Consider the following 57,243-nt stretch of genomic DNA (forward strand, 5'->3'; position numbering starts at 1 on the left):
CACCTATTGAGGTACCTGTAACAATATCGGGAGTAACACCCAGTTTTTCTAACTGTCTGATAATGCCAATGTGTGCCCAGCCACGCGCTGCCCCACTTCCTAATGCCAGGCCTACCTTTAATTTTTCGCTCAACTTAAAACCTATAGTTTGTTATATTTATCATATAGATAAAAAAGATTAATAAAGTAATGACTGAACAAAATACCTATTTATTTGTGTACGGCACATTGATGAAAGACACCAATCATTCAATGGCGCGGTTACTTACCAAATATAGCGAGTTTATTTGTCGTGCCTCAATGCAGGGCCAACTCTACCTTATTGACTACTATCCGGGAGCCATTCTCTCTGAGAGCAAAGACGACATCGTCTATGGCGAACTCTATAAACTATCCAATGCCAGTTGGGTGCTCAGTCAACTGGATGATTATGAAGAATGTTCCTCATCTTTCCCTGAACCACATGAATACCAACGTCAGTTAATCACTATCCAACCACACGCTGCCGATGTCAGTCTATCGCTTGCCTGGGCCTATCTTTATCAATATCCCTTAAGCAATAAGCCCCGTATTAAAAACGGCCAGTTCGAAGTGAGATATGCGGACACGAAATAATTTCTAAAGCTTATTAAAATCAATCCGATAGATAGTGTATATAAATTCTTCTTCTGCGAAAATGAACGAGATACCTAAGCTATATCACAATACGATGATAACTATCAGCCCGCCATCACAGGTTGAACCAGCTCGCCCTGCTGCTCAAGAAGCAAAACCATCCAACAATAGTGATCGTAGGCAACGCTATGATCGTAGAAAACGAAATCAAAGACCATTTATCGAACGTCGGGTTTCATCCGATCGCCGCTCACAACGCTTTGAAGCAAAAGCCTGACATGGTTTACTCGTTTAATCTCGGGAAGTCTGCCGCATATTTCTGAATCCATTCTAACGCCGCTTCATCACTGGTTAACTGACGCCCGGTGTTAGCACTAATACGTTTTCTGTAATCTTCTATATAACAAATCTGCTCAACCATTCTGAGTGCATAAGTCATAGCTTTACTCTGAAAGTTAACTCCTACCAGGTACTGATTTCCTTCAGGTTTACACCAACTGATAATACCTTTTGCCGTAAATCCCGGCTTACAGGCCAGTATATTGATCTCAACCAGCGTGCCGACAGCTATAGGCTCAGCTGAACAAAAACACAGGCCACCTTTACTCACATCCTTGAGCGAACGTTGTTGATGCTGCTCACCTAGCTTAACCTGGATAGGCACGCTACTTGGGTGGCGTATAAACCGTCTCAGTTCTTCTATCATTTTGTTAGCTTATCGCTATTTAATAACAATGTGATTAAAACAATTTTTTCAATTTATCCTGAACAAGACCCAATCGCCCTGTTTTTACTGCATCACGCCGGATGCCTTTTACAGGCGCTATGTAATATAAGTCACCATTTTTGCCTTCGAGTTGCTCAGGAACCCCGACTGATTTTGCCAGTCGGGCATTCGCTCTGAGATGTTGAAACTCACCGTGTACAGGAATAGCACAAGCTGGCTTAACCCAACGATACATGGCCTTCAGTTCTTCCATAGCCGGATGACCTGAAGCATGAATTTCAAGTCGACTGTTATCTACGGTAATCACGTCCACATTCATTGCCTTTAGCCGTTCAATTAATGCCTCAATCGGGAGTTCATTTCCAGGAATGACTTTAGAACTGAAAATAACGGTATCACCGGCTTCCAGCTCAATATCACGAAAACTGTTCTGGCTCAGCCGGTTCAGTGCTGTTCGTGGTTCGCCCTGGCTGCCTGTAGCGACTAATAAAACCGTATCTCGCGGCAGAAAACCTAAATGATGAGGATCAACAAAGGTATCAATGCCATTCCACAAACCGACTCGTTTTGCCGCCGCATGGGTATTTAATAACGAGCGTCCCAACAGACCTAAATGACGTCCTGTTTCTTTAGCAATATCCGCCACCGTTCGTAATCGGGCAATATTACTGCCAAAACAGGTTATAACAACCCGTCCTTTAGCCTGCTCTACATGGTGTTTTAAGCCTTTGTATAAAGACGCCTCAGAAGTTGACCAGCCAGGCACATTAGCATTGGTCGAATCACAAACCATCACATCAATCCCCAGTTCTCCCAACCGGGAATAATCTTCTTCCCTATACGCCTCACCGACCACAGGGCCTGAATCCAGCTTCCAGTCAGCGGTATGAAACACTTTGCCAACAGGGGTTGTAATCAATAAAGCAAAGGGATCGGGAATAGAGTGTGTCAGCTGAATCCACTGCACATTGAATACGCCTATTTGTCTTGAAGCATGCGCTTCAACAATATGGACTTTCACTTTTTTTATTAATCCGGCCTCAGCCAGTTTTCGGCGTAAAATTTCAGCCGTATAAGCCGTTGTGTAAATAGGACAACGGAATCGTTCCCATAAATACGGTACAGCCCCGATATGATCTTCGTGGGCATGGGTGATAATAAGGCCGTCTAATTGCTCTCGGCGATCCACAATAAATTGTGGATCAGCCATTTGTATTTCTGCTCGAGCCCCTTCTATCGGTTCACCATCAATATCGGCTTTGGCTTCGAAGGTCACCCCGCAATCAACCATCAGCCATCGACCATCATGGCCATACAGATTGAGATTCATCCCTATTTCTCCGGTTCCTCCCAAAGGTAAAAACCAGAAATCAGACTCATCAGGTGTCATAGATGTCCTTTGTTATTACTTGCTATCGTGACTATTAGTTTGGCAGGGTTTCAACAGATAGGAAAATATCATACGTACAATGAATAGATTAACGTCACTACAACAAAGTGATTTTTTCTCCATTATTCTTTTAAAATTAAGGAGTTTCGGCATAGTGATTCGTTCATAGGGCAACAATGGTATAATTGCCGGCTGCTTTTTTGTAAGTCATTGATTTAATGACCTAAGAAAACCAACGGAGAGAGATTATAATAATGACTAATTCGAACTTAATGACTGAAGGTCTGAACTTGATGCTTATCGGCATGGGGTTCGTATTTATATTTTTGACATTACTGGTGTTTGTCACATCCATCATGTCACGCATTATCACCAGCTACGAAAAAAATGTAGGTGTCTTACCTGAAGAAGGCATTTCTTCACCTACCGCTGTCATCAGCCCGGCCATGAATCAGTCTCAACATGCTAATGATGATAAAAACTTAATTACTGTGCTCTCTGCTGCAGTGCACAAATTTCGTTCCCGCCATAAATAAATCACCGCATTAAAGACTTTTTCAAATTAATCAATTAAGGCCATGAATATGACCGAAGTTAAAAAACCACTGGGCATCACGGATGTCGTTTTACGTGATGCTCATCAATCATTATTTGCCACCCGACTCAGATTAGATGACATGTTGCCCATCGCTGACAAGCTTGACCAAATTGGCTTTTGGTCTGTCGAAAGTTGGGGCGGCGCCACTTTTGATGCCTGTATTCGCTATCTGGGCGAAGATCCATGGCATCGTATTCGCTCACTCAAAGCCGCTATGCCGAATACCCGTCAGCAAATGCTGTTACGGGGTCAGAATCTATTAGGCTATCGCCACTATGCTGATGACGTGGTCAGAAAATTTGTTGAAAGAGCGGCGATCAATGGCGTTGATGTGTTCCGTGTATTTGATGCGATGAATGATCCACGTAATTTGGAAACCGCTATCATAGCGGTGCTGGAAAATGACCGTCACGCACAAGGCACCATCGCCTATACAATCAGCCCGGTTCATGATCTGAATTTGTGGTTAGACATGGCTAAACGTATTGAAGACATGGGTGCCCACTCTTTATGTATTAAAGATATGGCTGGTTTGCTTAAGCCTTATGTAGCTTATGAATTAGTTCAAAGCCTTAAGCAGACCATTGATATCCCGATTCACATGCAATCACACGCCACCACCGGTTTGTCGACAGCCACTATTATGAAATGCGTGGAAGCCGGTATTGATAATGTCGATTCAGCTATTTCATCAATGTCGATGACCTACGGTCACTCAGCAACAGAATCCGTTGTCTCTATCTTTGAAGATACGGATCGCGATACAGGTCTTAATATCGAACTCCTCGAAGAAGTAGCAGCCTACTTCCGCGAGGTGAGAAAAAAATATGCCCAGTTCGAAGGTTCCCTACGTGGTGTAGATTCACGTATTTTGGTTGCTCAGGTACCGGGCGGCATGTTGACCAATATGGAAAGTCAGCTGCGTGAACAAAATGCACTGGATAAGATGGATCAGGTATTAAAAGAGATTCCACGGGTTCGTGAAGACTTGGGCTTTATTCCTCTGGTCACTCCTACATCTCAAATTGTCGGCACCCAGGCCGTCATCAATGTTCTGACCGGTGAACGTTATAAAACCATCGCTGCGGAAACAGCAGGTATTCTCAAAGGAGAATACGGGGCAGCCCCGGCGCCTTATAACAAAGAGCTTCAGGACCGGGTACTTGAAGGTGCTGAACCCATCACTTGCCGCCCTGCTGACCTACTTGAAGCAGAAATGGAAAAGCTCACGACCGAACTTCTCGCTATCGCTGATGAGGAAAAAATTGTTCTGGCCGAGGGTGAACAACACGTTGATGATGTTTTAACCTACGCGCTATTCCCACAAATCGGGCTTAAATTCCTCAAAAACCGTCATAATCCAGACGCATTTGAACCTGTTCCTGTTATTGATAACACCCCATCATCCCCCTCTCGTCCTCAAAGCCAAGAACAAGAAACCTATACCATTAAAGTCAATGGTCAGAGCTATGTTGTTCAAGTGAATGAAGGTGGTGATATCAGCCATGTTGAATCCTCTTCAAGTTCAGCAACGGCCCCAATGGGTGAAGGGGATCCTGTTGAAGCCCCCTTATCCGGCAATATCTGGAAAGTCGAGGTCAGCGTCGGTCAGCAAGTCAATGAAGGTGACACTATTTTGATTCTGGAAGCCATGAAAATGGAAACACAAATCGTGGCTTCTAAATCAGGTACCGTGTCGTCCATTTCTGTTAAACAAGGTGATTCCGTCAAAGTCGGTGATCAGCTGGCAACTATCGCTTAATTGGGGGAATTCATGGATAAACTACTTCATCTCTGGCAAGTAACAGGCATAAACCAAATGACACCTGGCCAAGGTGTCATGATTCTGATTGGCATGTTATTGCTGTATCTGGCTATCAAGAAAAACTTCGAACCTTTACTGTTGGTGCCCATTGGTTTTGGTGGTGTATTGGCCAATATTCCCGGTGCTGGTCTCGCCGAAGGTAATGGTATCCTGCACATTTTCTATGCGGTCGGTATTGAAAGCGGCGCCTTTCCTCTCATCATCTTTATGGGGGTAGGCGCAATGACTGACTTTGGTCCTTTGTTAGCCAATCCTAAAACACTGTTTCTGGGGGCTGCTGCCCAGTTCGGTATCTTTGCTACCTTAATGGGTGCCGTTGTGTTAGCTCACTTTGGCATTTTTGACTTTAGTCTGGCTGATGCCGCCGCCATAGGCATTATCGGCGGTGCAGATGGACCAACATCTATTTATGTTGCCAGTAAACTTGCTCCGGATTTACTCGGCGCCATTGCGGTAGCCTCATACTCGTACATGGCTTTGGTGCCATTAATTCAGCCACCGATTATGCGTGCACTGACTACCGAATCAGAACGTAAAATCAAAATGGTGCAACAACGTCATGTCTCACAACGAGAAAAAATTGTCTTTCCGCTAGTGTTACTTATCCTTGTCGCGTTTTTATTGCCTGATGCAGCACCATTACTCGGTATGTTCTGTTTTGGTAATCTAATGAAAGAGTGTGCTGTGGTAGATCGTTTAAGCAACACCACTCAGAATTCGCTGATTAATACAGTAACCATCTTTTTAGGCTTAGCCGTAGGTTCAAAGCTGAGTGCAGATAAATTCCTTGATTTGCAGACGCTAGGTATCTTGGTACTAGGTATGGCGGCATTTGCTATCGGCACGGCATCGGGTGTCATCATGGCTAAAGTGCTGAACAAATTGATCAAGGAACCGATTAACCCACTGATTGGCTCTGCGGGCGTATCAGCTGTGCCTATGGCCGCACGCGTATCCAATAAGCTTGGCTTAGAATCTGATCCACATAACTTCCTGTTAATGCATGCGATGGGACCGAATGTTGCCGGTGTTATCGGCTCAGCTGTCGCCGCAGGTATTCTGATTAATTACGTCGGCGCATAACATGATTAATAGACACCCTATCGAACAGATAGGGTGTCTATTTTTCTTCCATTATGCTGGCATGAGCCACTTTATTCGCTATTCCACCAATCTCACAGCGATAATCTGAAAACGATGATTTCGCTTTAACTTGTGCCAGCCACTTACCTTTCTCGGCCTCGTTCTCATCAAGGCCAATTAAAGTGACATGATACTCTTTAACTAATTCAATCAGTTTCTTATCAGACATTCCTGGTGTAATTTCTCTGCAAAAATTATCAATATGCTGTGTTTCCCATACATAATAAATGGGATAAACGATGACGCCGATAATCAGAATTTGTATGAAATTAACCAGTAGTTTCATCTATAAACACTCCGTGTAATTAGCACAATATAAAAGAAGATAGATTAATAGTGCGCGACCTGATTCACACTCTTGAATAGTTTTGACATGTTTTATTAAGAAATCGTTATCACACTGTCACAGATAGGCTTTATCATGAGTCTTTTTTATGAGAGTTCATCATGTCTCAAACAATCGAAGTCGAACTCACCAGTACACCGGTTGAGCTATATAAAGTACTTAAATTCGAAGGTATCGCAGCCAGCGGTGCAGAAGCTAAACTCTTTATTGAGCAAGGTCTGGTTTCTGTAAATGGCGAACTGGAAACACGGAAGCGCAGAAAAATTGTCGGTGGAGATGAAATTGGCTTTGAAGATATTACCCTGATTATCTCTGAATAAACGCCAGAATGTTGATGGATTTCCAGTTTTCTTCACCAATTAGAATGAATGGAAACCCATCGTATCAACAGCAATCTAAACGCCATACTGATTAAGTAAAGAATGAAATTAGAGAAGGTCGTACCGTGGGGGCGTAATCTGCTGGAATATCAACGAATGTTTCTGCTCAGTGATGATGACTTTCAACAATCTATTTTAGGCTGTGGTGATGGACCGGCGAGTTTTAATGTCGAAGCCAGACAAAAAGGTGCAAATGTCACATCAGTAGACCCTATCTATCAATTCAATGCTGAACAGATCCGGCAGCGAATCGAACAGCTAGGGCCGGATGTGATCGCTCAGGTCCGTGAGCATCAACATCAGTTTATCTGGCAGGATTTCTCTGATGCTGATGACTTATATCAACAGCGCATGAGGGCAATGCAGTTATTTTTAGCAGATTATGCGTTGCCAACCAGCGCGTCGTTTTATATTAATGCGCAACTACCTCAACTGCCCTTTGAGGATAAGCAATTTGATTTAGCTTTATGCTCACACTTTTTGTTTTTGTACAGCGAGCATTATGACCTTGAGTTTCACCTGCATGCCATGCTTGAGTTGTGTCGAGTCGCCAGACAAGTCAGAGTGTATCCGTTGATTGGGTTGGACAATACCCCCTCTCCTCATCTAGGCTTGATAAGCAAAGCATTAACGCAAAGGGGTTATAATCTGCAGCAGCAGCCTGTTGATTATCAATTCCAGAAAGGTGCTAGCCATATGTTAGTGGTAGATACCCATTCATGCCCCATCAATACTGACAAAAAAAGGGAGAAACATGCGAATTTTAATGATTTTGACATCTCACGATAGTTTAGGAAATACAGGTAAAAAAACCGGCTTTTGGTTAGAAGAGTTTGCCTCGCCCTATTATGTATTCAAAGACGCTGGCGTTGATATCACTTTGGCTAGTCCTAAAGGTGGTCAACCGCCATTAGATCCAAAAAGTGACGATCCAGATTCACAGACAGAATCAACAAAACGCTTTAAACAAGACAAAGAAGCACAAGATGAACTGGCTAATACATTGGTTCTCGATACTGTCCGTGCTGATGATTATGATGCGGTGTTTTATCCCGGTGGTCATGGCCCATTGTGGGATCTCAGTGTGTCAGAGAAGTCGATTGAATTGATTCAACAATTTATCTTCCAGGATAAACCCGTGGCAGCAGTCTGCCATGCCCCAGCCGTATTACTCAATGTAAAAACACTCACCGACGAACCACTTGTTAAGAATCTGTCGGTAACCGGTTTCTCAAACTCAGAAGAAGACGCCGTAGGCCTTACCGATGTCGTCCCGTTTTTACTGGAAGACGAATTAAAAAATGCCGGTGGTTATTATCATAAAGCGGACGACTGGGCCCCATTCTGCTGTGAGGATGGTTTATTAATCACTGGACAAAACCCACAGTCCTCAGAAGTCACTGCTCAGGCCTTACTGAGTCGTCTGCGTAAGTTTGCCTGAAACTGATATACTGTCGCTTTTTATCAAAATAGAGAGTGAACATGGCTAAAGCAACAGCAAGACATATCCTGGTAGATAGTGAAGAAATCTGTTTAGAACTTAAACGTGAAATCGAACAAGGTGCCGATTTTGCTGACATTGCTAAAGAACACTCTTCATGCCCATCTGGCCGTTCAGGCGGTGATTTAGGCGAATTTGGCCCAGGTATGATGGTGCCTGAATTTGATAAAGTGGTTTTTTCTGCTCCCGTTAACACCGTTCAGGGACCAGTAAAAACACAGTTTGGTTATCACTTATTAGAAGTGACTAGCCGCACTGAATAAGACATAAAAAAACCCGGCTTTAGCCGGGTTTTTTATTTCAACCTATTAATAAGGCTTATGACTGACGAGCATGCGTCTGTAAATAAGCATCACTGATTGGATTAAACTGTTGCGTGCGCAGTAATGTTTTTTGGCTATCTAATTGCTCTTTAAAGCTTAAAGTAACCGGTTTTTTCATCGCTTGTACTTGCAGGTAGCGATCAGAAAAGAAGTTAAACGCATGTGGACGCAGTTGTGTTTTTTGTAACTGTAATTGCTCAGAAAACGTTCTGTTTTCAATATCAGCAAATGCAGGTGCAACAACAAGACTCAATGCAGTTAAAGCAGCAAATGTTGTTTTTTTCATGGTCAGATTCCTTCCTCAGGTTAAATTAAAAATCAGTAGCTCAGGGACTATTTAGCTTAGGAAATAGAATAGAGTAATGAAGACGGAATAGATGCAGCAGAACCTCCCAATCGCTGCTACATTAAATCCTTTTGATTAAGGAAGCGCTTCCTGCTGAACGAGGATGTTGTGACCTGTGGCGTTGCCGATTATGACTGCTCAAGCTGATAATCAGGTAAATGGGCAAGCAATTGTTTACCATAACCCTTTGTTAATAAACGTTTATCAAGAATAGTAATTCTTCCCGAGTCCGTTTCCTTTCTTAGCAACCTGCCACACGCTTGTATCAGTTTTACGCTAACCGCGGGCAAGGAAAGCGCAGTAAAAGGCTGGCCACCTTTACGAATAATCCACTCTTGTTTTGCCTGTTCAATCGGTCTGGTGAATACTGGAAAAGGTAATTTTGTAATCACCACATGGGTACATAAATGACCCGGCAGATCCACACCTTCAGCGAAGCGGTCCAAGCCGAAAATAATACTGCCTTTGCCTGACTCAATCTGTCGAATATGACGATGCACCATATTTTTAGGAGAGAGGTTGTCACCCTGCACCATCGTTATGGCCGTAATCGCGGCGGGACATTGTCGGTATACCGCTTCCATTACCAGCTTTGAGGTAAATAACACTAAAGTGGCTTCAGTGACGTCAATAATATCGATGAGTTTTTTAACAACTTCCTGCTGCCATTGCTGCTGTTGCTCATTGGGTAGGAAACGCATATCCGGAATATGTAGTGTGGCTTGCTTTTGATAGTTAAACGGTGAAGGCACGGCTAAAAAGTGCTGTTCATCAAAGCGATGTAAACCACAATCCAATCTGAAACGATGGAATAACCCCAAACCACGAAGTGTCGCTGAGGTGAGAACAACACCATAGGCTCTTGACCATAAACTGCGATCCAGGAAATACGCAGCCGTCATCGGACCGGCATGAACAACCAGTGTTTGCTGCTTTGCAAATGTTTCTACGGATATCCAACGTACATTAGGGGGTCGATCCTCCTGGTCAGGCTCTAGAAACAAAGCCATAAAGTCGATGAGGTAGCCAAAAATATTCTGAACCGTACCCACTTGCGGTAATAAGGCTTCCCCAACTTTATTCGGAAGCTGTGTTTTTTCCAGCCCTTCCTTAATCCATTTGGCCAGTACAGAATAATGTTTATAAATCGAATTAGCGCGCTGTAATAACCCCTGGCACGGGATTAATAGAGCATTGACTAACGGGCTATTCCAGAAAATACGTGGCTCACTGATATGCTTTTCCAATAAGTCCTGCACAACACCATCACTGTGCAAAATGGTTTCAATCTGTTGTAAATGACTCATTACCGCCGGTAAGTCACGTCTTAGTTCCGACAGCATATAGCCAAAATCATGTTGTCTGTATGCCAATGTGGACGGTATCTTTTTCAGTACACTGTCCGCTGTTTCTGTGGTTTGGTAAAGCTGAATAAAATTTAATGCTTTAGCCGCATGATCCAGCGCTTTTCGTGGCAGGTTATGCGCTTCATCAAACACAAAAAGAATTTCTTCCGGGTTCGGTAATACCAAACCACCACCTAAGTCTGCATCACTCAGTATCAGATCATGATTGGCGACCACCACCTGCGCCGCCGTCATTTCCCGCCGTAACTTATAGTATGGACAACGTAAGTAGAAGGAACAGCTTTTCCCGGCACAGCCTTCCGAATCGGTGGAAACCTGATGCCAGAGTTCAGCGTCTATTTTGTCACGGCGACTATCGCGATCACCATCCCAGCGTTCTTCGTCCCAGTCACTCAGTAACTGCTTAGCTTGCGCCGTATGCAGCACCTGTTGATACTTTTCATCCACATCAATATTGAGCGACTGCTGTTCCGGTGTGGTAGCTACCTGATTGAGCTTACTGGGGCAGACATAACGACGACGCCCTTTTACCTGAACAAAACGGATAGGTTCTTCGAGTGTCGCTGAAAACTGAGGTAAATCCTTTTGAATAAGCTGTTGTTGTAAGTTGACCGTGGCAGTACTGATCACCAGTGTTTTCTTTTGTAGCAGGGCTGTTTGAATAGTGCCGGTCAGATAAGCCAGCGTTTTACCCACCCCAGTCGGTGCTTCGACGACAGCCACCCGTTTTTGCGGTGGTTTTGACATGGCTTGAGCAATGAACTCACTCATTTGCACCTGTTGTGGGCGCGCCTTAAAATCAGGCATCGCCGCTTCGATGCGCTCAAATAATGTTGTTACTGCCGTCACATGCCCACTCTATTACTTAAACGTTCACCATTAAGATAAGCCAGCACATTACTTACTGTGGTTTCAGCAATATGTTGAACAGCTTCCTGGGTGAAATAGGCCTGATGCCCGGTCACTAATACATTTGGAAAGGTTAACAGACGTTGAAATAAATCATCCTGAATAATATCAAGTGAATGATCTTCAAAAAACAAACTGCCTTCCTGTTCATAGACATCAATGCCGAGATAGCCGATTTGTTTGGATTTCAGTCCGTCTAATAGCGCTCGGGTATCCATTAACGCACCGCGACTGGTGTTAATTAACATCACTCCCGGTTTCATGCTGGCAATGCTGTCATGATTAACCAGGTAACGCGTGTCACTATTTAACGGGCAATGCAGACTGATAATATCGGATTGTTGAATAAGCGTTGTTAAATCAATAGCTTGAAATCCTTGCTTTACGCAGTGTTGCGAGTTAACAGGCTCATAAACAAGCACCTCACACCCAAACGCCCGCATTCTTTCCGCCACTAATAAACCAATTTTCCCACCACCGACTATCCCTACGTTTTTTTGGTAGAAATCAAAGCCGAGTAAGCCATCCAGAGAGAAATTGCCATCACGGACACGATTATAGGCACGAGGAATTTTACGACTTAATGCCAGCATCAAAGCGATGGTGTGCTCAGCTACAGCATAAGGCGAATAGGCCGGAACGTTAACCACGCTGATGCCCAACTCATGCGCGGCAATCAGATCGACCTGATTATAACCCGCACAGCGTAAGGCAATCAGTCGTGTGCCACCTTCTGCTAGTGTGCCTAATGTTTCCCGACTCAAATCATCATTAACAAAGGCACTGACAATTTCAAAGCCCTCTGCCATCACCGCGGTGGATGGATTCAGTGTGACCTCATGACAAATGAATTCAATCGCTGGCACTGACGCTTGCAATAAAAAGCGTTCATCGTATGACTTAGCACTAAACACAGCAATTTGATGAGTGGGCATGACTTATCTACCTGATATAACTAATGATGGTCAGTTATGCGTATCTGTATTGGCTGGCATTAATTCATCTACCAGGAACTGTAAGGTTTTCTGACCGCGAAACTCATTTACAGATAATTTATAACGCACTAATACTAGACTGTTTTCATCTAACCAGCTCGGTTTATCCTGACCGAAAGCCATCGCATTCACCTGCCTGTTACCATTCATCTCAAGCTGTAAACGCAGGTGATTCTGTTCCTGTCCAACTAAACGAAAATGATTTACTTTAAACACCCCATGAAACCTGGGCTCCTCAAAACCCTGGCCCCAAGGCGCTGCCTCAGACAGTATTTCTGCAAATGACAACTGGCAATCGCTTGCTGCTAACTCACCATCTGAAGGTAGTTGTTGTAAGTAGGTTTCGGCTGACACCATCTCATTCAAGGCCGACTCAAATGCACGATTAAATTCGCTTAAATCGGCTTTTTTTATTGTTAAACCAGCCGCCATAGCATGACCACCAAAACGTTCTAACAATTTAGGATGTTTAGCTGCTACTCGGGCCAATACATCACGAATATGTATGCCTGGAATAGAACGCGCCGATCCTTTGACTTCATCGTCATTACCGGGAGCAAAAGCAATAACCGGACGGTATGTTTTCTCTTTAATACGTGAGGCCAACAGCCCAATCACACCCTGATGCCAATCTTCGTTAAATAAGCAATACCCGGTTCTTAAGGTATTGTCATCAATATCAATCTGTTCCAGCATCTTCAATGCATCCACTTGCATTGTTTGCTCTACCGCGCGTCGTTCCAAATTAATGCTATCCAGCTGTGTCGCTATACTAAGGGCCTGATCAGCATTATCTGTCAGCAGTAAGTTAATGCCGAGCCCCATATCTTCCATACGCCCAGCTGCATTCAATCTGGGGGCAATACTAAAGCCTAAGTCAGAAGAAACTAGTTTTTCTTTTTCTCTGCCCGCAATTCGAATCAGTGCTTGTATGCCGATACAGCCTTTACCGCGACGAATACGCTGCAATCCGTGATTGACCAATGTACGATTTAATTTATCCAGTGGCACCACATCCGCTACCGTCCCTAAAGCGACGAGATCGAGCCAATCCCCTACTTTCGGTTCAGGCAAAGAGCTGCTTTCAAACCAGCCGGTTGTTCTTAAATGCTGCCTTAAGCCTAATAACACATAGAAACAGACACCGACACCAGCCAGATTTTTATAGGGAAAGGGATCGTCGGCTTGATTGGGATTCACGATGGCATCCGCTTCCGGCAATTCCTCACCAGCCAGGTGATGATCAGTCACCAATACTTTCATTCCTCGTTGATGTGCCGCTTTTACCCCTGATATTGAGGCAATACCATTATCTACGGTCACCAGTAAATCAGGCTGTTCCAGCTCTGGAATATCATCGAGTAAAGATGGTGTTAGGCCGTAACCATGGATAAAGCGATTAGGAACAATATAATGAACCTGCTTCAATCCCATTGACTGCAAACCACGTATAGCCAGCGCACAACTGGTGGCACCGTCACTATCAAAGTCAGCAACAATCGTGACTTTCCATTGTTCTTTCAAAGCAGTGGCTAATAATTCAACCGCCGCCTGCATACCAAGCAGCTGATCTGGTCTTGGTAAGTCGGCCAGTTCAAAATACAACTGCTCCACTTCGGTAATACCGCGTGCAGCCATAATTTTTCGTAAACTTTCCGGCCATGACTCGGGTAGCTTATCCCAGCCATCATGAGGGCGTTCAACAATGTCGGGCAATATACTCATAACCAGATTTTCCAGGCAGATGCAGGGGTTAAATGGTAACGTCCCCACTCAGGAATAACGATATGCACGGAATCCAACTGAAGACCTTTCAATGCCCTATAGATAGGCGTTAACCAGTTGCTATCAAGCGCTTCGATTTGTGCTGACCAGTCTTTATCCGGATCAAAATGGGCTAAATGCAGGGCGTGTTTTGCTTGAATATCAGTAAAATGGTCAATATTCTCCAGCCATTCAGAACCACTGTAGTGACTCAATTGCTTCAATGTTTCATCTTGACCAGAAACATGTGACCAGGTCTGCCATTCATCAGGCATTTTTTCCTTCCCCCAGAACCAGACACTATTAATCGGTACCTTACCCTGTGCTTCTCTTGCCTGATTCACCGGACAGTCGAATAACACCATCTGAATCTCATTCCATAAACGAATCCATAAGCGGGCATCAGCGCCTTTGGGTAGAAATTCAGTCACTGCACGACGATCGACCTTATCCACACAAGTCAATTCAATATCAGGTTCGATTGGCATGCTCAGCAGCCATTGATTCGCCGTATTAATGCTTAATGAAGCGCCCAAATCATCAAACAGATATTGAATCGAAGCGATAAGTTGTTCAGCTTCGTCCATACTGATATCCAGGCCATGATGAAATAGCAGCAGTTGGTCCCGGTCAGCTTGTAAATAACAGGGATCTACACACAGACTGAACTCCGTTCCACCTCTTAACCTCGCCATGGGGAAGTCGTCCCAATATCTTGTTTCTTCAGAAAATAATGATAATAGTTGCTGAAAAAAACGATCTTCAGAATCAATCAACGTCCCTCTTTTCATCAGTATTTTTAATGATTGAGGTAAAAAGCTCTGGTTTATTGGATTGGCAACGACGACCGAAAAAGCAGGCAGAATCAGCGTCAGTTGTTGGCTAGCCATTCGCCAAAACTTGCCGGATAAACGGTATGGTTAACTTTCGTTTAGCCTGTAAAGAAGCTTTATCTAACTGCTGTAAAACGGTCATCAGAGCAGGCATATCGCGTCCATAATGACGCAGTAAATATTGTGCCACCTCAGTTGTTATCGTTAAGCCACGTGACTGTGCCTGTAATACCAGGGCTTGCTGTTTCTGTTCATCTGTCATCATCACTAATTGATAAACCAGCCCTGTCGCCAGCCTTGACCGCAAATCCGGTAATTGAATTGAACTATTCGCTGGGGTCTGTTGTGCTGCCACCAACAGGCGCCCCTTTGCATCATGCAAGCGATTAAAACAGTGAAAAACAGCTTCTTCCCACTCGGGTAAGCCAGCAATCGCATCGATATCATCCAGGCAGAGTAAATCGGCTTGTTCAATTGCCTGAAGTGCTGCAGGCGCTGCCGTTTTCACAAGTTCTGATAACGACAAATAAATGACCCTGTAACCCATTTGCTGAACCGTTTCGGCACAAGCTATCAGCAAATGTGTTTTACCTGTGCCACTATCCCCCGCAAGGTATAGGAAATCCAATTCAGCTAACTGACAAAACGCTTGTAGAGCTTGTTTGGTTTCTTGTTTGGCAAACAAGAAATTATCGAGCCTGTATATCTCCTGAGGAGATAGTCTAAGCGTTAGTTGTGTTTCAGCTAATGACATGTGTGCGTGACTAATTTAAGAATACAAATGACTATCGAGATAACGCTGATGCGCATGGCGTAACAACACCATGACAACCGAAGCGGCAGGCAAAGCAAGTAACACACCGGTAAAGCCAAATAATTGCCCACCGGCTAATACAGCAAAAATAACGGCCACTGGATGCAAACCAATACGCTCACCAACAAAACGAGGCGTCAGCACCATCCCTTCTATAGCTTGGGCGACAGCAAATACAATGGCCACTTGCAGCACCGGTAGCCAGTCACCAAATTGAAAGAATGCGGCCAATCCAGCCAGTAAAATGCCTACGATTAAGCCAAGATATGGAACAAAACTGACAAGCCCGGCAATTACGCCCAGTAATAAGGCTAATTCCAGGCCAATCAAACTGAGCCCTAAGGTATATATCACCGCAAGTGCGAACATCACCATCAACTGACCACGCATAAAGCCAGCTAACATGTCATCACATTCCAATGACATTTCAATGAATTTTTTCGCATATCGTCTTGGCAGTAACTCTCTGAAACGGGCAACTAAACTATCCCAGTCTCTCAATAAATAAAAAGTAAGCACCGGAATTAAAAGCAAATTCCCCAGCCACTGTACTAACACCATGCCAGAGCGTGTCATATAGCTGAAAACACCTCCGGCAACCTGCCCAAACTCCGACCAGTATTTACTCAACGCCTGTTTTACTGTCTGCAGGTTAAACACATCGGTTGGTAACCCCACTGAGTTCAACCACGGCTCTATCAGTTTCTGTGTCTGTGTTAAATAATCAGGCAAATTACTAAACAATTTGGCTACCTGAGCACTGAGTAAAGGCAGCATGACTAATAACATTAAAGCAACCACAATAAAAATAACGGCAAATACCACACTTACTGACATGGTTCTGGATAAATTCCAGCTTTCCAGTCTATCTACCAGGGGATCCCCCAGGTAGGCAAAAAGCGTCGCAATAAAAAATGGCATCAATACTGGTGACAGCTCAAATAATAACCAACCTGCTATAACAACGATGGCCACAAGCAAAAACTTATTGGTATCCGTCATTATGGTTGTTTTCTCTGCTTCCATGCTTTATTTCCCCAAATAATCACATATTCAAAACCACTGTATAAAACACTGGCCACAACGGCCCATATACCCATGGTCACCACAGAATGCAGAGCAGGCAGCCATTGTTGTTCAATGATCACCAGTAACACTAATAGAATTTGTAATGCTGTATTAAGTTTACTGCTCCACAACGGTAGCAGTTCAAATTCGCCAATGGTGTAATGATAGACCAATCCACCACACACAATGATGACATCCCGGGCAAGCACTAACCAAAGCAACCACATCGGAAGCAGACCAATCCAGGCCAGAGTAGCAAAACTCGCCACTAACAAGAGTTTGTCAGCTATCGGGTCAAGAATTGAGCCGAGACGTGATTGCCAGTGAAAATGTTTGGCGAGAAAACCATCAATCCCGTCTGAAATGCCTGCGATGGCTGATACGATTAGTGCTAATACATAGCGTTCGTGAACCAGTGCCCATACCACTGGAATCACCAGCAAAATACGTAACAATGAAATCAGATTGGGAATATCACGTAAACTCAATGTGTTAACCGATAATATTTTTTATCCGTTATCGTGCCCTCAGGTTCGGTTAATTCTGATAAAAGGCCACCAACAGACAAAAGACGTTGCAGAACTTGCATGTCACCACTATAGCTAATATCTAAATCGAGAATATTCATACCCAAATTATTCACCCGGATATTGTCAATACTGTCGATTTGGTTGAGATAGGCCATGACTCTGGAAAAATCAGCGTAGTCATTAACCTCATCAATCTGCACAGAGAGTGTCTTATTCGTATCAGATACCTGGTTATGCTGAGCATACTCGCTAGCCAGACTATCGACTAACACACCTAAGCCTTTATTTATCGAAGCGCTGATAAAGCCTTCTGAGGTCCAGCGTTGACGCGTTTCACCCGTGCCTGACTGCCAGATAATCTGAGTGGTGTCATTATGGATTGTCATTTTGATAACAAGAATGATATCCGCCCCATAACGCTGAGAAGCGGTCTTGATGGCATCATCGTTACCTGACCACACGTCCTCAAAACTCAAAGCAGACTGATCTTGCAGGTCCATCAACGGCATAAGAATGGGCAAGCCTCGTTCATCAGCCGCTTGTTGTAACGGTTTAAAAACGTCTTGGGGAATATTTTCTAAACCTTGCAAACTTTGCTGGCCATCTATATCAGTAGCTAACCAGACCAGCACGTCCGGTCTGACTTTCCCCCATCGAGGCAGACCAAGCTGACGTATAACCGCATTGACGGCATTTTTATCAAAACTCAAACGCAATGAAAGTTGATCAGGCTGTGTTAAATCTGCAGCTTCAATATTGTTACGAATGTATTCATAACGCTCAACAAGTTGCGTGGCATTAGCAAGTACCGGAGCAATATCAGCGTTGTTAACCTGATTTTCATTACCGACTAATTTGATAATCACTTGCTTGAGCAAGTCAGGTGCCAGAGCATCGCGCTCTTTCTGCTGTTGAGTCGTGACAGGAGCTGTCGCCTGATAAAGATTATTGACCTCAGCAGCATAGCTACTAAAACTCAGAAACAGCAAAATAAGGGCATAAAATAATCGGTGCATTGTGGTATTCTAACACGCTGTTTTAAGCATGTGATGCACAACATTTTCAGGAATACATTATGACCGATAGCGTGGACTCTTCTCGCACCTCTCTTAGTTATCGTGATGCCGGCGTTGATATTGAAGCTGGCAACGCCTTAGTCGATCGCATTAAACCTCACGCAGCAAGAACCCGTCGACCAGGTGTCATGGCTGGTTTAGGTGGTTTTGGTAGTCTTTTCGAACTTCCGGTCGACAAATACAAACAGCCTGTTCTAGTGTCCGGCACCGATGGCGTGGGCACTAAATTACGCTTGGCGATCGAATCCGGTATCCACAATACCATCGGCATTGACCTTGTGGCGATGTGTGTCAACGATATTGCTGTATTGGGCGCAGAGCCTTTATTCTTCCTTGATTATTATGCAACGGGAAAACTGGATGTCGATATTGCAGAGTCTGTGGTATCTGGCATAGCTGAAGGTTGTTTGCAGGCAGGAGCCGCATTAGTCGGTGGTGAAACAGCTGAAATGCCAAGCATGTATGAAGATGGCGATTATGATCTAGCTGGTTTTTGTGTTGGTGTGGTTGAAAAAGAAGCGGTTATTGATGGTTCAAAAGTCGCTGCTGGTGATAAATTAATCGGTCTTGCAGCCTCTGGGCCACACTCAAATGGGTACTCTCTCATTCGTAAAATTCTTGAACGTAGTGGCCAATCATTAAGCTCTGAATTCGATGGGGCGACATTGGGCGAAAAATTATTAGCGCCAACAAAAATTTATGTGAAATCACTATTACAACTGAATGAAAAAGTCAGTATTCATGCGTTATCACACATTACTGGTGGCGGCCTGCTTGAAAATATTCCACGCGTTCTGCCAGAAGGTGTGAAAGCAGTCATTGATGCCAGTAGTTGGCAGCGTCCTGCTGTGTTTGACTGGCTGCAAGAAAATGGCAACGTTACAGATAAAGAAATGTATCGCACATTCAATAATGGGATAGGTATGGTTATCGTGGTTGCAGAGAATGATGTGTCTGAAGCTTTAGCGGTGTTGAACAGTGCTGGTGAACAAGCCAGTTTAATTGGTCAAATTGAAACAGCAAATGCGTCTGACGAACTAGTCGAAATTCAATAATCATGAGTGTGAATGAATCGAGAACCCGGCTGGTGATTTTAATCTCCGGCCGCGGTAGCAATATGCGCTCTATTATCGAAGCGATTAATCATCAGCAACTTGATGCTACGGTAGCTGCGGTTATCAGTAATCGTCCAGATGCAGCGGGATTGGAATATGCCAGCAGCCAATCCATTCCTACCAAAATTATTGATCACAAGGCTTTTGCAGACAGAGACAGTTTTGACAGAGCATTAGCTCAGCAAATCGATGAATTTAAGCCAGATTACGTCATTTTAGCTGGCTTTATGCGTATTCTTACTGCTGAATTTGTCGAGCATTATCAAAATAAACTGATTAATATTCACCCTTCTCTATTACCGAAATTCAAAGGCCTTGATACACATCAACGCGCTATTGATGCCGGTGAAAAAGAACATGGAGCCAGTGTGCATTTCGTCACTGCAGAACTGGATGATGGTCCGGTCATTATGCAGGCTAAAGTTAAGGTTATGCCTGATGATTCAGCACAAACACTTGCTGCAAGAGTATTAGAACAGGAACATCAGTTGTATCCTGCTGCCATACAAAAACTGGTGAACGTTAAACAGGGCTAATAATGCGACTATTGTTCAGTGTTTTTTTGCTGTTTATTCTTATAAAAGTATCTATTGCGGCAGATATACCGGACTTTTCAGCCAATTATTCAGTCAAGTTAAATGGTATTCAGGCAGGCGAGCTGAAACGTACACTTGAGACAGATGAAACTGGGATCAGACACTTCAGTTCTGTTTCGCAAGCCAAGGGCGTATTTTCGTTTTTTAAACCGGATGTCATTGAAGAAACCAGTTTATGGAAAATACACGATAATACCGTACAACCCCAGTTCTATCGCTACCTTCGAACTGGCGGAAAAAAAGAAAAGCGTCTGGAAATGAAGTTTAACTGGCCAGATATGATGGTTCAGATTGATGATCAGGAACATCCCTGGCAGCTTCACCTTGAACCCAATACCTTGGATAAACTCGTTTATCAAATCAGTCTGATGCGGGATTTAGCCAAGCATAAAGGTGATCACATCAACTATCGTATTGCGGATGGCGGCAAATTAAAAACTTATCAAATCCGTATATTAGGGCAGGAACGTATCAAAACACCGCTGGGCGAAATTGATGCGATTAAATTAACCCGCCACCGTGACAAAGATAATGATCGTGAGACAACACTATGGTGTGCTCCTTCCCTTTCCTATTTACCAGTAAAATTGGAACATATCGAAGATGGCACCACGTTTACTGCGGTCCTTCGCCGACTCACCGGCATGGATTATCAGCATGCATTCATTAACGACGTAACAGACACAGTAAATACCCATGACTAAAAAGTCTTTTAAAGTGCTTAACCAGAAGACCGTATATAAAGGTTTCTTCAGCGTAAAAAAATATACACTGCAACATACGCTTTATCATGGTGGCTGGAGTCAGGTAGTTGAAAGAGAGGTCTTTCATCGCGGCGACTGCGTTGCCGTTTTGCTTTATGATCCGCACCGTGATGAAGTGGTTATTATTGAACAATTTCGTGCTGGGGCAGTCTTGTCGGAACAACAACAAGATGCCTGGTTACTTGAGATTGTGGCTGGAGCGGTTGAAGAAAATGAAACTCCAGAAGAAGTTGCCATCAGAGAAGCTCAGGAAGAAGCCGGTTGTGTTGTCACAGAACTGATGAAGGTCAACGAGTTTTATACCTCTCCCGGCGGCACCTCGGAATGCCTTACTTTATTCTGTGGCAAAGTAGATACCAGTGAAGTGGGTGGTGTTCATGGCCTTGCTGAAGAAGATGAGGATATCGCTGTCAGCGTTGTTACTTTTGAGGATGCTTGCAAGCTAGTTGAAAGTGGGCGTATTAAATCCGCGATCCCACTTATTGCTATTCAGTGGTTACAATTAAACCGCGATAAACTTCGCCAGCAATGGCAATAAATCACTCATAATTTAAAGGTTCACTGCCCGCTCTCTGACGTAGCCAGTCAATAGAACGTCGAATATTTTTTTGTTGGATTAACCATTTTTCCAGTCGATATTTTCCTGGAAAATTAAGGCATATAAGACCGATAAATAACGTCAATAATCCCTGACCGGGTAATACCAGCATGGCTAAGCCCAAAATGACTAAAACAATTCCCAGGCAATTTTTCAGGGTGATCAGCACTGTTCTGATGATGATATGTTGATCAGCCCAAGGCGTTTTATGTCTCTTTTCTGCTGAGAAATAATCTGCAGGCATCCTAACAATCAGATAGGGAATAAAAACTAAGGAAGCAACAAAACTGAGTACGGAGATGATGCCCAATGCCCATAACCACGTTTCATTGCTCCATATTGTTTTAATCAGCTCTTCCATTAGATTATTCGTTCATCTAAGCAATCGAACTCACGTTGTACTTCACCTGCATTTGATGCGATGCTCCTGGCGCAATAATCACGCTGTTCGCTATGGCATTTGCCGTTTCAACACAGATAAATTGCTGGTAGTCAGTGGCATCCATATCATTCAGTAAGGAGGCTCGCGTCCAGGGATTCCATACGACGATATTTTCTGCCCCATGCTGTTCAATATTAATTTGTCGATTCAAAACTTCGTCAATGATCTGAACACGTGCAGGAGATGCCAGATAAACACGATCTGTTTCAGCAAATGGGGTAATGTCTCCCACTTGAGTACGCTTAGAGAAGTCTAATGTTTTGTCCAGATAATCCAGGCCATCTAACCCCACCACCTTGGTTTGCGAAATATCTCCGACCTGAAAATACGTGTGCAGGGCTTTTGAAATACTAAACGGTATTTCGCCTCTGTTTTCAGTTGTCAGAGAAATATCCAGCTGCTCACCGATAACAATTTTCTTACGTAGGCGAAATTCATTCGGCCACCATTGTTTACTGGTCGCTGTCGATTCCAGACCCAGGGTAATTTCAACTATGTCATCATGTAACTGACAGTCCAGCACATTCCATAATAAATTACGGGCAAAACCATGTGCCTGGCGGCCTAAATTACCGGGATCTTCACCAAACCATGGCCAACAAACGGGTACGCCACCACGTATTGCTTTACCTTGCTGATAAATGGCTTTTTCACTTAAGTAAAAAAGATCGTGTTCCATTCCATTTGATTTATACGACAATATTTGCCCGCCATATAGGGCTATCGTCGCAGAAGCTTTTTTTGTGGCTACTTCAATGATGGGCATCCCTGATTGCCCTTCAACAAAGCAGACTTCAGCTTCTTTACCAAACAGACGGTTAAGTGTTTCTAAATCCTGCATATTCACTATTCCAAACGAAAAAACGGGCTTACGCCCGTCTCTCCATAGACAGTATAGTCATTCACTAAAAGGAAAAATCCTTCTTAGTGATGATGACCACCTTCACCATGAACATGGCCATGCTCAAGTTCTTCAGCACTGGCTTCACGAACTTCACGAACAGTCACATCAAAATTCAGGTGAACACCTGCTAACGGATGATTACCGTCAACTGTTACTGTGTCATCTTTAATGTCAACAACGGTTACAAGCACTGGTCCCTGCTCTGTTTCAGATTGAAACTGCATGCCAACCTGAACATCATCAACACCACTGAATAATTCACGAGGTACGTCTTGCTTTAACTCTTCATGTCTTTCGCCATACGCTTTTGCTGGTTCAATGCTTGCTTTGACTGCATCGCCCGCTTCTTTACCATTCAGCGCATCTTCCAGACCAGGAATAATATTACCTGCACCATGAAGGTAAGCTAATGGACCTGCTGCTTCCGAGCTATCGATGACACTGCCATCGTTATCAGTCAGGGTATAGTCGATTACTACAACAGTATTATCTGCAACTTTCATTTAGATTCCTCACTTACATGTTTTGGATTACAGCTGCAGCATAATCACTACAACTTATTGATGTTCTCGCCATACAACCGAATCAATCTGACGTTCAGTTTGTCTTGGTTTTAAACATCAACAGCCATTATTGTCATCAATACAACTCAAGTATGACGCTACAAATAGCTGTTCGCTAATAATTTCAGATGAGAATCCACCCGCTTTTACTAGTCTGCGCTGGTATAGTATCAATACCTAGCTAACTAATAAAAGCTATTATCAGCTTAATTTTTTTATCATCAAGAATAGGTTCAATTGATGTTAGACAAACATGTCGTGACGTTGTCATTACATCGCTAAGTGCATTAAACAATACATTCTACGATAAAAAAAGTTGAGTATTTTATCATTAAACTCATTCACACACTAATTATGACGAAGCTGATCCTATTTAATAAACCCTATGATGTTCTCACCCAATTTACTGACGAGTCAGGTCGAAAGACGTTAAAAGACTATATCGACATTGACGATGTTTACCCTGCTGGTCGGCTGGATCGGGATAGTGAAGGACTGGTTTTATTGACCAACGATGGTCAACTACAGCATCAGATAGCCAATCCTAAATTCAAACTAGAAAAAACCTATTGGGTCCAGGTGGAGAATATTCCTGATTCAACTTCACTGCAACAGTTGGTTTCAGGCATAAAACTGAAAGATGGGATGACCAAACCTGCAAAAATACGCTTGATTGAACCACCCAATATATGGGAAAGAATACCACCTATCCGTGAACGAAAAGCCATTCCTACGCAGTGGCTGGAGCTCAAAATTACTGAGGGCAGAAACCGACAGGTAAGGCGGATGACAGCTGCCATCGGCCACCCGACACTTCGGCTTATCCGCGCGGCTATAGGTCCATGGCAATTAAATGATCTAGAACCGGGGCAATGGTGCTCCGTTAATGACAATGACGTGATAAAATGGCGGGATGATTTGGAAGCCTCGAACAACAGTTGCCGCCGTAGTCGAACAGAACGATCGATTCCTTCTGGTCGAAGAGGAGATCAACGGCAAAATGACCTTAAACCAGCCAGCCGGCCATCTCGAACCAGACGAAAGTCTTATCGACGCAGTGATTCGTGAGACAAAGGAAGAAACGGCCTGGACGTTTCATCCGCAATCACTGGTCGGGATTTATCGCTGGATTCACCCACGTAAAGGGGAAACGTATATTCGTTACTGCTTTTCAGGAACAGTGACCGATCACGATCCAAACCAAGCACTGGATGATGATATTTATCAAGCACTCTGGTTATCTTTTGATGAGATACGTCGCAGACAAGCGGATCTGCGTAGTACACTTGTAACCGATTGTTTCCAAGACTATATTGATGGCCACCGCTATCCTCTGGATATTTTACGTAATTAAATATGAGTAATGATAATAAAGTAGTCGTCGGACTTTCCGGCGGCGTCGATTCTTCTGTAGCTGCATTATTGCTAAAACAGCAATTTGATCATGTTGAAGGGCTGTTCATGAAGAATTGGGTTGACTTTGCAGATGAAAGCGAATGTACCGTTGAAGAAGACCGTAAAGACGCCAGCTCTGTAGCTGAAACAGTTGGTATCCCCTTCCATGAAGCCAACTTTGCCATGGAATACTGGGATTATGTTTTTAAACATTTTCTCGATGAGTACCGCGCTGGTCGTACCCCAAACCCGGATATTCTTTGTAACCGTGAAATCAAATTTAAAACCTTTCTCGATCATGCGATTGAATTGGGCGGTGACATTATTGCCACTGGCCACTATGCACGAGTTGAAGAACGAAATGGCCAATTCCATCTCCTAAAAGGTCAGGATCATAAAAAGGATCAAAGCTACTTTTTGTATACTTTGGGACAGGAACAGCTATCACGGACACGCTTCCCATTGGGTGATTTACCCAAAACAGAAGTAAGACGTATCGCTGAACAAGCCGGTTTTATCAATCACGATAAAAAAGACAGTACAGGCATTTGTTTTATTGGTGAACGCCACTTTCGCGAATTTTTGAGCCGCTACATACCGGCACAACCCGGAGAAATGCGCACACCTGAAGGTGAAAAAATGGGTCAACATGCTGGTCTTATGTATTACACATTAGGCCAACGTCAAGGGCTTGGCATTGGAGGGCGTAAAGACAGTACAGGTGAGCCCTGGTTCGTCGCCGGTAAAGATATGGATAATCAGATTCTTTACGTAGTTCAGGGTGATCACCCCTGGTTATGGAGTCAAAACCTGGTCGCTGAAGAACTGTCTTGGGTGGCCGGTCATGCGCCTGAGTTTCCATGTCGAGCAGCAGCGAAAACTCGCTATCGCCAACCTGATCAAGCGTGCACCATTACTCAGGATGAGAACGGTAATATCCATGTTGAATTTGACGAAAAACAGCGTGCAGTAACGCCTGGTCAATCTGTTGTGTTTTATCTGGATGATGACTGCCTGGGTGGCGGTATCATCGTCTCCACTGATGCACCCGGTATTCATCCATGAGTTTTAACCCGCGTTTACGTGACCGGACAATTGCCATTTCCGCTGTTGTTCAAGCCGCCTCATTAGTTCAACAAGTCGCTGAAACCGGTCAGGTAAACAGTGCTGATATGAAAGTAATGCTGGAAAGCTTACTGGTAGAAAATGCACCTGATACAGAGTCTGTATATGGTTCAGTCAGTCAATTAAGAACAGGAATTGACGCACTTAATACCCAGCTATCAAAGAAAAAAGACAAAAAAGATGTGACCTTATTACGTTATGTCATCAGTCTTCTTCACCTTGAACGGCAATTAGCCAAGCAGCCGGAAATGCTGGCGTTGATTGATCGTGAAATTCAGCAAGTGCCTGCACAAATTGATTATTTCGGCGATATTATGTCGCCACAAGTCATTGCTCGTTTTGCCGATATCTATCAACGGACATTGAGTGAGTTAAAACCAAGAATTCAAGTCTATGGTGATGCCGGATTTTTACAACAGCCAGACAATATTAATCGGGTAAGAGCTCTGCTTCTGACAGGTATTCGTGCTGCCGTGTTGTGGCAACAAAAAGGCGGACGGCGCTGGCAGTTTCTATTTCAAAGTGGAAAACTGTTAAGTGCGACGGAAGCCTTGTCGAGTGAAATTTAATTAACGCGTGTTTTAAAAAGCCATAAGAAAAACACAATCGACAAACCTGAACCACCAAAAATCATACACATCACTACGATCTGATAATGGGCAGCAGTAATTGGCGATACGCCCGATAAAATTTGTCCGGTCATCATGCCTGGTAAAGACACCAGTCCCACAGCCAACATCGAATTAATCGTAGGAATGAATGCCGCCTGAAAGGCTTCATTTCTTGCACTCAGGTAATCGATATTTCTAGCTAGTTCAGCTGATAAACGCTCTGCGGCCAAGCTGATACTATTCATCGCATTAGCGAAGATCATCCCCGCTAATGGAATCATATATCGCGGCTCAAACCAAGGCGTTAGCCCGATCACACTCTGTGTTACTAACATCAGCGTCAGCCCGCCGCCCAACAAAATGCTAAGAAAAGCAAGCGGATACAACTGTCGACGTTGAGCCTGAACGGTGCCTAATGCAATCCAGCTGGCTGCACTCACCATGATAAACATCACCAGCATCACTACCCAGGATTGTTCAGCAGCAAATACGGTTGTTAACACATATCCGACCAGTAACAACTGAATCAACATGCGAATCAGTGCATAAACGGCAAAACCCGCTTTGAGCGACCAATGCAGCATCATCAGCAAGACAAGCACTACTGGAATGAAAGCTAGAGTCAGTTGGAAATTCGAAATGACTTGCACCGTTGTATTCATGCTTATATTTTCTCAGATATAAAAAAGGCTGCTTTTATCACAAAAACAGCCTTTTTAGTTTCATACGATACGACTAGTAATTAGCTGGCAGCACGTCGATATTCATCCATCTCATGGAAGTTGAGATAACGATAAATTTCTGCCGCCATCGGTTTAATCCCTGCTACCGCTTCAAGGTATTCGGCAACGGTGGGTAGACGTCCAATACTGGCCACTACTGCAGCAAGCTCAGCTGAAGACAGATACACATCGGCGTTATTGCCCAAACGGTTCGGGAAGTTACGTGTTGATGTAGAAACCACAGTCGCTCCATCAGCTACCCGAGCCTGATTGCCCATACATAAAGAACATCCGGGTGTTTCTGTACGGGCACCTACACGTCCAAAGGTACTGTAAACCCCTTCTTCAGTCAGCTGGAATTTATCCATTTTGGTTGGTGGGGCAATCCATAACTTAACAGGTAAATTACGCATATTTTCCAACACTTTGCTTGCCGCACGATAATGACCGATATTGGTCATACATGAACCAATAAACACCTCATCGATTTTATTACCTTGAAGCTCTGACAATGGTTTAATGTCATCAGGATCGTTCGGGCAAGCCAACAGAGGTTCTTTAATTTCATTCAAGTCAATTTCGATGACTGCGGCATATTCTGCATCAGCATCAGGTTCTAATAACTGTGGATCATCCAACCAGGCTTTCATGCTATCAATGCGACGACGTAAAGTACGCTCGTCCTGATAACCTTCCGCAATCATCCATTCCATCAGCGCCATATTTGAATTTAAGAACTCAATAATAGGTTCTTTATTCAAACGCACGGTACAACCATTTGCACTACGTTCAGCAGAAGCATCAGATAATTCAAATGCCTGCTCTACTTTGAGATCAGGCAAACCTTCAATTTCCAGCACGCGGCCATTGAAAATATTTTTCTTACCTTTTTTCTCAACCGTTAATAAACCTTGTTGAATAGCGGCGTATGGAATCGCATTTACCAGGTCACGCAAGGTGATGCCGGGCTGCATTTCCCCTTTAAATTTAACCAGCACTGACTCCGGCATATCCAGTGGCATGACCCCAAGAGCAGCACCAAATGCCACCAGGCCTGAGCCAGCCGGGAAACTAATACCAATGGGGAAACGAGTATGCGAGTCACCACCCGTACCCACGGTATCAGGCAAAATCATGCGGTTTAACCACGAGTGAATAATACCGTCGCCTGGACGTAATGAAACACCACCACGTGTACTGATAAAGTCAGGTAGTTCATGCTGTAACTTAATATCAACCGGTTTTGGATAAGCAGCGGTATGACAGAAAGACTGCATAACCAGGTCAGCAGAAAAACCTAAACAGGCTAATTCTTTTAACTCATCACGCGTCATTGCGCCCGTTGTATCCTGTGAACCAACAGTAGTGACCTTAGGTTCGCAGTAACTGTTAGGACGAACTCCATCCACACCACAAGCACGGCCAACCATTTTCTGCGCCAGTGTGAAACCTTTACCGGTATCAACAGGTTCAACTGGGCGTACAAAAATATCAGAGGGAGGTAAGCCAAGTGTTTCACGGGCTTTATCGGTCAGGCCACGACCAATGATCAGTGGAATACGACCTCCGGCACGCACCTCATCAGCCAGTGTGGTTGGACGCATACTGAATTCACTGATGACATTGCCCGCTTCGTTTAATATCTTGCCTTCATAAGGCAGAATCGTAATAACGTCACCTGTTTCCATGTTCTGGACATCACATTCAATCGGCATCGCGCCAGAATCTTCGGCTGTATTAAAGAAGATAGGAGCAATATTGTTACCGAGAATGACGCCACCCTGACGTTTATTAGGTACATAAGGGATATCGTGGCCCATGTGCCACAACACTGAGTTGATCGCTGATTTTCTTGAAGATCCGGTTCCTACCACGTCGCCAACAAAGGCTAGTGGATGGCCCTTTTCTTTCAATTTCTCGATATCATCAATGGGATCATCCATTTTGCTGACAAGCATGGCTTTTGCATGTAATGGAATATCTGGGCGGCTCCAGGCTTCAGTTGCTGGTGATAAATCATCAGTATTCGTCTCGCCCGGGACTTTAAATACCGTTAGCGTGATCTGTTCTGCTAATTTAGGTCGTGAGGTAAACCACTCAGCGTCAGCCCAAGATTGTAATACGCGCTTTGCATAGTCATTGGTTTCAGCTTTTTCAACCACGTCATGATACGCATCGTAAACCATCAGTGTTTTGCATAATGCTTTCTCAGCCGTCGCCGCTGTTTCTTCAATATCAAGTAGCTGAATCAATGATTGCACATTGTAACCACCCATCATCGTACCGAGTAATTCAGTCGCCTTTACGGGTGAAATCAAAGCACATTTAACTTCACCTTTTCCAATATCGGTGAGAAAGCCTGCTTTCACATAGGCCGCTTGGTCGACGCCTGGCGGAACTCTGTGAATCAGGAGTTCGAGTAATGCTTCACTGTCATCACTGCCATTTTTGAGTTGTTCGACTAAGGTAGAAACTTGTTCAGCATCAAGTGGTAACGGTGGTAAGCCAAGTTTGGCACGTTCTTCAACTTGCGATTGATATTCTTTCAGCACGTATGTGTACCCCAAAGTTTGAGAATGAAACGGTGACATTTTACCTGAAAGCGTTTAGTACGAGCGAACTCTGCTATAATTTTGCACAAATTTATTAACTAAATCTTTCATCGGAGTATTCATGGATTTAACCGCTTTGACCGCGATTTCACCGGTTGATGGCCGCTATGCCGGAAAAACTGAAGCGCTGCGCCCATTCTTTAGTGAGTATGGACTACTGCGCGCCCGTGTAGAAGTAGAACTTCGCTGGCTACATTTACTCGGTAATAATGCCAGTATTCAGGAAGTACCGAAACTTAGTCAAGAAGCAGAAGCTTTTTTAGATAACATTATTAATAACTTCTCGGTTGAAGATGCTCAGGAAATAAAAAATATTGAGCGTGAAACGAATCACGATGTTAAAGCCGTTGAATATTTCATCAAAAGAAAATTTAAAGACAATGCAGAACTGAACGCCGTCAGTGAATTCGTTCACTTTGCCTGCACTTCAGAAGATATCAATAATACGGCTTACGGCATCATGCTGAAAAATGCTCGTGAGAAAGTGATTTTGCCAGAAATGGATACCGTTATTGCTGCTATCCGTAAGGTGGCACAACAACATACTGATACACCAATGATGTCGCGTACCCATGGTCAACCTGCTTCACCAACCACATTAGGTAAAGAGTTGGCCAATGTGGTACAGCGTCTGGAGCTGCAACGCACCCATGTAGCAGCTGTTTTACTATACGGTAAAATGAACGGCGCTGTAGGTAATTATAATGCTCATTATGCAGCCTACCCTGATGTTGACTGGCCAATGATGGCAAATGCCTTTGTGACAGGACTCGGACTGCGTTGGAATAAATACACAACACAAATTGAACCCCATGACTATATGGCTGAATTATTTCAGGCCATGATTCGATTCAATACTGTGCTGATTGATTTCTGTCGTGACGTCTGGAGTTATATCTCTATCGGTTACTTCAAACAAAAAACTGTGAAAGGCGAAATTGGTTCTTCGACCATGCCCCATAAAGTGAATCCCATCGACTTTGAAAATGCTGAGGGCAATCTGGGCATAGCCAATGCTGTATTTGATCATTTAGCGCTCAAATTGCCTATTTCCAGATGGCAGCGAGATCTGACTGACTCTACTGTATTACGCAACTTAGGCGTAGGTTTTGCACATTCACTATTGTCATACAGCTCAGCATTAAAAGGCATCAGCAAACTTGACCCTGCACCTGAGGTTATGGCCGCTGATTTGGATGCTAACTGGGAATTATTAGCTGAACCAATCCAAACGGTGATGCGTCGTTACGGTATTGAAAATCCATATGAAAAGCTGAAAGATTTAACGCGTGGCCAACGCGTTAATAAAGACATCATGCAAGCGTTCATTGATGGACTTGATATGCCTCAAGAAGCCAAAGATAAATTAAAGGCGATGACACCCGCTAATTATCTTGGCAACGCAGCAGAACAAGCCAAAAACGGTTAAGCATGAGTGAGAGTATCCCGACTGACGATCAATCTATACCGTTCGACAGTCGGGAATATGCAAGCCGCTACACTATCGAACTCATCGAGTCCGCCAGACAGGAAATTTGTTTTTGTGGACCTGAGTTGGATAGTGTTTTATTCAATAATCAAATTGTCGTCGATAAATTAATCGCCTTTATTAACCAAAGCCAGCGCTGCGGTATTCGCTTTTTAGTGCACAGTACTCAGCAAACAACTGCCCAAAGGCATTTACTTATTCCTTTAGCGCAGAGGTTGTCCAGTAAAATTCAAATTCATATTGCAGATAAGCAAGATCAGAAATCTCGTTATATGTATCTATTGATAGATAATAAGGCATTTTTATATTGTCCCAATTCTGCCCGTTACGAGGGTATAGTTGACTTTGATGCTGTACGTCAGGTCAGTAATAGAAAAAAGGACTTCGAGGACATGTGGTCAAGAAGCCAGTTTGATGTGAATACGAGGCGTTTGCAATTATGAAAAAACTCATTCTGACCGTTGCGATACTAATGTTCTGCAAGAGCTTATTTGCAGATTCCGACATTCATACCATCAGCCTGAAGCATCGCTTGGCAAGTGAGGTTGTCGATCAAGTCCGCCCTTTTCTCCCCGAGTCAGCCACGATAAAAGCGTACGACAATATGCTTATTTTGAAGTCTGATCGCGCTACTGTAGCAAATGTTGAACAGCTGATTAAAAAGCTGGATGTTCCTCTGAAGTCTGTTCTGGTCACTGTCTGGCAGACATCTGAACAGCTCAATCATCAGTCTGGTCATCAGGCCAATATCGAACTGTCCACGGAAGAACCCAATGCATCAGTATCAATAAAACAATGGTCAACAAAAGGCAAAGACGATAAAAATAATCGTTATAGCGCGCAAGGTATTGCTGGACAGCCGATTGCTATCAATATCGGTAATGCTAGACCAGAAAAAGACTATCTATACTTCGTTAACGCCAATGGCAATATCGGTTTCGCCTCGAATACACAATATATATCGACCTCAAGAGGATTTATGGCTGTCCCCTTTTTGCTGTCAGATAATAATGTGAAGGTAGAAATACACCCTTTTTTCTCTGACCGTAGCCACGATGGGCAAATTAACAGTAGTAACCTTATCAGCACCGTACATGGCAAATTAGGCCAATGGATAGAAATAGCCTATGTTTCAGAAGATCAGCATGAACAAAAAGAGGGGCTGAAACAGTATCAAACACATCAAGGCCAGCAACAAATTATCTATCTGAAAGTCGAAACATCTTCAAATTAATCACAAGAGTATTTATGGATATCAAAGAAGCGATTCTTACCCGTCGTTCTGTTAAACATTATGACCCTGACCACACAATGACAAAAGAAGAAGTCAGAACATTAATGGAGCATGCGATATTATCTCCAACAGCATTTAATCTTCAGCACTGGCGTTTTATTAATGTTGAAGATAAACAGCTTCGTCAAGAAATCCGCGAAGCCAGTTACGGTCAAGCTCAAGTCACAGATTCGTCGATGTTATTAGTGCTGTGTGCCGATTTAAATGCCTGGGAGAAAGATCCTCAACGCTACTGGCGTCATGCTCCAAAAGAAGTGCAAGACTTCATGCTGCCAGCCATTGAAGGTTATTACACCAACCATCATCAGGGGCAGCGCGATGAATGTTTTCGATCTGTCGGCATTGCTGCCAGCACTATTATGTTAATGGCAAAAGGCATGGGTTATGATTCATGCCCAATGGATGGTTTTGACTTTGATAAAGTGGCAAGAATTATCAATTTGCCTCATGATCACGTCATTGTAATGATGATTACAATCGGTAAAAAACTACAGGAAGCACGTCCACGCTCGGGACAGTTAGAGCTAGATGAAGTCCTGTTTACAGACAAGTTTCCAGACGAAACTAAATGATTGGGGGTGGCGCTTCTGACACACAGTTGCGCCCTTTCCTCTTAGACATATATAAAGCTCTGTCAGCTCGCTGCATGAAGCTCTCACTACCTTCAGAGCTAACATAACGTGCCACACCAAATGACATGGTGATAACACCCAGTGACTCCCTGGTATCTTTGCGCTGTATACGTTTAGAAGCAATTTCCTGACGAATATTTTCAGCAACATTTTTTGCATTCTGCAGGCTGGTATTCAATAAGACAATGGCAAATTCCTCACCACCATATCTTGCAACAAGATCACGTCCTTTAACACTATCTTTTAATGCATTCGCCACCACACGCAGCACCTGATCACCCACCAAGTGCCCATGTTTATCATTAATATTTTTAAACATATCAAGGTCGGCGAAGATAATGCAGACATCCAGTCCGGAATCATCTGCATCATTGGTGACTTTGCTTACCACATCATCAAAGGCTTTACGGTTAGCTAAGCCTGTCAATGTGTCTGTTTTTGCTTCTTGCTTAGAAACGTCAAACTCTTTCTTGAGTTTTTCTACCTCAGTCATCGCGGTATTTAAACGCTCAGTCAGCAACTCACCACTATTCATCGCCTGCCGTGTTTCAGCGAGAATATCGTCGACAATCTGATGAATTTCTGCAGCAGACATATCACGATTGATCCGACTCATTAGATCATTTAATCGCTGATTCGTTTTATCCGTATGCATGACACTGCTATAGATAAAATTAATGACTTCTTTCAGCAAGCGCGCCAATTCAAGACGCATTTGATAAACTTCTTCACGCTCTTTTTCTATATTGAAAAATCGCTTGAACAGCGTCTTGCATTGGCTTTCACTCAATAGCGGCGTTTCTTTCACCATATCTTGGATAGACAGCGAAAGCTCTTGGTTACCACCAGATACATGCTCATACCAGACCGTATAATTATCTGGTGTCATTGGCACTCCATGTTTGCGCATCAGAGGCAATGCAAGCCGCATATATTCTGCGGCTTTATCAGATAATTCATTGTAGTCCATGCTTAAAGCCTGCGTGAGGTTTATTAGACCTTACGCTTTGCCTTCCCAGCAATTTTCAGACGCAAGGCGTTCAATTTAATGAAGCCTTCTGCATCCTTTTGATTATAAGCACCGGCGTCATCTTCAAACGTTGCAATTGACTCATCAAACAAGCTATCCGTATCTGACGCACGACCAACCACAGAAACATTACCCTTATATAATTTGATACGTACTTTACCGTTAACTGTTTGCTGTGATTCATCAATCATTTTCTGAAGCATCACACGCTCTGGTGCCCACCAGTATCCGTTGTAGATCAGCGAGGCATAACGTGGCATCAATTCGTCTTTAAGATGTGCAACTTCTCGGTCCAGCGTTAAAGATTCAATAGCACGGTGAGCTTTCAACATTACTGTGCCCGCAGGTGTTTCATAACAACCTCGAGACTTCATCCCGACGTAACGATTTTCAACAATATCCAGGCGACCGATACCGTTTTCGCCAGCAACTTTATTCAAATACGTCATCACAGTCGCAGGCGACATTGCTTCACCATTAATTGCAGTGATATCACCTTTTTCGTAGGTTAATTCAAGATAAGTTGCTTTGTCTGGTGCATTTTCTGGTGACACAGACCAACGCCACATAGACTCTTCAGGTTCAGCCCATGGATCTTCCAAAATACCGCCTTCATAGGAGATATGTAACAAGTTCGCATCCATCGAATAAGGCGACTTTTTACCTTGTTTCATTTCTACTGGAATACCGTGCTGTTCAGCGTAATCAAGTAGCTTTTGACGAGACAATAAGTCCCATTCTCTCCAAGGTGCGATAACTTTAATGTTAGGGTTCAAGGCATAGGCACCAAGTTCAAAACGGACTTGGTCGTTACCTTTACCTGTAGCACCATGTGAAACCGCTTCAGCACCGGTTTGATTAGCAATCTCAACCAAACGTTTTGCGATCAATGGACGTGCGATGGAAGTGCCTAATAAGTATTCGCCTTCATAGATGGCATTCGCACGAAACATTGGGAAAACGTAATCACGTGCAAACTCTTCACGTAAATCTTCAATGTAAATTTCTTTGATGCCCAGCGATTTTGCTTTTGCTCTGGCTGGTTCAACTTCTTCACCCTGCCCAAGGTCAGCTGTGAAAGTAACTACTTCACACTCATATTTATCCTGCAACCACTTCAAAATAACGGAAGTATCCAGTCCACCTGAATAGGCTAAAACGACTTTGTTGATCTTAGACATGGGTGATATTTATTCCTGTAAAAAATTAGCTGACTTAATCCCTAAATCACCATAGTAATAACATCGGCAAGATAGAAATTAACTTGAATAAAAAAGAACGCATATTGTATCAAAAACCATGGATTGCAAGCACTTCTTTCACGGCTTTACGACCATTTCCTTTACAACTTATTAAGCGTGGAGCATCAAGATATCGAAGTCTAAATCCAAGTTGTCGATATAAATCAATAATTCTATCTGTGGCTTGGTTTGATAATAAAACAGGGCCATCATGCTGACTTAACCAAAGTGCGAGCCGCTCTTGATCTTCCCACTTAAAGCCTTTTTGTGAATATTGATGAAAAGGCGTGTCATATGGCGGATCCGCATACACAAAATCCATAGATTCGAGTGGTATTGTTTCGAAATCCTGACAACTGAATTGCCAACGGGACAAAATCGGCTGATAGTCAATAAAACTCTCTAAATAATTAATGGTTTTATAGCGACCGAAAGGCACATTGTAACCACCACTACTGTTAAAACGACATAAACCGTTATAACCCGTTCGGTTTAAGTAATAGAACAATTGTGCTGCACGTGCCGGATTATTTTGTTTAGCATTCAGTTGATTAAATTCATCACGACAATGATAGTAAGCTGATTCATCATTAATGAATGATATATCAACCTCTAGTCCTTCACTTAAATGCTGGTAAAAATTGATTAATGCCGGATTAACATCATTGAGTAACGCACGGTCAGGTGCCAGGCCGAGCGCGACAGAAAGCCCACCACAGAAGGGTTCCACCAGTCTGGATTGCTGATGTTTACTCCAGTAGCGTTTAAGAACGGGTAATAACCAGCGTTTCCCCCCTGCCCATTTGAGTGGCGGTTTTAACGTGGCATCAAAATGGCCCTTGCTCGTCATTAACTCAAATAAAAATAATAGACAAAAAAACGGGTATACCTGTGTAAAACACAGATATACCCCCATTAATTACTGGCTATAGCCAGTTTACACAGGCTTACTTAGAGTGCAATGTCTTGCGTGGAGGCATCAGATCGGTAATCGAACCTTCCGCCATTTCAGCAGCAAAACCTAGTGTTTCAGATAATGTTGGATGCGGGTGAATAGTCAGACCAATATCTTCTGCATCAGCGCCCATCTCTAAAGCTAAAACTGCTTCAGCAATTAATTCACCGGCATTGGGACCGACAATACCAGCACCAATCAAGCGGCCCGTTTCTTTTTCAAACAAGGCTTTTGTCAGACCTTCATCACGGCCAAGACTCAAGCTTCGACCGCTGGCTGCCCATGGGAAAGCTCCTTTGACGTAGTCGATACCTTGTTTTTTCGCTTCATCTTCACTCATACCCATCCATGCGACTTCCGGATCGGTGTAAGCAACAGAAGGAATCGTCATTGGTTCAAACACCGATTTCTGTCCAGCAATAACTTCAGCAGCAACTTTACCTTCATGAGTGGCTTTGTGTGCCAACATAGGCTGACCAACAATATCCCCTATGGCAAAAATATGAGGAACGTTAGTACGCATCTGGCCATCTGTTTCAATAAAGCCATGATCAGTCACTATAACACCCGCTGCTTCAGCATTAATCAGCTTACCGTTCGGTGAGCGTCCGACAGCAACCAGTATTTTGTCAAACATAGCTTGTTCAGGTGCCTCTTTACCTTCAAAGGTCACCAATAAACCGTCATCTTTCGGCTCAATATTACTGACTTTTGTGTTCAGGTAAATATTGTCGTATTTTTCCTGCACACGTTTGAGCAATGGTTTTACGATATCTTTATCTGCACCCGGAATCAGACTATCCTGCAATTCAACGACGGTGATCTTTGATCCTAAGGCATCATAGACAGTCGCCATTTCCAGTCCGATAATGCCACCGCCGATGACCAATAATTTCTCTGGTACATCTTCCAGTTCCAGTGCATCGGTCGAATCCATCATTCTTGGATCATCATTTGGAAACACCGGGATTTTAGTGACACGAGAACCGGCAGCAATAATGCAGTTATCAAACGAAATCGTTTTCTCGCCATCAGGACCTTCTACTTTCAAGGTGTTTGGACTGGTAAAGCTCCCCTCACCCTGAATGATCGTGACTTTGCGTGTTTTGGCTAAGGCTTTTAATCCCCCAGTCAGCTGATTAACAACACTGCTTTTCCATGATTCTAATTCACGAATATCAATCTGAGGTTTATTGAATTTAACCCCGTGATGCGACATTTCTTCAGCTTCATTAATAATCTGTGCAGTGTGTAACAGTGCTTTAGATGGAATACAACCGACGTTAAGACAAACACCACCAATACGTTCATGGCGCTCTACCATCACAACCTGTTTACCAAGGTCAGCAGCTCTGAACGCAGCAGTGTAGCCACCAGGACCGGAACCCAGCACTAATACCTCGGCATGTACATCAGCATCACCTTGCGGCGCCGCTGCGGGTGTCGGTGCCGTTTTTTCAGCTGCAGGTGCAGTAGCTTTAGTTTCCGTTGCTGGAGCTTTTGAATCCGTGTTTTCACCAGCTGGCTGTTCAGCTTCAAGCGTCAGAATGACATCACCTTTCGATACTTTGTCACCCACAGCCACTTTTAAGCTGACAATTTTACCTTTGGCCGTGCTTGGAATCTCCATCGCAGCCTTGTCTGACTCTAGCGTGATAATGTCCTGATTTTCTTCAACAACATCACCCTCACTAACCAGCACTTCAATGATTTCAACAGCATCAAAATCACCAATATCCGGGACTTTTACTTCTATTTCACTCATAGCAGCACCTTACGAATATCGGACAACATTTGGCTGAGCATCACGGTAAAGCGTGCACCTGCTGCACCATCAATAACACGATGGTCATACGATACAGATAATGGCAACATCAGTCGTGGAACAAACTCTTTTCCATTCCAAACCGGTTTCATTTGATGACGGCTGACACCCAAGATAGCAACCTCAGGTGCATTGACAATAGGTGTAAAGAATTGTCCACCAATACCACCAAGACTTGAAATAGAGAATGTGCCGCCCTGTAAATCTTTGGCTGTTAATGAACCTTCACGTGCACGGGCACTGATATCACCGAGCTCACCGGCTAATTCAAGGAAACCTTTTTTATCGACATCCTTGATTACTGGCACCATAAGGCCATTAGGTGTATCGACAGCCACACCCAGGTTGTAATAATTTTTCAGGATCAGACTTTCTTTGTCTTCACTAAGTGACGCGTTGAACTCAGGGAATTGTTTCAGACAGGCAACAACCGCTTTCATGATGAAAACTAAAGGTGTGAGGTTAACGCCTTTTTTCGCAGCCATTTCTTTATTTTCTTTACGGAAAGCATCTAACTCCGTAATGTCGGCTTCATCAAACTGAGTCACATGAGGAATATTCAGCCAGCATGCATGTAAATGTTTGCCAGAAATTCTCTTAATTCGAGATAACTCTTGTGTTTCAACATCACCAAACTGTTCGAAATTCACCACAGGTACTGATGGGATACCGCTACCTGTCTGAGCAGGTGCAGCTGCTGGTGCAGTCATGACCTGTTTCACATAGTTTTGAACATCTTCCTTGGTGATACGACCTTTAGGACCACTACCGGTTACAGAGGTTAAAACGACCCCTAAATCACGAGCAAAACGACGTACTGATGGTGAAGCATGTGCACGGCGAATGCCCGATTTATTATCAGGTGCATAAGGAATAGCTTCCGCTGGAGGCGTATTGGCTGCAGGACTTGCTTCAACCTTCGCTTCCGGTTTCGGCTGCGGATTTTCAGTAGGTGCAGCAGCTGGCTTTTCTGTTTTTTCTTCGGGTTTAGCTTCTTCTGCAGATGAAGCACCAGCACCTTCGGCCACTTCAAGCATAGCGATAACTGTGCCTTCGCTCACCTTATCACCAACGGCTACTTTCATTTCTTTGATGACGCCTGCTTGCGATGCTGGAATTTCCATCATCGCTTTATCAGACTCAACAGTAATGACTTCTTGGTTTTCATCGATGCTATCGCCAACAGCAACAAGCACTTCAATGATTTCGACTGCCTCAAAGTCACCAATATCAGGAACTTTTAACTCAATTAATTCTGCCATTATTTATGCCTTAACTGGGTTGATTGCATCAGCATTAATCTCATACTTCTTGATTGCATCAGCAACCACATCGTATTTGATCTGACCTTCATCGGCTAATGCATGCAGAGTTGCAACCACTACATGATAGCGGTCAACTTCGAAGAAGCTACGCAATGCTTCACGTGTATCACTACGGCCAAAACCATCTGTACCTAATACGGTATAGCTCGCTTTAACCCATGGACGAATTTGTTCTGCATATAAACGTACATAGTCTGTTGCTGCAACCACAACACCAGCTGCATCATCTAAGCATTCAGAAATATAGCTGCGTTTCTTCGGTGCAGTTGGGTTGAGGCGATTGTGACGTTCAACCTCTTGTCCATCACGAACCAATTCATTCATGCTGGTCGCGCTCCACACATCAGCAGAGACTTTCCAGTCTTTTTCCAGCAACTCCGCAGCCGCTTCCACTTCACGTAGAATCGTACCACTGCCCATAAGCTGTGCTTTAAGTTTGTGTTTACCGCCCGTTTTTAATTTATACAGACCTTTGATAATGCCCTCTTCGACACCTTCAGGCATATCAGGATGTTTGTAATTTTCATTCATCGCAGTGATGTAATAGAAGACATTTTCCTGCTTCTCATACATACGTTTCATACCATCATGAACGATAACCGCCATTTCGTAGGCATAGGTTGGGTCATAACTGATGCAGTTTGGAATGGCATTTGCCATCAACAGGTTGTGACCATCCTGGTGTTGTAAACCTTCACCATTGAGGGTCGTACGACCTGCAGTCCCCCCGATGAGGAAACCTTTAGCTTGAATATCACCCGCTAACCACCATAAATCACCTACACGCTGATAACCAAACATCGAGTAGTAGATATAGAACGGCACCATATTAACGTTGTAGTTACTGTAAGCCGTTGCAGCAGAAACCCATTCAGCCATTGAACCCGCTTCGTTAATGCCTTCTTCCAGAATCTGACCTTTGGTATCTTCACGGTACCACATGACTTTACCTGAATCTTCAGGCTCATAACGTTGACCAGAAGAGGAATAAATACCGACACTACGGAACAGACCTTCCATACCGAAGGTACGGGCTTCGTCTGGCACGATTGGCACAATATTCTTACCGATCTGTTTATCACGAATCAGTGCAGTTAAGACGCGAACAAACGCCATTGTGGTAGAAAGTTCACGATCACCGCTTGATTTCAGTACGGCATCAAACAGCTTTAATTCAGGAATTTTCAGTGCAGGTGCACTGTTATTACGTTTTGGTAAGAAACCACCCAACTCTTTACGACGTTCCAGTAAATATTTCTTCTCTGGGCTGTCATCTTTAAGCTTGATGAATGGGACTTTATCCACTTCTTCATCGGTTAAAGGAATATTGAAACGATCACGGAATCGTTTCATTTGTTCGATTTCCAGTTTCTTCTGTTGGTGTGTGGTGTTTTGGCCTTCACCGGCTTCACCCATACCGTAACCTTTTACGGTTTTAGCAAGGATAACTGTCGGTTGGCCTACATGGTCTACAGCTCGCTTATAAGCAGCGTAGATCTTTCTTGGATCATGACCACCACGACTCAAATGCCAGATATCCTCATCCGTCATGTCAGAAACCATTTCTAACAACTCAGGATATTTGCCAAAGAAGTGTTTACGAACGTAAGCACCATCTTTCGCTTTATAGTTCTGGTATTCACCATCAACCACTTCTTCCATACGTTTCAGTAGCAGGCCATTGGTGTCACGAGCTAGTAACTGATCCCAGCCACTACCCCATAAGACTTTAATGACATTCCAGCCAGCGCCACGGAATAAGGCTTCTAATTCTTGTATGATTTTACCGTTACCGCGAACAGGACCATCCAGACGCTGTAAGTTACAGTTAACTACATAGATAAGGTTATCCAGCTTCTCACGACCCGCAAGAGTGATCGCACCTAGTGATTCCGGCTCATCCATTTCACCATCGCCCAGATAAGCCCAGACATGACGGCCTTCTGTTTTAACGATATCGCGATGCTGCATGTATTTCATGAAGCGTGCTTGATAGATCGCGAGGATCGGACCTAAGCCCATTGACACGGTTGGGAACTGCCAATAATCAGGCATCAACCAAGGGTGTGGGTAAGAGGACAGACCTTTACCGTTTACTTCGAAACGGAAATTTTCTAATTGTTCTTCGGTCAGTCTGCCTTCAAGGAATGAACGAGCATAGATACCAGGTGATGAGTGGCCTTGAACAAAAACCATATCTGCACCGTTGCCATATTCATCACCTTTAAAGAAGTGGTTAAAGCCCACATCGTAAAGGGTGGCTGCTGATGAAAAGCTAGCAATATGACCACCGACAGAGCCGGGTTTCATATTAGCTTTCACTACCATCGCCATAGCATTCCAGCGAATATAAGATCTCAGCTTGTGTTCCATCGCCTGGTCACCAGGGATGCGTTCTTGCTGATCAACAGGGATGGTGTTGACGTATGCAGTGTTAGCGCTATACGGGAGATTGATCCCGGTGCGACGAGCCATATCAATGAGCTTCTCAATGATAAAGTGCGCTTTTTCCTCACCACCGGCCTCAATTACAGACTCAAGGGCATCAAGCCATTCTTGAGTTTCCTGTGGATCGTGATCGACAAAATCAGTCATAAATACCTTCTCAAATCATAACGCGATGAATAACAGCGGAACATTGTAACAGTTTTTGTTTGAATTCATGACTCAAACCACTATATACAATGCCACTTGACACAGAATTTAAACAGAAACTTGTTTACTGACTTATGGTTAGTTCACACCACGACTTCACGGTGTTGCTTATCAGTTTGCGAAAAAATTCAGCGGCTGACCAGCTTTTTTTTATTCAATGAATGAAATAATCTGATGGAGAAGAGAAATGATAGAAGAATCATATAAATGATCGGTTCACGGATATCCGCTTTCACCAACATAAGAAAATGCACGCAGGATAAAGTCGCTATTACATAGGTCAAGCGATGTAACCGTTTCCAACGCTTGCCACCAAGTCGTTTCATCATTTTGTTGGTTGATGTCATCACCAGAGGCAACAAAAGTATAAAGCTGATAAACCCTACGGTAATGAAAGGCCTTTTAAGGATATCCTTCCAGATATCCTGAATATCAAATAGCTGATCCAAGCCGAGATATAACAGCATATGCACGCTGGCATAAAAAAATGCATATAAGCCCAGCATACGCCGATATTTTACAATCGCAGTTAATCCGGTATACCAACGAATAGGCGACACCAACAGAGTAATTAATAAAAAACGTAAGGCCCATAAACCAGAACTTCTGGTTAAGGTTTCCACAGGATTTGCTCCGAGGTTATCCGTCAAAAGTCCCCAGACAAGATAAATGAGAGGCAGCAGACAAACAATAAACAACAACGTCTTTACGACATTTGCTTTGGTATTCGCTGACAATCGTTGTTCAGAAATAACGTTTAAGATCCATGCCTGCATATAAGTCTGCCACCTGTTCACCATAGCCGTTAAACATTAAAGTTTTACGTTTCAGAAACTCCCCTATGCGACGCTCTTTTGCCTGACTCCAGCGAGGGTGATCGACATCAGGATTAACATTCGAATAAAAACCATACTCTCTGGCGTTAGCTTTCATCCATGCGGTCTGAGGCATCTCTTCAACAAAGCGAATACGCACAATTGACTTTATGCCTTTAAAGCCATATTTCCATGGCACAACGAGTCGTATTGGCGCCCCATTTTGACCCAATAACTCTTTGCCATAGAGACCAACGGAAAGTAAAGTCAAAGGATTCATCGCTTCATCAATACGCAAACCTTCAACATAAGGCCAGTCAAGCACAGCACGCCGTTGCCCAGGCATTTGTTTAGGGTCATACAAGGTAGTGAATTCAACAAACTTCGCCTTGGAGTTTGGCTGGGCTTTTTTTAATAAGTCTGCAAGAGGGAAACCAATCCACGGAATGACCATTGACCAGCCTTCAACACAGCGCATTCGGTAGATACGTTCTTCTAACGTGAACGGTTTTATCAGGTCCTCATAATCGTATGTGCCGGGTTTATCACATTCACCATCAATGACTACTTTCCAGGGTTGAGATCTATCTGGAAAAGCAGTGGCGTTGATTGCAGGGTCCTGCTTTGATGTACCAAATTCATAAAAATTATTATAGGTGGTGATGGACTCAAAATCGGTTTTTTCTTCATCGGTGGAAAATGGACTTTTACTCACGTCAACGAAGGGCTTCGGTTGTTCAGTCACATCGGCTAATGCCATTGTCGGCAGTGCACCAGCCAACCCCACCGCCAGACTTGTACCAAGAAACTGTCGACGGTTTTGATAGACCTCATAATCGGTGACTTCAGATTCAGCTATTTCCCAAGATTTTTGTTTTTTATAAAACATTTACTTACCCTCCCCACTTTGCTGACAACGTCTGTTCAGCCAGTAATCGACACTCAAATAGTTTCCTGCCCCGATAAAAAATAGAACGAGCAACATGAGAAAATAGGTTGCCGCAAACTCAATGCCATTATTCAGTACAACGAAATTGCCATGTTGCGTTAACCAGTCATAATGACCATATTCCTGCAAAATTTCTTTTGCCTTATGTAAGCGCTCTATAGCTTCATTGACATCAGCAGAAGCAAAAGGACTCATTGTGTCGTGAATTGCTTGCCAGCCATTTTTCCAGTGGACAGTGACCATAGCGACGATCATCGTAATCATTAGCGGAATAGACACTAAGCGGACTCCCAGACCTAGAACCAGAAAAATGGCACCAAAATATTCAGCCCCCCAGGCTAGATACGCCATGAGCTCTGGAAAAGGTAAACCCAACCCCCAGTCCGGGTTAGCAAACCAGGCAATCGTATTATTCAGAGAGCTATCAGCATCAAACGGATTCCATTTGTTGTTGGCAGCTACCCAAAAAACAGGCGCTAGATATAGTCGCAACAAAACGGGTGCAATAAAATCCAAAGCACGGGTTTTATTCAACTGATAAAAGACTGTTTGATAAAGACGACAAAACATGAGGTTCTCCTAAAGAAAATAAGGGCTCAATGAGCCCTTATTTGACCTTTCAGCGTACTTTATTTATTACCACCACAGCTTGCTTCATGGGCTTTTTTCTCAGCGCCACATTTTGCTTCTTCGGCTTTTTTCTCTGCACCGCATTTACCTTCTTCAGCTTTTTTCTCAGCGCCGCATTTAGCTTCTTCAGCTTTTTTCTCAGCACCACATTTCGCTTCACCACATTTACCTTCTTCAGCATGGTGTTCAGCAAGCTGCATATAGCCACTCGACAATTCGGTCGACGCAAATGGGTTATTACCTGCACTGGCCATTGATGGTGCCATCGCTAAACCTGCTGCAAATGATGCAATAGCGATTGATGATTTATTTAATGTTGCCATGATGATTACTTCCTTCTATTGTTGTTAAAATTCCAACGGGCTTTCATCCCGTCTTGCATAGTAGACGAGCCTCACAAAGGATTGTTACAAACAAAATGAAAAAAAAAGTGAAGCTGAGTCCCGCCGATGAGCAAAGCTTAATTAAACAACTTATCAATGGCGATGCGAAAGCGTTTGACTATGTCGTATCTCAATACCACGGGCTGATGTTAACCGTAGCAAGAGCTATTGTTGGAGAGGCATTTGCTGATGAAATTGTTCAGGATGCCTGGTTATCTGCTATCAAAGCATTACCTAACTTTGAGGGTCGCTCAAGCCTGAAAACCTGGTTATTACAAATCACCAGCAACGGCGCTAAAACCCGCTTTAAACGCGAGCAACGTCAAGTTTCGCTTGATGACGGCTGGGAGTCTGTTTCACACGACAAATTTGATGAACGTGGACATCGCTTAGATGACGTCCTACCCTGGGATGAAGACACGCCAGACGCTTTGTTAGAAAATGAACAACTACGAATTATTATAGAAACAAGCTTCCGCCAGTTACCCGCCAATCAGCGCGCTATGTTAACTATGTATGATATGGAAGGACTAGACATGTCAGAAATTTGTAACATTCTTGATATTAGTTCGTCTAATGCTAGAGTGCTTTTACACCGGGCACGGACTACATTGCATCACAAAATTGAAGAGTACCGAGGACTATAAGCAGATGTTTCAATGTAAAGATGTAGCAGAAGAAGCCAGCAACTATCTTGAAGGAGATCTGCCTTTGAGAAAACGTATCGGTTTGTTTTTACATTTGGTTATCTGTAGCTGCTGCCGTAATTATTTACAGCAGATTCGTCAGACGATTAATACCATTGCCACTATTCATCCGACAGAAGAACATCAAACGGATACAAAAGCATTAGCAGAAAAGCTGCGAGCTCTGTCTGATTCAGAATCGAGATGAGCTCACAGGGTTTAAATACTTACTGTTTTGGTCCTGTCTGATACTTGTCCTTCCATTCACTGTAAGGCATTCCATAGACATACTCACGTGCTTGCTCGTAATCCATTTCGATTTGTTTTTCTTCGGCTGCAGCTAAATACCATTTTGATAAACAGTTACGACAGAAGCCTGCCAAATTCATTAAATCAATATTCTGAACATCAGTATTTTCTCGTAAATGTTCAAGTAAACGTCTGAATGCGGCTGCTTCCAGTTCAGTTTGTGTTTGTTGATCCATAATTTTCCTCAAATAAAAAACATTTCACATTATGTGTTGGACTCAGTAATGTCGTGTCAGGGTATTGCTCTAAACACACGGGCATCACATGTGGACAGCGTTGATGAAAGTGGCAGCCTTTTGGTGGATTGGCTGGTGAAGGAAGTTCACCTTCCAGTTTTTGTTTACTCAGATGAGTGTCTGCCGCAATTTTAGGTACTGCGGCAAGCAATGCTTGGGTGTAGGGATGTTTTGGGCTATTTAACACTTCCTCACGAGTACCCTGCTCAACAATTCTCCCCAAGTACATAACCGCAACACGATGAGCTAAATAGTCGACCACACTAATATTATGCGTAATAAATAAGAAAGATAGGCCGAACTCATGTTGAATATCACGCAGTAAATTTAAAATCTGTGCCTGTACGGATACATCTAATGCACTGGTGGGCTCATCACAAATAATTAAATCAGGCTCAGCAGCCAATGCCCGGGCAATACAAATACGCTGGCGTTGTCCACCGGAAAATTCGTGTGGATAGCGGTGTTTTATATCTGCGCGTAAACCTACCCGCGTTAATAATTCATCCACTTTTGCCTCTTGGCTGGCTGAGTCTTTCATCTTCGATGTCAGCATCCCTTCTCTAATGACATGACTAATAGTCATTCGCGGATTCATCGAAGCAAAGGGATCCTGAAAAATAATTTGCATGGATGCACGAACTGAACGTAAAGCGCGATTCGATAAGCGATTCAGTTTTTGTCCCTGGAAAATAACATTGCCTGAAGTCACCGGGACAAGCTGTAAAATCCCTTTACCCACCGTTGTTTTACCGCAGCCTGATTCGCCCACCAGAGCAAGTGTCTCAGCTGAACGCAGCTCTAAAGTAATATCATCAACAGCCTTAACCGATCCTATCGTGCGTTGAAAAAGCCCTTTTTTGATAGGAAAGTGCACTTTTAATTGACTGACCTGTAAAATAGCGTTTTTCGCTGGAACAACTTCAGATAATCGCGAGCTAAATACCTGCTTTTGAGATTGAATATGCTCAGCATCAATACCTGGATCATACAAATGACAACGTACACCGTGATCGTTATTGTTAATCCAGCGAGGTTCAGCGTCTTCACAATGCTGCCAGGCTAAGTCACAACGCTCAGCAAAGCGACAAGCTTTAAACTGTCGGTTCAATGCTGGCACACTGCCTTTGATAACTGTCAGCTTTTCTTGACGTTTCTGTTCAGAAGGTAAGGCCTCAAACAGTTTCTGTGTATACGGATGTTGGGTATTATTAAAAAATTGCTCTCGGCTGGCCGACTCAACAATCTGTCCGGCATACATTACTGCGACATGATCCGCCATTTGTGCAACAACCCCCAGATCATGGGTGATTAATAAAATAGCCATTCCCGTCTTTTGTTGAATCTCTTTTAACAAGTCGAGAATTTGCGCCTGAATGGTGACATCCAAGGCGGTAGTCGGCTCATCAGCAATCAGTAATTCAGGTTCGCCTGCCAAGGCCATGGCAATCATCACGCGTTGTTTCATACCGCCTGATAGTTGATGGGGATAAGCATTTATTCGTTCAGTAGGATCAGGAATACCGACTGCGTGAAGTAATTCGAGTGTTCGCGTATAGATCGCTTTTTTATCCAGCTTGAAGTGCCATTCAAACACCTCAGCAATCTGTTGTCCCACTGTCAGCACCGGATTCAATGAACTCTGTGGTTCCTGAAATATCATAGCAACCCGACGGCCACGAATTTTTTCCATTTCTGCTTCAGATAAAGACAGAATTTCCTCTCCGGCTAAGCTGACTTCGCCTGAAACAATATGACTTGCTGGGTATGGGTTCAGCCTTAAAAGTGATAAGGCTGTCATCGATTTTCCACAACCAGACTCACCTAGTAAGGCAAAGGTCTGGCCTTTTTCAATACAGAAGTCGATGCCATCTACCGCTCGGTAGGGCTCGCTATTATCACCAAACCAGGTTCTTAAACCTCTCACTTCCAATAGCGTGCTCATCTTGCCTCCTGCATTCTGGGATCGAAGGCATCACGAACAACATCAGCGAATAAATTAGCTGCCAGAACCAGCACAAACATAGAAATGAACGCTGCAGTTAAAGACCACCAAACCACGGGTTCCCGAGCCATTTCAAGCCGTGCACTATTGATCATATTGCCCCAGCTAATCATCGAAGGATCCACACCAACACCGACATAGGACAACACCGCTTCGGCCAGAACCAAACCACTAAAGTCGAGTACAACCGCAATAAGTACCAAATGCATCAGATTAGGCAGAATATGTTTATGTAAAATACTAAAACTGCCTGCACCCAACGCACGTGAAGCCATCACATATTCCGCTTCCCGTAACTTCAGGGTTTCAGCCCTCAGAATTCGACATAACCCCGTCCAACTGGTCATCCCCAAAATAATACATAAAAACAAAAGCCTGATATCTGCACGCTCAGCAATCGTTTTAAAATTCTCAGGATGATTATTCATGTAAACCTGCAGAATCAAAACGGCTGCAGCAATCAACAAAACACCGGGGATCGAATTTAAGGTTGTATAGATATACTGAATAACATCGTCTATCCAGCCTCTAAAATAACCTGCCGCAATACCCAACATAATCGCCATCGGCAGCATAACCAGGGTGGTTAAGGTACCAATCACTAAACCTGTACGAACACTTTTCAGGGATTGATATAACACATCCTGCCCCACCTTATCGGTGCCGAATACGTGATAATTTTGACTGAGGAAAGCGAGATTGAGGACAACAAAAAGAAGACAAAAAGCAGTGAAATAGAAAGTATAGAGTGGATAGTGAGATTGATTAAGAAAGATACGTTTAAACTGGCGAGGGAACTGATTCGGCTTAGCTCGCGAGGCAACAGCCACATGACAAATATACATCAGAAACAGTAACAACAAGCTCAGCAGACTGGCTTTTAAAACCGTTTGGTAAATATCTGCTTTTTTATCCCCTGCTTGAGCAAGATGTGCTGCGCCGTATTTCAGTTTTGGGTAATCATATTTAAGCGAGCCGTCATTCATTGTCTGTATTTCTTTAACAAACAGTCGATCTGAAAACGGCGCGGAATAGGTTTTTTCCATTTGCTGTTTAAGTGGTAAAACCAACCAATCAAATACACTCAACACTTCTGAGGAATAGTATGTTTGTTGTGAAGGTTCTGTAGATTCCATGGCGGGGCGATAATGCAAAGAATCCAGTAGTCCGATAACCACGTAGCAGGACAGAATCATCACGGAGATCATAGCCCGTTTTCGCATTATTACTGATTTCCAAGGCGCAGACAGATGAGGACGTCTTCTTATATAGATGACTGCTGCCACAATTATTGTGAGGAGCAAGAAGATTAAAATGTCTGTCCAAAGAAATACGGGCAAAAACGACATGGTCAGCCTTGTTTTATTTTTTCAGACTTGATGTATCAATCTTTAGTTCTCTGGGTAATGAGAACTCAATGTTCTCTTTTAAACCGTCATCTTCGTATGACGAATCAACACCTAAGTCACGTAGTTTTTCAACGACTTGATTGACTAATATCTCTGGTGCTGAAGCACCAGCAGTCAGACCAATTCGATTTTTGTTTTCAAGCCATTGTGGATCTATTTGCTCTGCATTGTCTATTAAATATGCTGGCGTCCCCAATTTCTCTGATAATTCACGCAAGCGATTGGAGTTAGAACTATTCACGGAGCCTACTACTAATACCAGGTCACATTCATTCGCCAGTTTTTTTACAGCATCCTGTCTGTTTTGGGTGGCATAACAAATATCATCTTTGCTTGGGCCAATAATGTCGGGAAAATGCTCACGTAATGCATCAATTACCACGGATGTGTCATCAACAGAAAGGGTTGTTTGGGTAACAAAGGCCAATCGCTGTGGATTTTTCACTTTGAGTTTAGCGACATCTTCTGGAGATTCGACTAAATACATTCCACCTTCTGTCGAAGTATATTGCCCCATTGTGCCTTCCACTTCTGGATGTCCGGCATGCCCAATCAGAATACATTCCATATTCTGTTTCTCATAGCGAGAGACTTCCATATGTACTTTAGTCACTAATGGACAAGTGGCATCGAATACTTTTAAGTCTCTTTTGCGGCCTTCGCTCTGAACTTTTTTAGATACACCATGTGCACTGAAAATCAGCGTATTTCCATCAGGTACTTCGTCAACTTCTTCAACGAAAATAGCGCCTTTATCTCGTAGTCCGTCAACAACAAAGCGATTGTGAACTACCTCATGGCGTACATAAACGGGCGCACCAAACAATTCCAGTGCACGTTCAACAATATCGATAGCACGATCAACACCCGCACAAAAACCTCGTGGATTCGCCAAAATGAGTTCTTTACTCATAAAACTGCCTTTGGATAAGAACCTAATATACGAAACATAGAAGACTCGTTTTCTAATAGAGAGAGTGCAGATGCGACAGCCGGTTCGTGAATGTGCCCTTCAATATCGATAAAAAACACATATTCCCAAATCCCCTTTCTGGATGGTCTGGACTCAATTCTGGTCATACTGATACTGTTATCAGCCAGCGGTTTTAACAAGGTTTGTAAAGCACCAGGTTTGTTTTTTGTTGCAACCAATAACGCGGTTTTGTCCACACCAGATGGGCCAACATTTTGTGTGCCAATCACTAAAAAGCGCGTAGTGTTATCCACTTCATCTTCAATATTCCTGGCTAAGATGGATAAGCCATAAATATCAGCTGCCCGATTGGCCGCAATGGCTGCACTGTTTTGAGGTTCTGCTGCGACACGTTTAGCGGCTTCGGAATTACTGTTAAGCGGAACCAATTCCGCTTGCGGAAGCTGTTCCATCAACCATTGTCGGCACTGCGCTATGGCTTGTGGATGTGCATAGACTTTGCTGATATCTTCCAGGTTTTTCTCTTTACTTAACAAATAATGATGAATACGAAGGGTCACCTCACCATTAATTTTCAAAGGCGACGAGATAAACCGATCTAAGGTATGCGAAACCATACCTTCCGTTGAGTTTTCTACAGGAACAACACCGTAACAAGCATGTGATGTCTCAACGGCATGGAAAACATCAGCAATCGTAGTCATCGGATGTAGCTCAACACTACCACCAAACTGCTTTTGTGCTGCCGCTTGAGTAAAAGAGCCTTCCGGACCGAGATACGCAACCTGCAAAGGTTTTTCTGCAGCCAGACAGGCGGACATAATTTCACGAAATAATCGTGCCACTTCTGCAGATGCCAGAGGCCCTTGATTTCGCTCCATCACTGTTCTGAGCACCATCGCTTCACGCTCAGGACGATAAAAGTCAGCCTGCTCACCACTATCCATTTTTATTCGAGCCACTTCTTGCGCCATCGCGGCTCTGTCATTCAACAGTTGTTGAATTTTTAAATCGATATCATCAATTTTTTGACGAATATTGGCTAAGGCTTCTTTTTCATTCATTGGCAGCAGTTACCCGTTTTTACGCTCAAACTCATTCATAAAATTGATAAGTGCATCAACACCATCTTCTGGCATCGCATTATAAATGCTGGCTCGCATGCCACCTAAATCACGATGGCCTTTGAGTGTTAATAAATTCTGTTCAGCAGCTTGCTGAAGGAATTGTTTATCAAGCTTATCATCAGCCAGCGTAAACGGTACATTCATCCAAGAACGATAACGAATATCAACCGGATTACTATAAAAATCACTGCCATCAATGGCGGCATAAAGCTTGGCTGCTTTGCGTTGATTTAACTCTGCCATGGCCTCTAACCCACCTTGTTGTTTTAGCCAGTCAAAGACCAAGCCAGCCAGATACCAACTATAGGTGGCAGGTGTATTAAACATCGATCCATTATCGGCATGGGTTTTATAGTTCAGCATGGTCGGTGTACCCGGCAATACATCACCTAGTAAGTCCTTACGGATAATGACGATACATAAGCCTGCAGGACCGATATTTTTCTGAGCACCGGCGTAAATCATGCCGAATTTAGATACATCAATCGGACGAGACAAAATCGTCGAGGATAAATCGGCTACAAGTGGAATATCACCTACATCCGGGATGTCAGCAAACTCAAGGCCATGAATGGTTTCATTGGGCGTGTAATGCACATAAGCAGCATCGTTTGATAATGACCATTGTTCAGGGTCAGCAATCGTAGTGAAATGGTTTGCCGTAGAGTCTGTAACAATATTCACCTGACAAAATTGTTTAGCTTCCGCTATGGCTTTTGTAGACCAAGCGCCGGTATTGAGATAATCAGCCGTTTTTTTGCCGCGGAGCAAATTCATCGGAATCATAGGGAATTGAAGTGATGCACCGCCTTGTAAAAACAGCACGGCATAATCATCAGAAATACCCATTAATTCACGCAGATCGGCTTCTGCTTTTTCAGCGATTTTTGTATATTCCGGTCCGCGATGGCTCATTTCCATCACCGACATACCGGTCCCATTCCAATCAAGCATTTCCTGCTGTGCTTTTTGCATGACAGCATCAGGCAACATCGCAGGACCAGCACTAAAGTTATACGCTCTCAAATTTATTCTTCTATCGTTTCGTCAGTATCATCAGCATTGTCGATCGCTAAATCGACATCTTCGTCTTCATCTTCGATAACACGTTCAAGACCAACTAGTTTCTCACCATTACTGAGATTAATTAATCTGACACCCTGTGTGTTACGGCCAACCAAAGAAACATCCTTAACCGGAGTTCTCACTAGCGTGCCACCGTTGGTAATCAGCATAATCTGATTCTCATCACATACTTGCACCGCGCCCACAACGTTACCGTTACGCGCCGACGTTTGAATTGAGATAATGCCTTGTCCACCACGACCCTGAACACGGTATTCAGCAAGATTAGTACGTTTACCGTAACCAAACTCTGTCGCTGTTAAGATAGCGCCCTCTTCTTCAGCAATAATCAGAGAAATAATTTTCTCATCTTCCGCTATGCGCATACCGCGGACACCACGCGAAACACGCCCCATGGAGCGAACATCTGTTTCAGCAAAACGGATAACTTTACCGGTATTGCTGAATAACATGACATCAGAATGACCATCGGTAACCGCCACATCAATTAGCTGGTCGCCTTCTTTCAGGTCAACCGCAATAATACCGTTAGCCCGAGGACGGGAGTAATCGACTAATGGCGTTTTCTTGACCGTACCAGAGGCCGTTGCCATAAAGATGAACTTATCGGCTTCAAATTCACGAATCGGCAATACCGCATTAATTTTTTCACCTTCTTCTAATGGCAATAGATTAATGATAGGTTTGCCTCGCGAGGCACGGCTACCCTGAGGTAGTTCATACACTTTTTTCCAGTAGACCTTACCGGCGCTAGAGAAACATAAAAGTGTATCGTGTGTGTTAGCAATAAACAGATGTTCGATAAAGTCTTCATCTTTCATTGCTGTTGCTGCTTTGCCTTTACCACCGCGTTTTTGTGCCTGATAGGTATCAAGCTGCTGTGTTTTGGCATAGCCAGCATGTGACAACGTTACCACCATTTCTTCTTCGGTAATCAAATCTTCCAGTGTTAAATCAAGATGATTTGCCAGAATTTCTGTACGACGTTCATCACCGTATTCTGCATTGATCGCCACTAACTCTTCACGAATCACCGCCATCAAATTATCTGGGTCGCTCAAAATCGCTAATAATTCAGCAATCACATCCAGAACTTCACGGTACTCTTGCAGAATTTTGTCTTGTTCCAGACCTGTCAGACGATGCAAACGCATATCAAGAATAGCTTGTGCCTGCACCGGAGACAGATAATAAAGATTATCAACTAAGCCAAATTCATCTGCTAAGTCTTCCGGACGAGATGCCGCTGCGCCTGCCGCACCCAGCATTTCCAGAATCATGCCTGATGCCCAGCCCTTAGACACTAAAGCTTCTTTCGCCTCAGCCGGGTTTGGAGAAGCTTTAATCAGTTCGATAACTTCATCAATATTGGCTAAGGCTGTCGCTAAACCTTCTAATACATGAGCACGTTCACGTGCTTTTCTTAGATCATAAATCGAACGACGTGTTACGACCTCTCTACGATGGCGAATAAAGGCATCTAAAATTTCTTTCAGATTTAACGTACGCGGCTGACCATCAACAATCGCCACCATGTTGATACCAAATACCGTTTGCATCTGCGTTTGCTGATACAAATTATTCAGTACAACTTCAGGCACTTCGCCGCGTTTCAGTACAATCACCATACGCATACCGTCTTTATCAGACTCATCACGTAAGGCAGAAATACCCTCTATTTTTTTATCTTTAACAAGCTCAGCAATTTTTTCTAACAAGCGTGCTTTATTGACCTGATACGGCAGTTCTTTAACAACAATACTCTGCTGACCAGTGGCTTCATTCGTTTCGATGTCGGCGCGGGCGCGGATGTGAACACGGCCACGGCCTGTTTGGTAGGCTTCTGCAATACCACGTGCACCATTGATAATGCCAGATGTTGGGAAGTCAGGTCCTGGCACATATTCCATTAATTCATGTGTAGTGACATCAGGATTATCAATAATCGCGATACAGGCATTAAGGATTTCAGTAAGGTTATGTGGCGGAATATTGGTTGCCATACCCACCGCAATACCTGATGATCCATTAACTAATAAAGCAGGGATTTTTGTAGGTAATACCGCAGGTTCAGATTCTGACTCATCATAGTTAGGGACAAAATCTACCGTTTCTTTTTCAAGATCGGCCAACATTTCATGAGCGATTTTAGCCATGCGTACTTCGGTGTAACGCATCGCAGCAGGCGGATCACCATCAACCGAACCAAAGTTACCCTGACCGTCAACCAGCATATAACGCATAGAGAACGGCTGAGCCATACGTACCATCGTGTCATATACGGCAGTATCACCATGAGGGTGATATTTACCAATAACATCACCGACGATACGAGCAGACTTTTTATATGGGCTGTTCCAGCTATTACCCAGTTCTCTCATCGCATACAGAACACGACGATGTACAGGTTTTAAACCATCACGAACATCAGGTAGCGCCCGTCCCACGATAACGCTCATAGCGTAATCGAGGTACGACTGCTTCATCTCGGTTTCGATACCTATCGAATCCAGTTCTAAGGCAATTTCACTCATTTATTGACCGTCCAAATAAAGCATAAGACTACATACCAGCCTGCTCACGAAATTTCATTAAACAGAGGTGTAGCGTAGTCAGTTCTACATACATGGTTTATCAACCAGTCTCAAAAGACGAAACCAGCCGAAAGAATTCCAGATATAACTTCACAAATTTCAGCAACTTGCACAGGCACTACCGGAAACAGACATTTACCCCAAATGCAGGGCCACTGCGTCTAAACCACCAAACCTGTTATCCTACCACTAAAGCCCATATCCTGCACGCTAAACTCAAGATGCTACCTAGCATCTACTTTTGAAAAATATGCGCTTAAATCCTGCTCTAAAGTCGTTAGAAGTTCTTCAGTTCCCTGTTTCCAGCCTGTAACAACATTACTCGGTGTCGCTTGTTCGATATCCACATCAACACGTAAGCCTGTTTGAAACAGTAATTTCTCAGGGTTATCCGCTGCTGTCATGAAAAATTGCATCTCAATAACAGATTGAGGTGAATAAGCCGGCCGTTTTTCACCATAAAAAGCCGTTACTGCAGCGTCCATAGTGAAATCAGCAGGCACAGAGTCATCAGTGACCACTTTGCTGAATTGACCGCTCTTCTGTAACCAGCGTTTAAGAATATTGGTAAACATCACTTCCGGATCCACCAGAAACTGATGGGGATCAACGGCCTTATATTCATTTTCTCCAACACGGAAGATCAGAGTTTTACTTTTAAAATGTGGGACAACACGTACCGGATTAAGTCGCAATACACGATTGCTAGGAAAGTCAGCAGCCACATCAGGCCGTTCAACGTCCAACACATAATAACGTGGTGTCATATCCACTTCTTTCTCACCGCCGCCCCAGCTAAAACAAGAACTAAGCAGCAGAGATGTCGATAAAATAAAAACAGAAAAAAACAGTCGGGAATATAAAGTCAAAATGGTTCCTTTTGTAGTTAATTCGTTTGTCATTAAAAAGCGGACGATTACTGCCGATATAATAGACGCTGATCGCCAATTCGCTCAATGAGATTATTATGCAAAAGCTGAAAGCTAAAATCAGAGACATCCCAGACTTCCCTTCACCAGGCATTGTATTCAAGGATATTACGCCATTGGTACAAGACCCGCTGCTGCTCAAGGAATGTATTGAAGAATTAATCCGTCCGTTTAAGCAAGAATCCATTACCGCGGTGGCGGGAATGGAAGCAAGAGGATTTATTTTTGGTTCTCTGGCGGCCTGGGAGCTAGGTGTTGGCTTTATTCCTCTGCGTAAGCCAGGTAAATTACCTTATGATGTTCAGCGTATCGACTATGCACTTGAGTATGGCACAGCATCATTAGAAGCCCACATCGACGCGATTAGTGCCGGTGACAGAATTTTAGTGATTGACGATGTGCTGGCTACTGGTGGAACGGCTCGGGCAAGCTGCGAATTAATCGAACATCTGGGTGGCGAAGTAGTCGCCTGTGCCTTTGTTATGGAACTTGGTTTTTTACAAGGCCGTAACAATTTAACGTCTTACCCTATACACACGCTAATAAGTTACTAAAATCATGTTGAAATTGATTATTGCCTCGCTGTTGTTTACCAGTTCTGTTTATGCCGAAGAGTTTCAGGCTCCGGTCACAGATACCAATTGGAACGTTATTGAGTCACCACTTGAGTGTTCGCTCATGCAAACCATACCCAGCTTTGGTCAGGCA

61 protein-coding genes (2 of these 61 cut by a window edge) are annotated in these 57,243 nt (G+C 43.6%); 25 read left to right on the forward strand and 36 right to left on the reverse strand.

Translation table 11 applies throughout. The features are described from left to right. Positions 1–133: the 5' portion of a patatin-like phospholipase family protein gene (locus QQL60_RS06230; protein WP_284722768.1), read on the reverse strand. 800 nt of this gene lie to the left of the window's left edge; 133 of the gene's 933 nt are visible here — the first part of the coding sequence; the start codon lies at positions 131–133; its stop codon lies beyond the left edge, outside the window. A gap of 56 nt (positions 134–189) precedes the next feature. Here QQL60_RS06230 and QQL60_RS06235 point away from each other — a divergent pair, with 56 nt between their 5' ends. Both QQL60_RS06235 and QQL60_RS06240 read left to right on the forward strand, forming a co-directional pair. Further along, positions 190–615, forward strand: a complete 426-nt coding sequence (locus QQL60_RS06235) for a gamma-glutamylcyclotransferase family protein (RefSeq protein ID WP_284722769.1) — start codon at positions 190–192, stop codon at positions 613–615. Between the two features lie 94 nt (positions 616–709). Next, on the forward strand, positions 710–892 hold the full coding sequence (locus QQL60_RS06240) for a hypothetical protein (RefSeq protein ID WP_007144940.1): 183 nt from the start codon (positions 710–712) through the stop codon (positions 890–892). A 6-nt stretch (positions 893–898) separates the two neighbouring features. Here QQL60_RS06240 and QQL60_RS06245 read toward each other — a convergent pair whose 3' ends face one another. Both QQL60_RS06245 and QQL60_RS06250 read right to left on the reverse strand, forming a co-directional pair. Further along, the gene (locus QQL60_RS06245; protein ID WP_284722770.1) at positions 899–1,321 is read right to left on the reverse strand and encodes a PilZ domain-containing protein; all 423 of its coding nucleotides are present in this window, start codon (positions 1,319–1,321) and stop codon (positions 899–901) included. 34 nt (positions 1,322–1,355) lie between these two features. Further along, positions 1,356–2,732, reverse strand: a complete 1,377-nt coding sequence (locus QQL60_RS06250) for a ribonuclease J (RefSeq protein ID WP_284722771.1) — start codon at positions 2,730–2,732, stop codon at positions 1,356–1,358. Between the two features lie 254 nt (positions 2,733–2,986). On the opposite strand from QQL60_RS06250, the gene QQL60_RS06255 reads away from it, so the two are divergent. Genes QQL60_RS06255 through QQL60_RS06265 form a run of 3 tightly spaced genes read left to right on the forward strand, consistent with a single transcriptional unit; the run spans position 2,987 to position 6,238 of the window. After that, on the forward strand, positions 2,987–3,268 hold the full coding sequence (locus QQL60_RS06255) for an OadG family protein (RefSeq protein ID WP_284451259.1): 282 nt from the start codon (positions 2,987–2,989) through the stop codon (positions 3,266–3,268). Between the two features lie 48 nt (positions 3,269–3,316). Beyond that, on the forward strand, positions 3,317–5,092 hold the full coding sequence (gene oadA, locus QQL60_RS06260; RefSeq protein ID WP_284722772.1) for a sodium-extruding oxaloacetate decarboxylase subunit alpha: 1,776 nt from the start codon (positions 3,317–3,319) through the stop codon (positions 5,090–5,092). 12 nt (positions 5,093–5,104) lie between these two features. After that, complete coding sequence (locus QQL60_RS06265; RefSeq protein WP_007144935.1) at positions 5,105–6,238, forward strand: sodium ion-translocating decarboxylase subunit beta; 1,134 nt, start codon at positions 5,105–5,107, stop codon at positions 6,236–6,238. 37 nt (positions 6,239–6,275) lie between these two features. Here QQL60_RS06265 and QQL60_RS06270 read toward each other — a convergent pair whose 3' ends face one another. Then, the gene (locus QQL60_RS06270) at positions 6,276–6,584 is read right to left on the reverse strand and encodes a hypothetical protein (protein ID WP_284722773.1); all 309 of its coding nucleotides are present in this window, start codon (positions 6,582–6,584) and stop codon (positions 6,276–6,278) included. A gap of 161 nt (positions 6,585–6,745) precedes the next feature. Here QQL60_RS06270 and QQL60_RS06275 point away from each other — a divergent pair, with 161 nt between their 5' ends. From QQL60_RS06275 to QQL60_RS06290, 4 genes are all read left to right on the forward strand, one after another. Beyond that, on the forward strand, positions 6,746–6,964 hold the full coding sequence (locus tag QQL60_RS06275) for an RNA-binding S4 domain-containing protein (protein ID WP_007144933.1): 219 nt from the start codon (positions 6,746–6,748) through the stop codon (positions 6,962–6,964). Between the two features lie 102 nt (positions 6,965–7,066). Next, positions 7,067–7,813, forward strand: a complete 747-nt coding sequence (locus QQL60_RS06280; protein WP_284722774.1) for a class I SAM-dependent methyltransferase — start codon at positions 7,067–7,069, stop codon at positions 7,811–7,813. Further along, on the forward strand, positions 7,791–8,465 hold the full coding sequence (locus QQL60_RS06285) for a type 1 glutamine amidotransferase domain-containing protein (protein ID WP_431356891.1): 675 nt from the start codon (positions 7,791–7,793) through the stop codon (positions 8,463–8,465). Before QQL60_RS06280 ends, QQL60_RS06285 begins: the two co-directional genes overlap by 23 nt. A 41-nt stretch (positions 8,466–8,506) precedes the next feature. After that, positions 8,507–8,788 (forward strand): peptidylprolyl isomerase, encoded by a 282-nt coding sequence (locus QQL60_RS06290; RefSeq protein WP_007144930.1) that lies wholly within the window; start codon positions 8,507–8,509, stop codon positions 8,786–8,788. A 55-nt stretch (positions 8,789–8,843) separates the two neighbouring features. Here the strand turns inward: QQL60_RS06290 and QQL60_RS06295 are convergent, their stop codons facing one another. The 9 genes from QQL60_RS06295 to QQL60_RS06335 form a co-directional block, all read right to left on the reverse strand. Continuing rightward, positions 8,844–9,134, reverse strand: a complete 291-nt coding sequence (locus QQL60_RS06295; RefSeq protein ID WP_284451263.1) for a hypothetical protein — start codon at positions 9,132–9,134, stop codon at positions 8,844–8,846. Between the two features lie 188 nt (positions 9,135–9,322). Continuing rightward, positions 9,323–11,410: an ATP-dependent DNA helicase DinG gene (dinG, locus tag QQL60_RS06300; RefSeq protein ID WP_284722776.1), complete on the reverse strand. Its 2,088-nt coding sequence runs from the start codon at positions 11,408–11,410 to the stop codon at positions 9,323–9,325. Further along, a complete protein-coding gene (locus QQL60_RS06305) occupies positions 11,407–12,405 on the reverse strand; it encodes a 2-hydroxyacid dehydrogenase (protein WP_284722777.1) in 999 nt (332 codons plus the stop codon). The genes dinG and QQL60_RS06305 overlap by 4 nt, the downstream gene beginning before the upstream one ends. A 30-nt stretch (positions 12,406–12,435) precedes the next feature. After that, positions 12,436–14,190: a single-stranded-DNA-specific exonuclease RecJ gene (recJ, locus tag QQL60_RS06310; RefSeq protein ID WP_284722778.1), complete on the reverse strand. Its 1,755-nt coding sequence runs from the start codon at positions 14,188–14,190 to the stop codon at positions 12,436–12,438. Next, entirely contained in the window at positions 14,187–15,119 is a 933-nt protein-coding gene (locus QQL60_RS06315) for a hypothetical protein (protein ID WP_284722779.1), read from the reverse strand. The genes recJ and QQL60_RS06315 overlap by 4 nt, the downstream gene beginning before the upstream one ends. Further along, a complete protein-coding gene (hda, locus tag QQL60_RS06320; RefSeq protein ID WP_284722780.1) occupies positions 15,112–15,816 on the reverse strand; it encodes a DnaA regulatory inactivator Hda in 705 nt (234 codons plus the stop codon). The genes QQL60_RS06315 and hda overlap by 8 nt, the downstream gene beginning before the upstream one ends. A 15-nt stretch (positions 15,817–15,831) precedes the next feature. Next, the gene (locus QQL60_RS06325; RefSeq protein WP_273180608.1) at positions 15,832–16,902 is read right to left on the reverse strand and encodes an AI-2E family transporter; all 1,071 of its coding nucleotides are present in this window, start codon (positions 16,900–16,902) and stop codon (positions 15,832–15,834) included. Further along, complete coding sequence (locus QQL60_RS06330) at positions 16,878–17,432, reverse strand: CDP-alcohol phosphatidyltransferase family protein (RefSeq protein WP_007144922.1); 555 nt, start codon at positions 17,430–17,432, stop codon at positions 16,878–16,880. Before QQL60_RS06330 ends, QQL60_RS06325 begins: the two co-directional genes overlap by 25 nt. Next, positions 17,429–18,490, reverse strand: coding sequence for a DUF2066 domain-containing protein (locus tag QQL60_RS06335; protein ID WP_284722781.1), 1,062 nt, complete (start codon positions 18,488–18,490; stop codon positions 17,429–17,431). The genes QQL60_RS06330 and QQL60_RS06335 overlap by 4 nt, the downstream gene beginning before the upstream one ends. A 59-nt stretch (positions 18,491–18,549) precedes the next feature. On the opposite strand from QQL60_RS06335, the gene purM reads away from it, so the two are divergent. From purM to QQL60_RS06355, 4 genes are read left to right on the forward strand one after another with little or no spacing between them, the layout of a single operon-like run. Then, the gene (gene purM / locus QQL60_RS06340) at positions 18,550–19,605 is read left to right on the forward strand and encodes a phosphoribosylformylglycinamidine cyclo-ligase (protein WP_284722782.1); all 1,056 of its coding nucleotides are present in this window, start codon (positions 18,550–18,552) and stop codon (positions 19,603–19,605) included. A 2-nt stretch (positions 19,606–19,607) separates the two neighbouring features. Next, complete coding sequence (gene purN, locus QQL60_RS06345; RefSeq protein ID WP_284722783.1) at positions 19,608–20,201, forward strand: phosphoribosylglycinamide formyltransferase; 594 nt, start codon at positions 19,608–19,610, stop codon at positions 20,199–20,201. 2 nt (positions 20,202–20,203) lie between these two features. Further along, a complete protein-coding gene (locus QQL60_RS06350) occupies positions 20,204–20,965 on the forward strand; it encodes a DUF3108 domain-containing protein (RefSeq protein WP_284722784.1) in 762 nt (253 codons plus the stop codon). Continuing rightward, positions 20,958–21,563 carry an NUDIX domain-containing protein gene (locus QQL60_RS06355; RefSeq protein WP_284722785.1) on the forward strand — a complete coding sequence of 202 codons (606 nt, stop codon included), beginning with the start codon at positions 20,958–20,960 and terminating at the stop codon, positions 21,561–21,563. The genes QQL60_RS06350 and QQL60_RS06355 overlap by 8 nt, the downstream gene beginning before the upstream one ends. Position 21,564: 1 nt before the next feature. Here QQL60_RS06355 and QQL60_RS06360 read toward each other — a convergent pair whose 3' ends face one another. The 3 genes from QQL60_RS06360 to slyD form a co-directional block, all read right to left on the reverse strand. Further along, positions 21,565–21,984, reverse strand: a complete 420-nt coding sequence (locus QQL60_RS06360; protein ID WP_284722786.1) for a PGPGW domain-containing protein — start codon at positions 21,982–21,984, stop codon at positions 21,565–21,567. Positions 21,985–22,000: 16 nt separating this feature from the next. Next, complete coding sequence (locus QQL60_RS06365) at positions 22,001–22,906, reverse strand: D-hexose-6-phosphate mutarotase (RefSeq protein WP_284722787.1); 906 nt, start codon at positions 22,904–22,906, stop codon at positions 22,001–22,003. Positions 22,907–22,989: 83 nt separating this feature from the next. Continuing rightward, positions 22,990–23,472 carry a peptidylprolyl isomerase gene (gene slyD / locus QQL60_RS06370; RefSeq protein WP_007144914.1) on the reverse strand — a complete coding sequence of 161 codons (483 nt, stop codon included), beginning with the start codon at positions 23,470–23,472 and terminating at the stop codon, positions 22,990–22,992. 414 nt (positions 23,473–23,886) lie between these two features. Between slyD and QQL60_RS06375 the strand changes: the two genes are divergently transcribed. Genes QQL60_RS06375 through hflD form a run of 4 tightly spaced genes read left to right on the forward strand, consistent with a single transcriptional unit; the run spans position 23,887 to position 26,621 of the window. After that, entirely contained in the window at positions 23,887–24,600 is a 714-nt protein-coding gene (locus QQL60_RS06375) for a pseudouridine synthase (protein WP_284722788.1), read from the forward strand. Beyond that, entirely contained in the window at positions 24,506–24,886 is a 381-nt protein-coding gene (locus QQL60_RS06380; protein ID WP_284722900.1) for an NUDIX hydrolase, read from the forward strand. Before QQL60_RS06375 ends, QQL60_RS06380 begins: the two co-directional genes overlap by 95 nt. 2 nt (positions 24,887–24,888) lie before the next feature. Further along, complete coding sequence (mnmA, locus tag QQL60_RS06385; protein WP_284722789.1) at positions 24,889–25,992, forward strand: tRNA 2-thiouridine(34) synthase MnmA; 1,104 nt, start codon at positions 24,889–24,891, stop codon at positions 25,990–25,992. Continuing rightward, positions 25,989–26,621, forward strand: coding sequence for a high frequency lysogenization protein HflD (hflD, locus tag QQL60_RS06390; protein WP_284722790.1), 633 nt, complete (start codon positions 25,989–25,991; stop codon positions 26,619–26,621). Before mnmA ends, hflD begins: the two co-directional genes overlap by 4 nt. On the opposite strand, the gene QQL60_RS06395 is transcribed toward hflD, so the two are convergent. Further along, the gene (locus QQL60_RS06395; protein ID WP_284722791.1) at positions 26,618–27,325 is read right to left on the reverse strand and encodes an ABC transporter permease; all 708 of its coding nucleotides are present in this window, start codon (positions 27,323–27,325) and stop codon (positions 26,618–26,620) included. The two genes, hflD and QQL60_RS06395, sit on opposite strands and share 4 nt — an antisense overlap. Before the next feature lie 80 nt (positions 27,326–27,405). Further along, on the reverse strand, positions 27,406–29,937 hold the full coding sequence (acnB, locus tag QQL60_RS06400; RefSeq protein ID WP_284722792.1) for a bifunctional aconitate hydratase 2/2-methylisocitrate dehydratase: 2,532 nt from the start codon (positions 29,935–29,937) through the stop codon (positions 27,406–27,408). Positions 29,938–30,058: 121 nt separating this feature from the next. Between acnB and purB the strand changes: the two genes are divergently transcribed. The 4 genes from purB to QQL60_RS06420 are packed head-to-tail and all read left to right on the forward strand — an operon-like array spanning position 30,059 to position 33,352. Beyond that, the gene (gene purB, locus QQL60_RS06405; protein ID WP_007144907.1) at positions 30,059–31,426 is read left to right on the forward strand and encodes an adenylosuccinate lyase; all 1,368 of its coding nucleotides are present in this window, start codon (positions 30,059–30,061) and stop codon (positions 31,424–31,426) included. A gap of 2 nt (positions 31,427–31,428) precedes the next feature. Then, complete coding sequence (locus QQL60_RS06410) at positions 31,429–31,929, forward strand: DUF7931 domain-containing protein (protein ID WP_007144906.1); 501 nt, start codon at positions 31,429–31,431, stop codon at positions 31,927–31,929. Further along, positions 31,926–32,720 (forward strand): secretin N-terminal domain-containing protein, encoded by a 795-nt coding sequence (locus QQL60_RS06415; protein ID WP_007144905.1) that lies wholly within the window; start codon positions 31,926–31,928, stop codon positions 32,718–32,720. The genes QQL60_RS06410 and QQL60_RS06415 overlap by 4 nt, the downstream gene beginning before the upstream one ends. A 14-nt stretch (positions 32,721–32,734) precedes the next feature. Further along, positions 32,735–33,352: a nitroreductase family protein gene (locus QQL60_RS06420; protein WP_007144904.1), complete on the forward strand. Its 618-nt coding sequence runs from the start codon at positions 32,735–32,737 to the stop codon at positions 33,350–33,352. On the opposite strand, the gene QQL60_RS06425 is transcribed toward QQL60_RS06420, so the two are convergent. The 10 genes from QQL60_RS06425 to QQL60_RS06470 all read right to left on the reverse strand — a co-directional run bounded on the left by QQL60_RS06425 (position 33,345) and on the right by QQL60_RS06470 (position 45,160). Beyond that, a complete protein-coding gene (locus QQL60_RS06425; RefSeq protein WP_007144903.1) occupies positions 33,345–34,382 on the reverse strand; it encodes a GGDEF domain-containing protein in 1,038 nt (345 codons plus the stop codon). The two genes, QQL60_RS06420 and QQL60_RS06425, sit on opposite strands and share 8 nt — an antisense overlap. Positions 34,383–34,405: 23 nt before the next feature. After that, a complete protein-coding gene (locus tag QQL60_RS06430) occupies positions 34,406–35,623 on the reverse strand; it encodes an argininosuccinate synthase (protein WP_007144902.1) in 1,218 nt (405 codons plus the stop codon). 109 nt (positions 35,624–35,732) lie between these two features. After that, positions 35,733–36,533 (reverse strand): DNA adenine methylase, encoded by an 801-nt coding sequence (locus tag QQL60_RS06435; protein ID WP_284722793.1) that lies wholly within the window; start codon positions 36,531–36,533, stop codon positions 35,733–35,735. Positions 36,534–36,630: 97 nt separating this feature from the next. Next, positions 36,631–38,403: a dihydrolipoyl dehydrogenase gene (gene lpdA, locus QQL60_RS06440; RefSeq protein ID WP_273180629.1), complete on the reverse strand. Its 1,773-nt coding sequence runs from the start codon at positions 38,401–38,403 to the stop codon at positions 36,631–36,633. Next, complete coding sequence (locus QQL60_RS06445; protein WP_284722794.1) at positions 38,400–39,725, reverse strand: dihydrolipoyllysine-residue acetyltransferase; 1,326 nt, start codon at positions 39,723–39,725, stop codon at positions 38,400–38,402. Before QQL60_RS06445 ends, lpdA begins: the two co-directional genes overlap by 4 nt. A 3-nt stretch (positions 39,726–39,728) precedes the next feature. Next, complete coding sequence (gene aceE, locus QQL60_RS06450) at positions 39,729–42,383, reverse strand: pyruvate dehydrogenase (acetyl-transferring), homodimeric type (RefSeq protein ID WP_007144898.1); 2,655 nt, start codon at positions 42,381–42,383, stop codon at positions 39,729–39,731. Positions 42,384–42,571: 188 nt separating this feature from the next. Continuing rightward, positions 42,572–43,219, reverse strand: coding sequence for a protein-methionine-sulfoxide reductase heme-binding subunit MsrQ (gene msrQ / locus QQL60_RS06455; RefSeq protein ID WP_284451280.1), 648 nt, complete (start codon positions 43,217–43,219; stop codon positions 42,572–42,574). Continuing rightward, positions 43,188–44,147 (reverse strand): protein-methionine-sulfoxide reductase catalytic subunit MsrP, encoded by a 960-nt coding sequence (gene msrP / locus QQL60_RS06460; RefSeq protein WP_284722795.1) that lies wholly within the window; start codon positions 44,145–44,147, stop codon positions 43,188–43,190. The genes msrQ and msrP overlap by 32 nt, the downstream gene beginning before the upstream one ends. Then, entirely contained in the window at positions 44,148–44,777 is a 630-nt protein-coding gene (locus QQL60_RS06465) for an HvfX family Cu-binding RiPP maturation protein (protein WP_284722796.1), read from the reverse strand. A gap of 59 nt (positions 44,778–44,836) precedes the next feature. After that, positions 44,837–45,160: an HvfA family oxazolone/thioamide-modified RiPP metallophore gene (locus tag QQL60_RS06470; RefSeq protein ID WP_007144894.1), complete on the reverse strand. Its 324-nt coding sequence runs from the start codon at positions 45,158–45,160 to the stop codon at positions 44,837–44,839. Positions 45,161–45,255: 95 nt separating this feature from the next. Between QQL60_RS06470 and QQL60_RS06475 the strand changes: the two genes are divergently transcribed. Next, on the forward strand, positions 45,256–45,867 hold the full coding sequence (locus QQL60_RS06475) for an RNA polymerase sigma factor (RefSeq protein WP_007144893.1): 612 nt from the start codon (positions 45,256–45,258) through the stop codon (positions 45,865–45,867). Positions 45,868–45,871: 4 nt separating this feature from the next. Further along, entirely contained in the window at positions 45,872–46,114 is a 243-nt protein-coding gene (locus tag QQL60_RS06480) for an anti-sigma factor family protein (protein ID WP_007144892.1), read from the forward strand. Between the two features lie 19 nt (positions 46,115–46,133). On the opposite strand, the gene QQL60_RS06485 is transcribed toward QQL60_RS06480, so the two are convergent. From QQL60_RS06485 to QQL60_RS06520, 8 genes are all read right to left on the reverse strand, one after another. Then, the gene (locus QQL60_RS06485) at positions 46,134–46,391 is read right to left on the reverse strand and encodes a DUF1244 domain-containing protein (RefSeq protein WP_007144891.1); all 258 of its coding nucleotides are present in this window, start codon (positions 46,389–46,391) and stop codon (positions 46,134–46,136) included. After that, positions 46,369–48,396 carry an ABC transporter ATP-binding protein gene (locus QQL60_RS06490; protein WP_284722797.1) on the reverse strand — a complete coding sequence of 676 codons (2,028 nt, stop codon included), beginning with the start codon at positions 48,394–48,396 and terminating at the stop codon, positions 46,369–46,371. Before QQL60_RS06490 ends, QQL60_RS06485 begins: the two co-directional genes overlap by 23 nt. Beyond that, positions 48,393–49,805: an ABC transporter permease gene (locus QQL60_RS06495; RefSeq protein WP_284722798.1), complete on the reverse strand. Its 1,413-nt coding sequence runs from the start codon at positions 49,803–49,805 to the stop codon at positions 48,393–48,395. Before QQL60_RS06495 ends, QQL60_RS06490 begins: the two co-directional genes overlap by 4 nt. 13 nt (positions 49,806–49,818) lie before the next feature. Next, entirely contained in the window at positions 49,819–50,778 is a 960-nt protein-coding gene (gene ispH / locus QQL60_RS06500) for a 4-hydroxy-3-methylbut-2-enyl diphosphate reductase (RefSeq protein ID WP_007144888.1), read from the reverse strand. After that, a complete protein-coding gene (gene pheA / locus QQL60_RS06505; protein WP_007144887.1) occupies positions 50,775–51,863 on the reverse strand; it encodes a prephenate dehydratase in 1,089 nt (362 codons plus the stop codon). The genes ispH and pheA overlap by 4 nt, the downstream gene beginning before the upstream one ends. 9 nt (positions 51,864–51,872) lie before the next feature. Next, the gene (gene serC, locus QQL60_RS06510; RefSeq protein WP_007144886.1) at positions 51,873–52,919 is read right to left on the reverse strand and encodes a 3-phosphoserine/phosphohydroxythreonine transaminase; all 1,047 of its coding nucleotides are present in this window, start codon (positions 52,917–52,919) and stop codon (positions 51,873–51,875) included. A gap of 35 nt (positions 52,920–52,954) precedes the next feature. Continuing rightward, on the reverse strand, positions 52,955–55,546 hold the full coding sequence (gene gyrA, locus QQL60_RS06515; protein WP_007144885.1) for a DNA gyrase subunit A: 2,592 nt from the start codon (positions 55,544–55,546) through the stop codon (positions 52,955–52,957). A 284-nt stretch (positions 55,547–55,830) separates the two neighbouring features. Continuing rightward, positions 55,831–56,475: an ABC-type transport auxiliary lipoprotein family protein gene (locus QQL60_RS06520; protein ID WP_284451287.1), complete on the reverse strand. Its 645-nt coding sequence runs from the start codon at positions 56,473–56,475 to the stop codon at positions 55,831–55,833. Positions 56,476–56,573: 98 nt separating this feature from the next. Between QQL60_RS06520 and QQL60_RS06525 the strand changes: the two genes are divergently transcribed. Both QQL60_RS06525 and QQL60_RS06530 read left to right on the forward strand, forming a co-directional pair. Further along, complete coding sequence (locus QQL60_RS06525) at positions 56,574–57,089, forward strand: adenine phosphoribosyltransferase (RefSeq protein WP_007144883.1); 516 nt, start codon at positions 56,574–56,576, stop codon at positions 57,087–57,089. A gap of 4 nt (positions 57,090–57,093) precedes the next feature. Beyond that, positions 57,094–57,243: the 5' portion of a flagellar protein MotY gene (locus QQL60_RS06530; RefSeq protein WP_284451289.1), read on the forward strand. Its footprint extends 696 nt past the window's final position; 150 of the gene's 846 nt are visible here — the first part of the coding sequence; the start codon lies at positions 57,094–57,096; the stop codon falls past the right edge of the window.

Source organism: Methylophaga thalassica (genome assembly GCF_030159795.1).
GTDB classification, from domain to species: domain Bacteria; phylum Pseudomonadota; class Gammaproteobacteria; order Nitrosococcales; family Methylophagaceae; genus Methylophaga; species Methylophaga thalassica.

What these genes read in the sequence shown, in the direction of transcription:
- QQL60_RS06265 (WP_007144935.1), top strand. Translation starts at nt 5,105, where the DNA reads ATGGATAAACTACTTCATCTCTGGCAAGTAACAGGCATAAACCAAATG.
- QQL60_RS06365 (WP_284722787.1), bottom strand. Translation starts at nt 22,906, where the DNA reads ATGCAGGATTTAGAAACACTTAACCGTCTGTTTGGTAAAGAAGCTGAA.
- mnmA (WP_284722789.1), top strand. Translation starts at nt 24,889, where the DNA reads ATGAGTAATGATAATAAAGTAGTCGTCGGACTTTCCGGCGGCGTCGAT.
- hda (WP_284722780.1), bottom strand. Translation starts at nt 15,816, where the DNA reads ATGTCATTAGCTGAAACACAACTAACGCTTAGACTATCTCCTCAGGAG.
- QQL60_RS06240 (WP_007144940.1), top strand. Translation starts at nt 710, where the DNA reads ATGATAACTATCAGCCCGCCATCACAGGTTGAACCAGCTCGCCCTGCT.
- QQL60_RS06525 (WP_007144883.1), top strand. Translation starts at nt 56,574, where the DNA reads ATGCAAAAGCTGAAAGCTAAAATCAGAGACATCCCAGACTTCCCTTCA.
- QQL60_RS06315 (WP_284722779.1), bottom strand. Translation starts at nt 15,119, where the DNA reads ATGGCTAGCCAACAACTGACGCTGATTCTGCCTGCTTTTTCGGTCGTC.
- QQL60_RS06395 (WP_284722791.1), bottom strand. Translation starts at nt 27,325, where the DNA reads ATGAATACAACGGTGCAAGTCATTTCGAATTTCCAACTGACTCTAGCT.
- QQL60_RS06285 (WP_431356891.1), top strand. Translation starts at nt 7,791, where the DNA reads ATGATTTTGACATCTCACGATAGTTTAGGAAATACAGGTAAAAAAACC.
- msrP (WP_284722795.1), bottom strand. Translation starts at nt 44,147, where the DNA reads ATGTTTTATAAAAAACAAAAATCTTGGGAAATAGCTGAATCTGAAGTC.
- purM (WP_284722782.1), top strand. Translation starts at nt 18,550, where the DNA reads ATGACCGATAGCGTGGACTCTTCTCGCACCTCTCTTAGTTATCGTGAT.
- QQL60_RS06490 (WP_284722797.1), bottom strand. Translation starts at nt 48,396, where the DNA reads ATGAGCACGCTATTGGAAGTGAGAGGTTTAAGAACCTGGTTTGGTGAT.
- QQL60_RS06470 (WP_007144894.1), bottom strand. Translation starts at nt 45,160, where the DNA reads ATGGCAACATTAAATAAATCATCAATCGCTATTGCATCATTTGCAGCA.
- QQL60_RS06280 (WP_284722774.1), top strand. Translation starts at nt 7,067, where the DNA reads ATGAAATTAGAGAAGGTCGTACCGTGGGGGCGTAATCTGCTGGAATAT.
- gyrA (WP_007144885.1), bottom strand. Translation starts at nt 55,546, where the DNA reads ATGAGTGAAATTGCCTTAGAACTGGATTCGATAGGTATCGAAACCGAG.
- QQL60_RS06250 (WP_284722771.1), bottom strand. Translation starts at nt 2,732, where the DNA reads ATGACACCTGATGAGTCTGATTTCTGGTTTTTACCTTTGGGAGGAACC.
- QQL60_RS06375 (WP_284722788.1), top strand. Translation starts at nt 23,887, where the DNA reads ATGACGAAGCTGATCCTATTTAATAAACCCTATGATGTTCTCACCCAA.
- purN (WP_284722783.1), top strand. Translation starts at nt 19,608, where the DNA reads ATGAGTGTGAATGAATCGAGAACCCGGCTGGTGATTTTAATCTCCGGC.
- QQL60_RS06290 (WP_007144930.1), top strand. Translation starts at nt 8,507, where the DNA reads ATGGCTAAAGCAACAGCAAGACATATCCTGGTAGATAGTGAAGAAATC.
- recJ (WP_284722778.1), bottom strand. Translation starts at nt 14,190, where the DNA reads ATGAGTATATTGCCCGACATTGTTGAACGCCCTCATGATGGCTGGGAT.
- QQL60_RS06495 (WP_284722798.1), bottom strand. Translation starts at nt 49,805, where the DNA reads ATGTCGTTTTTGCCCGTATTTCTTTGGACAGACATTTTAATCTTCTTG.
- oadA (WP_284722772.1), top strand. Translation starts at nt 3,317, where the DNA reads ATGACCGAAGTTAAAAAACCACTGGGCATCACGGATGTCGTTTTACGT.
- QQL60_RS06420 (WP_007144904.1), top strand. Translation starts at nt 32,735, where the DNA reads ATGGATATCAAAGAAGCGATTCTTACCCGTCGTTCTGTTAAACATTAT.
- QQL60_RS06245 (WP_284722770.1), bottom strand. Translation starts at nt 1,321, where the DNA reads ATGATAGAAGAACTGAGACGGTTTATACGCCACCCAAGTAGCGTGCCT.
- serC (WP_007144886.1), bottom strand. Translation starts at nt 52,919, where the DNA reads ATGTTGCCTGATGCTGTCATGCAAAAAGCACAGCAGGAAATGCTTGAT.
- hflD (WP_284722790.1), top strand. Translation starts at nt 25,989, where the DNA reads ATGAGTTTTAACCCGCGTTTACGTGACCGGACAATTGCCATTTCCGCT.
- QQL60_RS06410 (WP_007144906.1), top strand. Translation starts at nt 31,429, where the DNA reads ATGAGTGAGAGTATCCCGACTGACGATCAATCTATACCGTTCGACAGT.
- QQL60_RS06235 (WP_284722769.1), top strand. Translation starts at nt 190, where the DNA reads ATGACTGAACAAAATACCTATTTATTTGTGTACGGCACATTGATGAAA.
- QQL60_RS06355 (WP_284722785.1), top strand. Translation starts at nt 20,958, where the DNA reads ATGACTAAAAAGTCTTTTAAAGTGCTTAACCAGAAGACCGTATATAAA.
- QQL60_RS06430 (WP_007144902.1), bottom strand. Translation starts at nt 35,623, where the DNA reads ATGTCTAAGATCAACAAAGTCGTTTTAGCCTATTCAGGTGGACTGGAT.
- purB (WP_007144907.1), top strand. Translation starts at nt 30,059, where the DNA reads ATGGATTTAACCGCTTTGACCGCGATTTCACCGGTTGATGGCCGCTAT.
- QQL60_RS06415 (WP_007144905.1), top strand. Translation starts at nt 31,926, where the DNA reads ATGAAAAAACTCATTCTGACCGTTGCGATACTAATGTTCTGCAAGAGC.
- msrQ (WP_284451280.1), bottom strand. Translation starts at nt 43,219, where the DNA reads ATGCAGGCATGGATCTTAAACGTTATTTCTGAACAACGATTGTCAGCG.
- QQL60_RS06360 (WP_284722786.1), bottom strand. Translation starts at nt 21,984, where the DNA reads ATGGAAGAGCTGATTAAAACAATATGGAGCAATGAAACGTGGTTATGG.
- lpdA (WP_273180629.1), bottom strand. Translation starts at nt 38,403, where the DNA reads ATGAGTGAAATAGAAGTAAAAGTCCCGGATATTGGTGATTTTGATGCT.
- QQL60_RS06435 (WP_284722793.1), bottom strand. Translation starts at nt 36,533, where the DNA reads ATGACGAGCAAGGGCCATTTTGATGCCACGTTAAAACCGCCACTCAAA.
- QQL60_RS06425 (WP_007144903.1), bottom strand. Translation starts at nt 34,382, where the DNA reads ATGGACTACAATGAATTATCTGATAAAGCCGCAGAATATATGCGGCTT.
- QQL60_RS06325 (WP_273180608.1), bottom strand. Translation starts at nt 16,902, where the DNA reads ATGGAAGCAGAGAAAACAACCATAATGACGGATACCAATAAGTTTTTG.
- QQL60_RS06295 (WP_284451263.1), bottom strand. Translation starts at nt 9,134, where the DNA reads ATGAAAAAAACAACATTTGCTGCTTTAACTGCATTGAGTCTTGTTGTT.
- QQL60_RS06465 (WP_284722796.1), bottom strand. Translation starts at nt 44,777, where the DNA reads ATGTTTTGTCGTCTTTATCAAACAGTCTTTTATCAGTTGAATAAAACC.
- QQL60_RS06305 (WP_284722777.1), bottom strand. Translation starts at nt 12,405, where the DNA reads ATGCCCACTCATCAAATTGCTGTGTTTAGTGCTAAGTCATACGATGAA.
- QQL60_RS06275 (WP_007144933.1), top strand. Translation starts at nt 6,746, where the DNA reads ATGTCTCAAACAATCGAAGTCGAACTCACCAGTACACCGGTTGAGCTA.
- aceE (WP_007144898.1), bottom strand. Translation starts at nt 42,383, where the DNA reads ATGACTGATTTTGTCGATCACGATCCACAGGAAACTCAAGAATGGCTT.
- slyD (WP_007144914.1), bottom strand. Translation starts at nt 23,472, where the DNA reads ATGAAAGTTGCAGATAATACTGTTGTAGTAATCGACTATACCCTGACT.
- QQL60_RS06335 (WP_284722781.1), bottom strand. Translation starts at nt 18,490, where the DNA reads ATGCACCGATTATTTTATGCCCTTATTTTGCTGTTTCTGAGTTTTAGT.
- QQL60_RS06485 (WP_007144891.1), bottom strand. Translation starts at nt 46,391, where the DNA reads ATGGATCAACAAACACAAACTGAACTGGAAGCAGCCGCATTCAGACGT.
- pheA (WP_007144887.1), bottom strand. Translation starts at nt 51,863, where the DNA reads ATGAATGAAAAAGAAGCCTTAGCCAATATTCGTCAAAAAATTGATGAT.
- QQL60_RS06480 (WP_007144892.1), top strand. Translation starts at nt 45,872, where the DNA reads ATGTTTCAATGTAAAGATGTAGCAGAAGAAGCCAGCAACTATCTTGAA.
- QQL60_RS06350 (WP_284722784.1), top strand. Translation starts at nt 20,204, where the DNA reads ATGCGACTATTGTTCAGTGTTTTTTTGCTGTTTATTCTTATAAAAGTA.
- QQL60_RS06270 (WP_284722773.1), bottom strand. Translation starts at nt 6,584, where the DNA reads ATGAAACTACTGGTTAATTTCATACAAATTCTGATTATCGGCGTCATC.
- QQL60_RS06475 (WP_007144893.1), top strand. Translation starts at nt 45,256, where the DNA reads ATGAAAAAAAAAGTGAAGCTGAGTCCCGCCGATGAGCAAAGCTTAATT.
- QQL60_RS06255 (WP_284451259.1), top strand. Translation starts at nt 2,987, where the DNA reads ATGACTAATTCGAACTTAATGACTGAAGGTCTGAACTTGATGCTTATC.
- ispH (WP_007144888.1), bottom strand. Translation starts at nt 50,778, where the DNA reads ATGAGTAAAGAACTCATTTTGGCGAATCCACGAGGTTTTTGTGCGGGT.
- QQL60_RS06445 (WP_284722794.1), bottom strand. Translation starts at nt 39,725, where the DNA reads ATGGCAGAATTAATTGAGTTAAAAGTTCCTGATATTGGTGACTTTGAG.